The sequence below is a fragment of the Nocardiopsis sp. iso_40 genome (genome assembly GCF_056173285.1).
On sequence record NZ_CM149666.1, the window covers coordinates 1,887,652 to 1,944,284 of the forward strand.

A 56,633-nucleotide genomic window follows, 5' to 3' on the forward strand; every position below is an offset into this window, starting at 1 on the left:
GGTGGCGGCCCGAGGCGGTGCGCGCGACCATCGAGGAGTTCCGCCGGATCCTGCCGGAGCGGGAGAGCTCCCCGGTGGAGCACCTGCCGGTCCACCTGCTCCTCCAACGGCTGGCCCTGCACGAGGGGCGACCGCTGGACGCGGGGAGGATGGCCCGGGACATGCTGGCCAGGGCGGTCGGGGACGGTGCGCTGGCTTCGACGGTCCACGGCATGTACCGGTCCAGCCTGGCCTGGCACGCCTCGATCGCCGACCGGCTGGCGGAGGAACCGGGGGAGGAGGCCCGGGGCCTGGCGGAGGAGCTCCACCGGTTGTTGGCCGAACTCCCCGCCGGGGCCGGGGCCTACGAGCAGGACCCGGCGGGGCTGGCCGCCCGCGCCTGGAGGACCCCGGACCCCGGGCAGGCCCTGGCCCTGTTCGAGGCGGCGCTGGCCGGGACCGGCCCGACCGGACACGTCGTTCTGCGTGCCGAGTACTGCCTGGAGGCGGTCCGGGCAGCGGTGCGCGCGGACGAGCGGGAACGCGCCGCCCGGCACCTGGCGGACCTGCATCGTCTGGCGGTCCGGTACGGCCTGGCCCTGTTCGCGCGGGAGGCCGGTTTCCTGCGGATCCGCCACGGCCTGCCCGACCCGGACGAGCCCGCCGCCGCGCACGCCGGGCCAGACCGGGTCGCGCTCACCTCCGGAAGATCCCCGAAGCGGGACGCCCCCGTCGGGAGCCCCCTGCCGATGGGGCTGACCCGGCGGGAGTTGGAGGTGCTGGCACAGGTGGCCAAGGGGTTGAGCAACCGGGAGGTCGGCCAGGTCCTGTTCATCTCCGCGAAGACGGTGAGCGTGCACCTGAGCAACCTGATGGGCAAGCTCGGGGTCGGCAACCGCACCGCCGCCGCGGCCAAGGGACGTGAGCTGGGCCTGGTCTGAGCGCGGGCCGGGGACCCGGGCCGGGGCGGGAGAGGTCAGACGGCGTGGCCGGTACGGGTTCGGGTGGCGCGGGTGTGCTGTTCGTAGGCGCGGTAGTAGGTGCGCACGAGGTCGACTTGGTCAGCGGTGGCGGAGGGCTCCGGCGCGTGCGTGTGGCCGTGGGAGACGCGGAAGGTCGGCAACAGCGCCCGGGGCGTGTCCGGGGTCGGGTGCGTGGTCCGGGAATCGGCCGGGAACGGGGTCGGGCGCTGGACGTCGACGGGGCGGCGGGGGCGGGGGATGAACGGGCCGACCTGGTCCGGGATCTGCGCGGTGGTCGGCTTGGGGCCGGTGTTGCTCGTGGTGCTCGCGCCCTGGGCGGGGTTGGTGCGCGGCACGGTGCTGTCGGGGCGGCTGGGGGTGTGTTCGGGCAGGGTGTAGCGGCGGACCCGGCGGGAGCGGCGCCGGTACTCGGCGGCCAGGGTGCGCAGGTAGCCGGAGGGGTCGGCGTGCAGCCCGCCACAGGGGCGCAAAAGACGCACCAGGGTGCACAAAGCGGCGGTAACGTACGTCATGGCAAGTGGTTCCTTCACTTGTCCGGGCCCGGGGTGTTGGTAGCACCGCCGGGCCGCTTCGGTTGTCAGGCCCCTGCACGTCTGTGCGGGGCGGGCCTCGCGTTGCCGGGGGCGAGGGGCTGTCCGGGGGTGTTCCCGGATCAGCGGGGTGTTCCAGGCAGAGGTCACGGCCTGCGGGGCAGGGGCGGGACGAACCCGGCGAACTCCTCGACCACCTCGTGCACCAGGCGGCGGACCTGGGCCCGGGGGATGTAGCGCCAGGTACGGCCGTCCCGGGACTGGTAGGCCCAGTGGCTGCGGTCCTTCAGCCCCAGGGCGACATTGCCCAGATAGGCGGGGCCGACCAGCGCGCGTTCGAGGTCAGCGCCCCGGGTCCAGGGGAAGCGCCGCCACTCCACGGTGAAGGTCAGCCCCGCATCTCACGGAAGGCGTGCAGGGCCTCCGCCCGGGGGTCGGTGTTCTGGCTCTGAGTGGTCCGGGTGGTCTGCGTCTGCCGCTGTCCGAAAACGTCCATGACCACATGCTGAGCCGAGGTCGGACCTGTCTCAAAGCAAGTTGTTCGATCTTGGGATTACCTGATTCTTTTTCCTACTCCGTTGATACAGTTCGCCATATGGTCTCCAGTATTTTTCAGGATTGCCTCATCAAGCTCCGGGATCTTTCTGGCCTCACCCAACGTCAGCTGGCGAATCGAAGCGGTGCATCCCATTCCAGTGTGAACCGTTGGGAGCTTGGCAAGGGAGTGCCAAAACGGGACAATGTGGAACTTTTGGGAAAAGCGTTAGAGGATGCCGGAGTTCAGGACGCACGCACGACGCTTGCCGCTGCGCTCCGGAGGACGGTGGAGGGCACGGGCCTTCCTGAATGGGCCCGTGACCTGGAGTCCATAGAGAACAGCGCACGGCACGTAACCACTGTCACGCCAGCGATGGTCCCTGGCTATCTTCAGTGCCCGGAGTTGGCGCGGGCGATCTTTCAGGCGGGCATGCTCGGAGCCTCTGCGGATGATGTGGCGCACCTTGTCGCTCTACGCACGGGGCGTTTGGAAGCGCTGCCGGACCTGAATGTCACAGCTGTCTTCCTCGCCTCGGCTCTGTCATGCCTTCCCGAAGTCCTCCGCCGCGCGCAGGTTCTTTATCTCCTGAAATGGGCCGACACGGGACGTGTGGTCCTGCATCTGGTTCCGGAAGGGAGCGGGTTGCTCGTACCCGCCGCGCCACTGATGATCTTCAGGCTGCGTACTGGAGACATCGCAGTGGTCAGCGACCACGCGGACGGTAACGTGATACACGAAGAGCCCCACTACGATCGGCTCACCGGTGAGGCCACCGCAGCCCTGGCGGCATCGCTCCCGGAGGCCCTTTCGCTGGACACACTTAGGAAGTTTGCATGAGCACCAACCCCTCCGGATGGCACAAATCAAGCTACAGCGCCAACGGCGCGAACTGTGTTGAGGTGGCGGCCGTCTCGGGTCACGAGGTGGTTGTGGAGAACAAGAGCGCTGATGGCGAGGTCTTCGTCGTCCGTGACTCGAAAAACCCTGATGCTGCCCCGTTGGTCTTCACTCGTGCTGAGTGGGATGCCTTCGTTGAGGGTGTCAAGGACGGTGAGTTCGACGCCGAGCGCTTGCTCTCCACCCTGGTCAGCTGACCTTCGGTCCCCTTCGAGGGTCCACCTCTGCCCGGTGGGCTCTTTCGCCGGACACGCTTAGGAAGTTTGCATGAGCATCAACCTCTCCGGGTGGTACAAGTCCAGCTACAGCACATCTGGGTCCAACTGCGTTGAGGTAGCGGCCGTCTCGGGTCAGGAGGCGGTTGTGGCGAACAAGGAGGCAGGGGACGTGGCCTTCGTGGTCCGTGACTCGAAGAACCCTGATGCCGCTCCGTTGGTCTTCACTCGCGCAGAGTGGGACGCCTTCGTCGCCGGAGCCAAGGACGGTGAGTTCGACGCCGAACGCCTGCTCTCCGCCCTGGTCAGCCGACCCCGAACGTCTGACTTCTTGGATTCAGCCTTCGCCAAATAGGCTTTTGGCGTCCCTCCCCGTAGACGACACCCTTCGCAGACTGAAGGAGATCAGTGATGAGTGACTGGCACAGGTCGACGTACTCCCAGAACGGGGGGCAGTGCGTGGAGGTCGCTGTCGTTCCCGGTCACGAGGTGGTTGTGGCGAACAAGGAGGCAGGGGACGTGGCCTTCGTGGTTCGTGATTCCAAGAACCCTGATGCTGCCCCGTTGGTCTTCACTCGTGCTGAGTGGGACGCCTTCGTCGCCGGAGCCAAGGACGGTGAGTTCGATGCCGAGCGCCTGCTCTCCAACCTGATCGGCTGACTCCCGGCTCCCCTTCGAGGGTCCACCTCTGTCCGGTGGGCCCTTTCTCCTGTCCCGGCCCGGGTGATGTGAGGACAGGCGAGCAGGGGGACCACCGGCCACCCGGCCCAGGGCGGCGAGGGCTGTCGCAGACCCGGCGAACCGGCCGGTTCCGGCCCGAAATCCGGCTGCCGGACCGGGATCAGCCGGACATACTTGGCCGTATGCAGGTCCACGATCCTCTCCCCGCCCTCGTCGGTCGCCAGCAGCACCTCGACCGCCTCCTCACCGACGCCGCCCGGGCGCGCACGGGCGAATCCAGGGCGGTCCTGCTCTGCGGCGACGCCGGGATCGGCAAGTCCCGGCTCCTGGAGGAGTACCTGGACCGCACACCACTGCGGCAGGCGGCCCTGGGCGGCTGCCTGGAACTGGGCACCGAGGGCATCGCCTTCGCCCCCTTCACCGCGCTCCTGCGCCAGCTCGCCCGCGCGGACGGCGGCGCCGCGGAGCCCGGCGGTGAACTCGCCCGCCTCCTCCCCGGTCCCGGACGGGAATCCGCCCCGGCCCCGGGAACCGACGACAACGGCCGGGCCCGCCTGTTCGAGGCGGTCCTGACCTTCCTGGAGGAACGGGCCGCCCCCGGCGGGCTCAGCCTGGTCGTCGAGGACCTGCACTGGTCGGACGCCTCCACCCGCGACCTCCTGGTCTTCCTGCTGCGCAACCTCGGCGCCGCCCCGGTCCACCTGGTGCTCTCGGTGCGCACCGACGACCTGCACCGCACCCACCCGCTGCGGCCCCTGCTCCCGGAGCTGGAACGGCTGTCCCGGGTGACGCGCCTCGACCTCGAACCGCTCTCCAGGGAGGCCGTCGCCGAACAGGCCGCCGCTCTGCGCGGCACCGCCCTGGACCCGGCCGCCCTGGACCTGCTCGTCGAACGCAGCGGCGGCAACCCGCTGTTCGTCGAGTCCTTCCTCACCGTGCCGGACGGCGGCACGGTGCCCGACGGCCCGCGCGAACTCCTCATGCGCCGCGTCGACCCCCTCACCGTCACCGCCCGCAAGGTCCTGGGACTGGCCGCGGTGGCCGGGGACCGCGTCGACCACGGCCTGCTCGCCGAGGTGGCCGAGGCCTCGGGGATCGGCGAGGACGACCTGGACGAGGCACTCCGCGAAGCCGTCGACGCCCAGGTGCTGCGCGCCACCGACACCGGATACGTGTTCCGGCACGCCCTGCTCGCCGAGGCCGTCAAGGGCGACCTGCTGCCCGGACAACGGGTACGCGCCCACCGCCGCTACGCCGAGGCCCTGGACGCCGGGATCCCGGGCCTGCCCCGTGCCGGGGCCGTCGCCCGGCTCGCCCACCACGCCTACGCCGCGCACGACCACCCGCGCGCGCTCACCGCCGCCTGGGAGGCGGCCGGGCACGCCGCCGCCACCGCGGCGCACCCCGAGCACCTGGAGCTGCTCGAACGGGTGCTGGAGCTGTGGGAACTGGTGCCCGACGCCGCCGACCGGCTGGGGCTCTCCCACGGCGAACTCCTGTTGCGGGTCAGCCTGGCCGCGCAGATCGCGGGCGGTCTGCGCCGGTCGGTCGAGCACGCCACGGAGGCCCTGACCGACCTCGACCCGGAGGCCGAACCCGAGCTGACCGCCCGTCTGCTGGTCGCCCGCGCCCTGGCCTACAAGGACCTGGGCCGCCTCTCCGCGCTGGACGATCTGCGCACCGCCGCCGGACTCCTGCCCGAGGGCCACCCCGAACGGGCCGCGGTGAGCGCCACCACCGGTTCGGTACTCATGCTGCGGGGCCGTGACGCCGAGGCGGAGCAGGTCTCCCGCGCCGCCATCGAGGAGGCCCGTGCCTGCGGCGACCGGGCCAGCGAGGCCGACGCGCTCATCACCCTGGGCAGCCTGCTGGACGTCACCGGCTCCGAGGAGCCCCTGGAGATGCTGCGCGAGGGCATCCGGATCGCCCGGGAGCTGGGCGAGGTCCAGGTGGAGATGCGCGGACTCAACAACCTGGGCAGCAACCACGCCAGCCGGTTCGAGTCCGAGGAGTGGCTGGCCTGCGCGCAGGAGGCACTGGACCGCTGCGCCGAACTCGGACTGCTGCGTACCCAGGGCGCCGGGTACGTCAACGGGATGGCCAGCGCCCTCAACAGCCTGGGCCGGTTCGACCAGGCCCGGTCGAAACTGCTCGCGGCCCCCGCCGCGCAGGACCTCGTCGGCGGGCGCCGACAGGCCCTGCTCGCCCAACTGGCCGTCCTGGGAGGCGACTGGGAGGCCAGTCGGCGCGCTCTGGAGGAGTTCGCCCGGCTGCTGCCCCGGGACACCACGTCCTCGGTGGAGTACATGCCGGAGTACCACACGCGGATCCTTCTGCTGCTGCACGGACCGGGCGACCGGCTGGCCGAGGCGGCCCGGCTGGTGCTCGCGGGGGAGGCCGACATCGGTATGCTCTCCCAGGTCCGGTTCAGCGCCAGCGGACTACCCACCATGGCGAGGGTGGCCTGGCGGCTGCGGCGGCGGGCCGCCCCCGGGGACCGCGAGCTCGCCGAGGAACTGGCCGGGGTCCTGCTGGGGCTGCTGGCGCGCGAGGACTGGCCGGTCTCCCCGATGGGGGAGCTGGCGCGCCACGCCGGCAGGGGCTTCCTGGAGGAGGACCCCGCCCGGGCCCTGGCCCACTGGGACCGGGCACTGCCGCTGGCGGCCCGGGCCAGGGGCACCGTTCGGAGCGGGTGCCTCTACGGGGCCTTCTGGGCCGCCCACGGGGCGGGTGAGGCGGAGCGCGCCCGCGCGCTGCTGGACCAGGCCGAGGCACTGCTCACCGAGCTCGACGTCCACGTCGTCCGCCAGGAGGTGGCACGGATGCGTGAGGTGCTACCCGCCGAGCCGGCGCCGAAGGCCACTGCCGTGCTGCCCGCCGGACTGACCCGGCGCGAACTGGAGGTCCTCACCGAGGTGGCCGAGGGCCTGTCCAACCGGGAGGTGGGCCAGGCGCTGTTCATCTCCGCGAAGACGGTGAGCGTGCACCTGAGCAACCTGATGGGCAAGCTCGGGGTCGGCAACCGGACCGCCGCCGTCGCCAGGGCCCGCGAGCTCGGGCTGGTGTAGCCCCGGCCCGACGGGCTCCCCGGTCACGCCCGTGAACCGGCCCTGCTGATCCGGGCCAGCGAGGATTCGACGTCCACCCGGCCGGCCGGCTGGTTGTAGGGGAGCTTGGCGAGTATGAGGGCCATGCCGCAGGTGTTGGTCAGCCCGGCGAAGGTGAGACCGGCACCGATGAACGCGGCGACGAACACGGCGGGCGTCCACCACAGGCTCAACAGCGCTGTGACCAGCACGATCGAACCGGCGATCAGGCGCACCTGGCGCTCCAGGGCCCACCGTTCCCGGCCGTGCACGGCCGGGCCGTCGACGGCGGCCCAGGCGTCCATGCCACCGGTCATCACCACGGTGTCGGCCAGGCCCGCGGCGGCCAGCCTGTTCTGGGCCTGTTCGGCGCGCGGGCCGGACTGGCAGACGAGCACGATCTGTTCGGAGGCGTCCCGGACCACGCGCCCGGCGTGCCGGTCGAGCTGCCCCAGGGGCAGGTTGACCGCGCCGGGGATGTGCGAACCCTCGAACTCCGCGGGGGTGCGCACGTCCACCAGGAGCGGGGCGGAGTTGCTGTCGACCCGGGTGCGTACGGTCGCTGCGTCGACGGACCTGCTCATGTGCTTCTGGCTCCTGAAGGGGAGTCGGGTAAGGGCGGAGGGGCGGGTGGGACGGGGTAGTCGACCACTCTGGTGGGGATACTACCCCGGAGGGTGTGTGACGTGCTGGTCAGCGGAAACGGGAATACCCCGAAAGCCTGGAACGGGCCGGGGCCGCCCCCGGCGGGGAAGCTGTCGGGGAATTCGGAGCCCCGGGGCCACAGCACTTCGCCCCGCCGGGCAGGGGCCCGGCGGGGCGAAGAGAGCTGGGTGTCGCTCCGGATCAGAGCGTGGGCAGGTAACGCTGCAGCTCGTAGGGGGTGACCTGGCGGCGGTAGGAGTTCCACTCCGCCTTCTTGTTGCGCAGGAAGAAGTCGAACACGTGCTCGCCCAGGGTCTCGGCGACCAGCTCGCTGTTCTCCATCAGGCGCAGGGCCTCGTCCAGGCTCTGCGGCAGCGGCTTGATGCCCAGCGCGCGCCGCTCGGCGTCGGTCAGCGCCCACACGTCGTCCTCGGCGCCCGGGGGCAGCTCGTAGCCCTCCTCGATGCCCTTGAGGCCGGCGGCCAGGATCACCGCGTAGGCCAGGTAAGGGTTGGCGGCGCTGTCCAGCGAACGGATCTCGATCCGGCTGGAGTTCGACTTGCCGGGCTTGTACATCGGCACCCGGACCAGCGCGGACCGGTTGTTGTGGCCCCAGCAGATGTAGGCGGGGGCCTCACCGCCCATGCCCGCCGAGGCGGCCGGGTCGTCCCAGATGCGCTTGTAGGAGTTCACCCACTGGTTGGTGACGGCGGCGATCTCGTCGGCGTGCCGCAGCAGGCCCGCGATGAACCCGCGCCCCACCTTGGACAGCTGGTACTCGGCTCCGGGCTCGTAGAAGGCGTTGCGGTCGCCCTCGAACAGCGACAGGTGGGTGTGCATGCCCGACCCGGGGTACTGGGTGAAGGGCTTGGGCATGAACGTCGCGTACACGTTCTGCTCCATCGCCACCTCCTTCATCACGAGCCGGAAGGTCATGATGTTGTCGGCGGTGGTGAGCGCGTCCGCGTAGCGCAGGTCGATCTCCTGCTGGCCGGGGCCGCCCTCGTGGTGGCTGAACTCCACCGAGATGCCCATGGCCTCGAGCATGTTGATCGCGTTGCGCCGGAAGTCGTGCGCACTGTTGTGCGGGGTGTGGTCGAAGTAGCCGCCCGAGTCGTTCGGCTCGGGGAACTCGCCGTGCTCGGGGAACTTCTTCAGCAGGTAGAACTCGATCTCGGGGTGCGTGTAGAACGTGAACCCGAGGTCGGAGGCACGGCTGAGCTGCCGCTTGAGCACGTGCCGGGGGTCCGCGGGGGAGGGGGAGCCGTCGGGCATCAGGATGTCGCAGTACATCCGCGCGGTGCCGTGCGGCTCGTTGCGCCAGGGCAGCACCTGGAAGGTGGAGGGGTCGGGCTGGGCGAGCATGTCGGCCTCGTAGACCCGGGCGAACCCCTCGATGGCCGAACCGTCGAACCCGATGCCCTCGGAGAAGGCCGCCTCCAGTTCGGCGGGTGCCACCGCCACGGACTTGAGGTACCCGAGCACGTCGGTGAACCACAGCCGCACGAACCGGATGTCGCGCTCCTCCAACGTGCGGAGCACGAATTCCTGCTGTCGATTCACGATCAACCTTCCTCGATGCCGGTCGGTCCCGGTCCCGGTCCGCGCTCTGCGGGGCCAAGCCGGACACGTTGTCCCGGGACCAGTCTGCCGTGCGGATATTTCCAGGGTATTTCCGCACACGCCAGCCAGCCTGCCCGGTCCTCTCCCCCTACACGCATTATGGCCTCAGCCGCGGGGGCTCGGGGCCGTCCCCGCCGCAAGGAACGGTCCGGATCCACCGGGCACGGCCGGGCGCGACCCGGGCCGGAAACATCCGGCCGTTAGGCTCGGTCCCGTGGCACAGCTGAGAATCGCACTGGCCCAGGTCAACCCCACCGTGGGTGACCTGGAGGGAAACCGGCGAACCGTGGTCGGCGCGGCCCGCCGGGCCGCGGAGAAGGGCGCGCACCTGGTGGTGCTCCCGGAGATGGCCGTCACCGGGTACCCGGTCGAGGACCTGGCCCTGCGGGACTCCTTCGTGTCGGCGTCGGTCCGGGCCACCCGCGCCCTGGCCGCCGACCTCGACGCCGAGGGGCTGGGCGACCTGCCCGTCGTGGTGGGGTTCCTCTCCCGCAGGGAGGGGCCGGGGGAGCGGTACGGCCAGCCCTCCGGGGCGCCGCAGAACGCGGTCGCCGTGCTGCTCCGGGGCGGGGTCGAGCTCACCTCCGCCAAACACCACCTGCCCAACTACGGGGTCTTCGACGAGTACCGCAACTTCGTGCCCGGCGACACCCTGCCGGTGATCCGGGTGCGCGGCGTCGACGTGGCCCTGGCTATCTGCGAGGACCTGTGGCAGGACGGCGGTCCGGTCACCGCGGCCCGCGCCGCCCGGGTCGGCCTGCTCGTCACCCTGAACGGGTCGCCGTACGAGCGGCACAAGGACGACGTGCGCCTCGAACTGTGCTCGCGCCGCGCCCGCGAGATCGGTGCCGCCCTGGCGTACGTGAACATGGTCGGCGGGCAGGACGAGCTGGTCTTCGAGGGCGACTCCCTGGTGGTGGACTCCGAGGGCGAGCTGGTGGCCCGCGCGCCGCAGTTCGAGGAGGACCTGCTCCTCGCCGACCTGGACCCGGCCGCGGCGGACGGAGAGCGGGGCGCCCGGGACGGGGACGTGGTCGACGGGATACGGATCGTCCGGCGCACGCTGTCCGCCGACCCGGTGCCCGCCTACGAGCCCGGGGCCAACACCGTCACGCCGCGCCCGGACCCGCTGTCCGACACCGGGGAGGTCTACCGGGCCCTGGTCGTGGGGCTGCGCGACTACGCGGCCAAGAACGGTTTCGCCTCGGTGGTCCTGGGGATCTCCGGGGGGATCGACTCGGCGCTGGTCGCGACCATCGCGGTGGACGCGCTGGGCCCCGACCGGGTACACGGCGTCCTGCTGCCCGGCGAGTACTCCAGCGCGCACTCGGTGGCCGACGCCGAGGACCTCGCCCAGCGGCAGGGGTTCGCCGCCCGCACGGTCCCGATCGTCCCCGCGGTCAAGGCCTTCGAGCAGGCCGCCGCCTCCGCGGACGCCGCCCTGAGCGGGCTGGCGGCGGAGAACCTGCAGGCCCGGGTGCGCGGCACGCTGCTCATGGCGCTGTCCAACCAGGAGGGGCACCTGGTACTGGCCACCGGGAACAAGAGCGAGGCGGCCACCGGCTACTCCACCCTCTACGGCGACTCCGTGGGCGGCTTCGCCCCGATCAAGGACTGCTGGAAGACCCTGGTGTGGGAGTTGTCGCTGTGGCGCAACGCCGAGGCGGAGCGGCTGGGCCAGACCCCGCCGATCCCGGAGAACTCGATCAGCAAACCGCCCAGCGCCGAACTGAGCCCCGACCAGACCGACGCGGACTCCCTGCCCGACTACGCGCTCCTGGACTCGGTCCTGGCGGCCTACGTGGGCACCGACCGCGGCGAGGCGGAACTCGTGTTCGCCGGCTACGACCCCGACCTCGTGCGCCGGGTGATCCGCCTGGTGGACCGGGCCGAGTTCAAGCGCCGCCAGTCCGCGCCCGGCACCAAGATCAGCTCCCGCAACCTCAGCCGGGACCGCCGGGTGCCCATCACCAACCGCTGGACGGTCTGACCAACCGCTGGACGGTCCGACCGGCCGCTGGGCGGTCCGACCGGCCGTGTGTGGTCCGGTCGGCCGCCGGGGGCGGGTGCGAGGGGCGGCTCCGGCCGGTCCGCTCACGTCGCACAGGCCTTGCTGCGCCGGAACAGCGTGTAGTCCGCTCCGCCCCTGAAGACGGTGCCCTGCACCCGTTCGAAGGCGGCCGGGTCGAACTCCGCTCCCTCGAAGAAGGTCCTCCCGGACCCGGCCACCACCGGGTAGCGCTTGATCATGAGTTCGTCGATCTCCGGCAGCAGGTACCCGGCGATGGCCGGTCCGCCGACCATGCAGACGCCCAGGGGGCCGTCCTCCCCCTTGAGTTCGCGGACGGTCTCCAGGGGGTCGGTGGCCACGACCGTCACGTTCGGGTCGGTGTCGGCGGGCAGGCTGCGGGAGAACACGTACTCGCGCATGTGCGCGTAGGGGCTCGTGATGCCCAGGTCCAGGGCGACCTGGTAGGAGCCCCGACCCTGGAGCATGGTGTCGTAGTGCCTGTTGGGCGCATCCAGCCCCAGGTGGGCGCGGACGTGGCTGGGCAGCAGTTCCGGGTACTCGTTCGCGTGGAACTCGCCGGTCTCCCCGAGTTCCCCGCCGTCCTCGCCCGGGGTGAGGAAGTCGAAGGAGCCGTCGGGCGCGCAGACGTAGCCGTCGAGCGAGACGGCGACGAAGTAGGTGAGGTTTCGCATGCATCTCCTTGGCGGGGTACTCCCACCGCCTGTTGACCACTATGTTTGAAGTACTACGGATAAAGTACTCCAGGCATAGTGGTTTGCCAAGGGTTTTTCGGAGAACAGGAGAGGACCATGGTCAGGAACCCGGAGCGCCGCGCCGCGCTGCTGGACGCCGCCATCGACGTGCTCGCCGAGGAGGGCGCCCGCGGGCTCACCTTCCGCGCGGTCGACACCCGGGCGGGGGTGCCCGCGGGCACCGCCTCCAACTACTTCGCCAACCGCGAGGAACTGCTCGCCCAGGCGAGCGTGCGTACCTACGAACGCTTCACGCCCGACCAGGCCGAGTGGGACGACGTGTTCACCGGCCCCCGCGACCGCGCCAAGCTCGTGGAGCTCATGCGCGCCACGGTCACCCGCCTGGCCGCCGACCCGAACGTCTACCTGGCCACCCTGGAACTCCAGCTGGAGGCCACCCGCCGCCCCGAACTGCGCCGGAACATCACCGAACGCGTCCGTGCCGACCTGGACGCCAACATCGCCTCCCACGAGGAGGCGGCCATGCCCGGCGACCGCGACACCGTCCTGGTGCTCTACCTGGCCCTGAACCGGTTGGTCGCCGACCACCTCACCCTCCCCGGCGTCCTCGCCGTGGAGGGGTCCCTGGACGAGCTGGTCGCCAAGGTGGTGGAACACGTCGTCCCCGAGCACTGAGCCCCCGGCCCCGGGCGGGTCCGCTACCGGGTCAGGCCGAGCCCGCGGGCCCGCGCCCCGGCGGTGGCGCGGTTGGGCACGTCCAGCTTGGCGAGGATGTTGGACACGTGCACGCTGGCGGTCTTGGGGGAGATGAACAGCTCCCCGGCGATCTGGGCGTTGGTCGCACCCGAGGCGAGCAGCCGCAGGACCTCGGCCTCCCGGGCGGTCAGCCCGGCGGGTGCGGGCGGGGGCACGGACTCCTCGGACAGCCCCGCGCCGAGCCTGCGGGCCAGGTCCTCGGCGGCCCGGGCCAGGGGCGCCGCTCCGCACTCCGCGGCGGCCCGGTGTACCTGGCGGGTCCGCCGCACGGCCAGGGCCCGGTCACCGGTGGCGACCAGGGCCTCGGCCTCGCGGAGCCGGGCCCGGGCCCGGTACAGCCGCAGAGGGGTGCCCTCCCACGCCGCCACCGCCGCGGCCCACAGCCCGGCCAGCGCGGCGGGTCCGGGCCCCTCGCCGCGGGCCCGGTCCACCTCGGCGACCAGGGCGCTGACCGTGGCCGCGTACGCCGGACGGACCAGGCCGGTGAGCGGCAGCTCGGCCGCGACCCCGCCGACCAGTTCGCGCACCCGCAGGGCCGCCCCGGCCGTCTCCGCCTCGCGGCCCCGCTCCACCCCCAGCCGGGCGGCCCCGGCCATCTGCTCCAGCAACGGCCACGTGTAACCGGGCGAGCACTCCAGGACCACCCGTTCCAGCACGTCCCGGGACAGGGACAGGGCCTCGGCGACGTCGCCCTCGGCCAGGGCCGCGTCCAACAGGCCCATGGTCCGCAGCTGGACCATGTTCATCCGGTGCGCGTCCAGCATGGAGCGGTCGCCCACCGGCCCCGCCTCGGCCCGTGCCGCGGCCGTGTCCCCCATCGCCGCGGCGGCGCGCGCCTCCACCGCCTGGATGTAGTGCAGGTGCTTGCCGTCCCGTTGGTCCCGGCTGAGGTACCGCCGGAAGATCTCCCGGGTCCCGCGCAGGTCGCCCAGTTCCAGCAGGATCTCGGCCCGGTTCTGGTGGTTGAAGGACTTGCGCGCCGGGGCCCAGCCCAGCGACTCGTGCCGGGCCAGGGACGCCTCCAGCACGCGGAGCCCCTCCTGGTGGTGGCCCAGTTCGCGCAGGAAGTGGCCCAGGTTCCCGGCCCCGCGCGCCTCCATGTGGGGCTGGCGCAGCTCCTCGGCCCGGCGCAGGCCCTCCTCCATCAGCGGGCGCCCGCGTTCGAGGTCGCCGTCCTGCATGAAGACCCCGCCGAGGGTGATGCGGGCGTCGGCGGCCGCGCACAGGTCGGAGGGTCCGTCGGTGTCGGCCGCCTCGATCGCCAGCCTGGCCAGGTCGCGGGGCCCGTGGCCGCTGCGGGCCAGTTCCAGCAGGAGCTTCTGCTCGGGGGTCTCCTCCCGGTCCTCGCGCAGCAGGGCGCACTCCCGGGCCAGGATGGCCAGGAGCTGGCTGTACCCGGGCATGTGCGGCGGATGCAGTTCCAGGGCCCGGACCAGGTCGCTGAGCCCCCCGTCGCGTACGTGGTAGGCGCGGGCCTGGCCGCGCTGGCGCAGCAGGACCGCCCGCAGGGCGCGGGTGGCGTCGTCGTCGGGGTGCTCGGGCAGGGTCGCCAGCGCCTCGTCGACCAGCTCCAGCGCCCGCCGGTTGCGGTTCGCCGAGATCGCCGTGTTCGCCGCCCGGCTGACCACCTCGGCCCAGCCGAGCCCCTCCACCCGGCTGCTGGGGTCGGGCACCCGGTCCCACAGGGCCAGGACCCGTTCCAACATGCCCAGCCGCTCGTCGAAGGCGAGCGTCTTCTCGGCCTGCACGGCCGCCCACCAGGCGGCCTCCATGGCCCGGGGCAGGTCCTGCGCGGCCTGGTAGTGGTGTGCCTGCTCGGCCGCGCGGCGGTCGGCGGGCACCGCGTCGGGGTACTCGGCGATGAGCTGGGCGAAGCGCAGGTGCAGTCGTGAGTGCGGGCCGGGCAGGATCTCCTCGTGCACGGCGTCGCGCAGCAGCGCGTGCCGGAACCGGTAGTCGGTGCGCCCGGGACGGAGCACGTTGGCGTCCACCAACGTGTGCAGCGCCGCCTCCAGTTCGTGTTCGGGCAACCCGGCCGCGTGGTAGAGCACCTCGTGTTCGATGCTGTCCGCCACGGCGCCCACCGCGGCCGCCCGCAGCACGGTCAGGGCGGTGCCGTCGAAGCGGCGGACCGGTTCCAGCAGGAGGTCGCGGAAGTGGTCGGGCAGCTCGGGGTCCTCCTCGTCCGGACAGGTCTCGGCGGCGGCCAGCGCCTCCACGAACAGCGGCACGCCCTCGCTGCGCCGGTAGAGCGTGTTCAGGGCGTCGTGCCCCAGCTCCTCGCCCCGGATGGCCGCGGCCTGGCGGCCCACCTCGTCGCGGGTGAACGGCTCCAGCACGATCCGGCCCACCCCGGGCAGGCGTTCGAGTTCGGGCAGCAGACGGCGCAGCGGGTGCGTGCGGTGCAGGTCGTCGCTGCGGTAGGTGACGACGATCTGGGTTCCGGGCCGGTCCAGGTTGCGGCTCAGGAAGACCAGCAGGTCCCGGGTCGCTCCGTCGGACCAGTGCAGGTCCTCCAGTACCACGGTGATCCCGTCGTCCCCGGCCACCTGCTCGAACAGGCGCAGCACCTGCTCGAAGAGGATGCCCCGGTTCTCCCGCCGGTCCGCGGGGGGCTCGCCCAGCTCCGGCAGGAGCCGGGCGAACTCGCCGACCCCGCCCGGTGCGGCAGCCTCGAACGGGGCCCGGCCCCGCTCGCGCAGGATCTGGCGGAGCACCGCGGTGAAGGGCGCGTAGGACAGACCGTCCACGCCCAGTTGCAGGCAAGCCCCGACGAACACCGTCCCGGCGGGCCGGGTGGCGGCGAACTCGGTGACCAGACGGCTCTTGCCGACCCCCGCGTCCCCGCCGACCAGCAACGTCTCCGGCGGCCCGGTGCGTACGCGGTGGGCCTGGTCGGTCAGGAGCCGCAGCTGGTCCCGGCGGCCGACGAAGAGGGGACTGGTATCGGAAATCAGGGGCATATCGCCCATTATGCTCTCCGTGGCTGAATCCGCTCCTGGTTTTCCCGGCGGGCCCGTGCCTCGGCGCGCAGCCGACGGGCGCGGCGGCCGAGCTCGGCCTGGCGCAGGCGCTCGTCCCGCAGCGCGGTGGCGGTGACGGAACGCAGGTCGTTGTAGGTCATGGTCTTCCTCCTGGTGCTGGGGCGCCCCTCGGCGGGCGCCGGGGCGGGTCGGGCAGGTGCGGGCCGGGTCAGGTCCCCTTGGCCCGTCGCCTCGCGCGTTCGGCCCTGCGGCGGGCGCGTGCCTCGGCCCGTGCCCTCGTCGCCGCCCGGAGGTGTTCGCTCTCGCGGGCGGCGGTCCGGGAGAGGGTGCGGCTGTCGCGTGGTGGTTCGAGGTGGAACACGGTGGTCCTTTCCGTGGTGCGGCGGAACCCGTGTTCCGCCCCCGTGCCCTCCACGATCCGGCTAAGGGGTGCCGCCGCACATCGGAAGGAATGACCGGTTTTCCGCAGCAAGTGGCGGGTCGGTGGGCCAAGCGTCCTAAGGCGGGTGAGATGCGTCCTAAGCGCTCGGGCCCGGAGGCGGACCGGAGCGGTTTCCGTCGGAGGTTGTGCTGGTCGGGGGCGTGTCACCGAGCGTTCGGAGATGATCGCGCGTAGTTGTCTTGAGGTGTCACAGGGTGAACCTCAAGGAGGCGTGGGATGACTCGGGTCGCTTGCGGGACCGGTCGGCGGGGCACGGGCCGGGAAGGGCCGTGCCGAGAGGGGACGGACGGGCCAGGAGCAGCCGGGAGCGGGCTCGGCCCGAGGTCCGGCTGGGTCCTCGCGGGGCTGACCGCCGCCGTGCTGTGCGCGGCCCCCGCCGCAGCAGACGGTCAGGGGGGAGGGCGGGCGCAGCCCGGCGCGCTCGCCGACGGCGGCGACGGCCTCGCCGACTCCGAACTGGTGGGCCTGACCCTGACGGGTGCGGAGCAGTCCCCGCTGCCGGGCGAGGAGGTCCGCTACCGGGCGACCGTGGCCAACGGCGGTGCGGCGGCCGTCGAGGGGGGTCTGCTCGCCCAGCACGTCCCCGAACCCCTGGAGGTGGTCGGGATCGACCGGTCCGGCGTGGTCGAGGAGGGCGTCGCCAACTGGCGGGTCGACGTACCGGAGGGCGGGGAGGCCGTGTACACGGTCCGGGTCCGGGTGCCCGAGGACGCGGAGGCGGGGGACCGCGTGGTGAGTACGGCCTGCCTGCTGTTGGACCGGGACGCCGAACCCTCGGCGTGCGCGAGCGACACGCTCCTGGTCGCCGACCGGACGGTGCTCTCGCGGGTGGGGGAGATGGTGGACCGCGACGCCCTGGTGCGTACGGCGGGTGCGGGGGTGCTGGCCGTGCTGGTCTGGTTGTTGTGGCGGCAGTGGGGGCCAGCCGGGCGGAGGTGAACGAAGTAACGGGTTGTCTGATTTGTTACGTCAGGGCGTCAGCAAGACGGGCTCTTCAACTACAGCGCGTAGTAGTCTGTCGGCATGGACTTTCTCTACTCCGCGCTCGTGTTCCTGCACATGATCGGCCTGGCCGGCATCATCGCCGGGTTCCTGATGCAGCTGATGACCGACAACGTCAAGGCGACCAAGGTCCTGCTGCACAGCGCCCTGCTCCAGTTCGTCACGGGGCTGCTGCTGGTCGGCGTCGCCGAGATGGCGGACCTGACCGAGCTCGACCACGTCAAGATCGCGGTCAAGCTCCTCGTCGCCCTGGCCGTCGTGGTCCTGGGTGTGCTGAACCTGCGCAAGCCCGCCAGGAACCTCGCGATCATCGCCGGGGTCCTCGCCATCGTCAACATCGGTGTCGCGGTCTTCTGGTAACGCCCCCCGGGCGGCGCCCGCCGCGGGGCGCCGCCCGCTCCCGCCCGCACGGGGTCAGCCGGTGGCGGGCCAGGCCGAGAGGTCTGGTCCGCCACCGGCTTTTTCGTGCCCTCCCGGGGCCCTCCAGAGGGCTCTCTACGCACCCGTCGTTGAAATTTTTGCAGCTTCTTTCGTCGGTATTCACCGAGCTTGCGCGTTCGGACAGCGGAAAGATGCCGGAAATCCGTTGTTCACAACCGAGAGTTCATCTGTTACCTTCGTCACGCTTGCGCAAACTCTTGCAAAGACTGCAAGAGGATGGCGGTGTGGCAGTGCGGCCCCACCGTGCAACTCCCTCCCCCAAGGAGCGCACATGAGAACACCCCGCCCCGGCGCCCTTATCGGCGCCGTGCTGCTGGGAACCGGCCTGCTAGCGGTTCCCGGCCCGGTCGGCCCCCAGGAGGCCGTCGCGGCCTCCGCGAACAGCCCCGCCCCCCTCCAGGAGGGAGGCGACACCATCGTCCACCTGTTCCAGTGGAACTGGGATTCCGTGGCCGCCGAGTGCGCCGACTTCCTCGGCCCGAACGGGTTCGGCGGCGTCCAGGTCTCCCCGCCCCAGGAGCACGTGGTCATCCCCTCCGCCGAAGGCGGCAACTACCCCTGGTGGCAGGACTACCAGCCGGTCTCCTACCAGATCGACAACACCCGGCGCGGCACGGCCGAGGAGTTCGAGGCCATGGTCGCCACGTGCCGCGAGAACGGCGTCCGGATCTACGCCGACGTCATCATCAACCACATGACCGGCCCCGGTTCCGGCACCGGCAGCAACGGCACCGAGTGGGAGAAGTACGCCTACCCGGACCTGTTCGGCGACGGCAGCGCCGCCTACGGAGGCGACGACTTCGGCCCCTGCTTCGAGACCATCAGCGACTGGAACGACAAGTGGGAGGTCCAGAACTGTGAGCTCCTGGAGCTCTCGAACCTGAACACCGCCACCCCGCACGTGCGCGAGCAGTTGCGGCGCTACCTCAACGGACTCGTGGACATGGGCGTGGGCGGATTCCGCGTGGACGCCTCCAAGCACGTTCCCGAGGCCGACGTCGAGGCGCTCTTCAACGGACTGAACGAGGTCCCCGGCTTCGGCGGACAGCCCGACGTCTACCACGAGGTCTACGGCGACCAGACGGTGCCCTACACCGCCTACACCCCGTACGGCAAGGTCACCAACTTCGACTACAAGAACGACTTCGCCGGGAAGTTCGCGGGCGGAGACCTGGCCGGGCTGGTCGACATGCCCGACTACGGCGGCCTGACCACCGACGAGGCCGTGGTCTTCGTCGACAACCACGACACCCAGCGCTACACGCCGACCCTCACCTACAAGGACGGCGACCGCTACCACCTCGCCACCGCCTTCATGCTCGCCCACCCCTACGGCACCCCCGTGGTGATGTCGAGCTACGACTTCGGCGACAACCAGACCGAGGGCCCGCCCAGCGTCGGCGAGGTCGACGGCAACCCAGCGGGCTGGATCACCGAGGACAGCGACTGCGCAGACGCCGACTGGGTCTGCGAGCACCGCGACGACACCGTCGCGGGGATGGCCGCCTTCCGCAACTCCACCGACGGCACCGGAATCACCCAGCGCGCCACCGACGGCAGCGCACGGGTCGCCTTCGACCGCGGTGACCGCGGCTTCGCGGCCTTCAACGCCGGCGGCGGCACCTGGAAGGTGACCGCCACCACGTCCATGCCCGACGGCATCTACGAGAACGCGGCGGGTACCGGCTCGGCCACCGTCTCCGGCGGCCAGGTCACCGTGGACGTCCCGTCCGAGGGCGCCGTCGCCATCCACGTCGACGGCGTCTGCGATCCCGACGAGTGCGACGGCGACGGCGACGGCGGCGACGACACCTTCGAGCTTTCCGCCACCGCCTACACCAACTGGGGCCAGGAGGTGTACGTCGTCGGCAACACCGACGCCCTCGGCTCCTGGAACCCCACCGCAGGGGCGAAGCTGGCCACCGACGGGAGCAGCTACCCGCAGTGGACCGGACAGGTCACCATCGGTGCCGACGACGAGTGGAAGCTCGTCAAGGTCTCCCCGGACGGCGGCGTCGAATGGGAGAGCGGCGCCAACCGGGTCGGCCCGGCCGCCTCCGTCACCTGGCGCGACTGACCATCCAGCGCTGACCGCACGACCAGGGCCGTTACTCCCCGGCCCGCCCCGGGCACCCCGGCGCCACACTCCTCCGGCGCCGGGGCGCCCCCGCTCCGACGGCCTCAGTCCGCGGACGCGTCCGTCACGGGCTCGGGGCAGGTGCCGCCGGGTTCCACGGTGAGCTCGTAGTGCCAGATCTCGTTGGCGTAGGTCTGGCAGAGCCCGAACCGCGGGCCGTGCTCGGCGAACCAGTACGCCGCGTCGGTGCGGCCGATGTCCACGGCCTCGCCGGTCACGTGCGAGGACTCCTCGGGCCCGGCGACCCATCTGGCCGCCTCCTCCTCGCTGCCGTACACCCCGACCGCCGAATCCAGCAGGAACCGCTGGTAACGCTCGCTGCGCCACCCGCTCGTCACCAGTACCTCGATTCCGTCCTCCGCCAGAGCCGCGTCGGCGGCATCGTGCACCGCCGCCAGCAGCTCGGTGTCGAGTCCGGTCAGGGCGGGCACGTCCTCGGAGGGGTCCAGGGCCCCGCCCTCGGGGACGAAGCCGTCGTCCTCGTCCAAGGGGGTGGACCGGGTTACCGGGAGGTCCTCCGACCGCGACCGGTCGGGGCTCTCCCCGGACACCTCACCACGGTCGGGGCCGCCACCGCTGTCCGTGCCGTCGTCCGCGCCCGACGCCGCACAGCCACCCAGTGCCAGCACGGACACCACGGCCGCGGTGGTGAGAACAGCCGGTCGGAACCGCAACCAGCGCATGAGACGTCCCTTCGTCAAGGCCGGGCCCCGTGCCCGGCACCGAAGGGACCACAGCACCAGGGAGGTTGTTGCGCGGATGTAGGCCGGCGACCCAACGTTTTCGCAACACGGCCCCTGCCTACACTGAGTTGCCTCAGCCCCTCTCCGTGGTCTGTGAGCTGCCCGAACCCGGAGAAGCGGGTCCGCCGAACAGGGGGAACCACATGCGCGTGCTGGTCGTCGAGGACGAGGTCTTCATGGCCGAGGCCCTCCAGTCGGGGCTGCGGCACGAAGCCATCGCCGCTGACGTCGCGCTGGACGGCGACGCCGCGCTGGAACGGATCGGGGTCAACGACTACGACGTGGTCGTCCTCGACCGGGACATCCCCGGTGTCCACGGCGACCAGGTGTGCGCGGTCCTCGCCCGCGACCACCCCGGCACCCGGGTCCTGATGCTCACCGCCGCGACCCGGCTCAGGGACAAGGTGGACGGGTTCGCCCTGGGCGCTGACGACTACCTCACCAAACCGTTCGCGGTGGAGGAGCTGGTCGTGCGCCTGCGCGCGCTCGCCCGGCGGCCCTCCGCCACCGTCCAACCGGTGTTGGAACAGGCCGGCCTGCGCCTGGACCCCTACCGCAGGGAGGTCTACCGGGCAGGCCGCTACCTGCGGCTGCCCCGCAAGCAGTTCGCCGTCCTCGAACTGCTCATGCGCGCCGACGGGGGAGTGGTCAGCGCGGAAACCCTCCTGGAGAAGGTCTGGGACGAACACGCCGACCCCTTCACCAGCGCGCCCCGGGTCACGGTGTCCCAGCTGCGCAGGGCCCTGGGCGACCCGGACCCCATCGTCACCGTGCCCGGCGCGGGCTACCGTCTCGTCGCTCCCGGCGAGGGCCGGTGAACGGCCGCGAGAGGGACGCGGCGCCGCCCGGACCGAGGGTCAGCGCACGTCTGCGCCTGACCCTCGGCTACGCCGGTTTCCTGGTCATCGCGGGGCTGGCCGTCCTGGCCGGGATCTACGTGGTTCTGCGGTACGTCCCCAACTATCCGCTCACCGCGGCCAATCCGAGCGATGCCCACCTGGTGATTCCGGCCCGCTCGGAGATCCTGAGCGCGCTCGTCAACGTCTCGGGGGCGGTCCTGCTGGTGCTGGCCGTGCTCGGGCTGGTCGGCGGCTGGTTCCTGGCCGGCTGGGTGCTGCGTCCCCTGCGGCGGATCAACGACGCGGTCCTGACCGCCGCGACGGGGCGGCTGGAGCACCGGATCGCGCTCTCGGGGCGCAACGACGAGTTCCGCCAGCTCGCTGACGCCTTCGACCACATGCTCGACCGCCTCCAGGACGCCTTCGAGGCGCAGGAGCGCTTCGCCGCCAACGCCGCACACGAACTGCGCACCCCGCTGGCCGTCAACGCGACCCTGTTGGACGTGGCCCGCCGCGACCCGGAGGGACAGGACCACCCCCGCCTGCTCGAACGGCTCGACATCACCAACGCCCGTGCGATCGAACTCACCGAGGCGCTGCTGCGGCTGGCCGACGCCAACGCCGTCACCGCGGCCGCCGCGCCGACCGACCTCGCCGAGGTCGCACGCGGTGTGGTCGCACGACACGCGGACGAGGCGAAACGGGCCGGTGTCCGGTTGCGACACACGCTGCCCCCGGCCCCGACGGTCGGTGACATCACCCTGCTCACCCAGCTCACCGAGAACCTGGTGCACAACTCCCTGCGCCACAACACCCGGGCCGACACGGCCGACGAGGGCACGGCCTCCGTCACCACCGGCCGCGACCCCCGCACCGGCGGCGCCCTCCTGCGGGTCGAGAACACCGGCCCCGTGTACACGCCGCAGACCGTCGCACGCCTGCACGAACCCTTCCTCCGCGGGCAGGGCCGGGTCAGCACCGGTCAGGGGCACGGCCTGGGCCTGGCCCTGGTGGCCCGGGTCGTCGACGTCCACGGCGGCACCCTGGAGCTGTGGCCGCGCCAGGCACGGGAAGGGGGAGGGCTGACCGTCACGGTCACACTGCCTCCCCCGTCGGATCCCCCCGTGAAACCGACCGCGGCCCCGTCCGCGCCGCGGCCTCAGTCGTCGTAGAAGGTCCTCTCCATGACCGCGCGGGCCCGGCGGGTGGCGCGCAGGTAGGCGTCGGTCAACTGCTCCGCGGGGCCCTCCGGCTCCAGGCCGTCGTCGCCGTCCCCGTCGCCGTCGTCGTCCCCGTCGTCCTCGCCGTAACCCATGGCCTGGGCCAGCGCGGCACGCACCCGCAGGTCGTTCGGGATCGAGTCGCCGCCCCGTCCGCGCACCAGCATGACCATCCCGCGCACCCGGGAGGCCAGACGCCAGGCCTCCTCCAGCACCACACCGTCGTCGGCCGCCAGCAGACCGTGCGCCACCGCGACCCCCAGGGCCTCCAGCGTCCCGGTCGTGCGCAGGTCCGGGTGCTCGTGGGCGTGGCGCAACTGCACCAGCTGGGCCACCCACTCCACGTCCGAGAGCCCGCCCCGGCCCAGCTTCGTGTGCAGGGTCGGGTCGGCCCCGCGCGGCAGCCGTTCGGCCTCCATCCGGGCCTTGAGCTTACGGATCTCCAACACCGCGGACCCGTCGATGCCCCCGTCCGGGTAGCGCAGGGGGTCGATCAGGGCGGTGAAGGCCGAACACAGCCCCTCGTCGCCCGCGATCGGCCGCGCCCGCAACAGCGCCTGGCTCTCCCACACCTGCGACCAGCGGCCGTAGTAGGCGGCGTAGGAGTCCAGCGTGCGCACCACCGGCCCGCTCTTGCCCTCCGGCCGCAGGTCGGTGTCGATCTTGAGCGGCGGCTCGGCCTGCGGCATCTCCAGGAGCCGGGCCAGCTCCCGCACGGTCGCCAGGGCCTGCCTGGTGGCCGAGCCCGTGTCCACACCGGGCAGCGGGTCGTGCACGTACATCACGTCGGCGTCGCTGGCGTAGGTCAGCTCACCGCCGCCGAACCGCCCCATGGCCACCACGCACACCCGGGTGAGCCTCTCGCCGCCGGAATCGGCCACCGCCTTGGCGTAGGCCGCGCGCAGGGCCGCGTCGATGGTCACCGCCGCGATGTCGGTCAGCGCGGTGCCGACCTCCTCCACCGAGGACACGCCCAGCAGGTCCGCGGCGGCCGTGCGCAGCAGCTCCCGGCGGCGCAGGGCCCGCACCGCCGACACCGCCTCCTCCGGGGTGTCGTAGCGGCGCAGCGCCGCGTCGGCCTCGGCCATCAGGGTCCTGGTCTGGCGGCGCCGCAGGTCGGCGTCGTCGGCCAGGGTCGCCACGGCCTCCGGGGCACGCAGCAGCAGTTCGGTGGCGTAACGGCTCGTCCCCAGCAGCCAGGCCATCCGCTCGGCCACCCGCACGTCGTCGCGCAGCAGCCGCAGGTACCAGGGGGTGGTGCCCAGGGAGTCGCTGACCTGGCGGAAACCGAGCAGGCCCGCGTCCGGGTCGGGGGAGTCGGCGAACCAGCCCAGCATCACCGGCAGCAGCGTGCGCTGGATGGCCGCACGCCGGGACAGCCCCGACGTCAGCGACTTCAGGTGGCGCAGGGCCCCGCGCGGGTCCACGAAGCCCAGGGCGCCCAGCCGTTCCACCGCCTGCTCGGGGGAGAGCCGGGCCTCGTCCTCGGGGAGTTTGGCCACCGCGTTCAGCAGCGGACGGTAGAAGAGCTTCTCGTGCAGGCGGCGCACCTCGGCCGACACCCGCTTGCGGGCCTCGGTCAGCTCCCGTACCGGATCGGCGGTGAACCCCAGGGCCCGGCCCAGCTGGCGCAGCTGTGCGGGGCCGTCCGGGGACTGGGGGTCGGGCAGCAGATGGGTGCGCCGCAACCGCTCCAGCTGCAACAGGTGCTCCACCCGGCGCAGGAACCGGTAGGCCTCGGCCAGCCCGGCCGCGTCCTTGCGGCCCACGTAGCCGTACTCCGACAGGGCGGTCAGGGCCCGGAGGGTGTTGCCCGAACGCAGCCGGTCGTCGGAGCGCCCGTGCACCAGTTGGAGCAGCTGCACGGAGAACTCGATGTCGCGCAGGCCGCCCGGGCCCAGTTTCAGTTCCCGCTCGGCCTGGCCCGCGGGGATGTGCGCCACCACCCGGCGGCGCATCGCCTGGACGTCCTCCACGAAGTCCTTGCGCCCGGCGGCCTCCCACACCATCGGGGAGATCGCCTCCGAGTACGCCCGGCCCAGCTCCGCGTCACCGGCGATCGGACGGGCCTTGAGCAGCGCCTGGAACTCCCAGGTCTTCGCCCAGCGCTCGTAGTACGCCAGGTGCCCGGCCAGCGGACGCACCAGCGGACCGTTCTTGCCCTCGGGGCGCAGGGCCGGATCGACCTCCCACAGGGTGCCCTCGGCGTCGGTCTCCGACAGGATCCGCATCATCGCCGTGGCCAGCCGGGTGGCCGCCCGCTGGGCCCCCTGCTCGTCCCCGGCCGCCTCGCCCGCGTCCACGGCGGGTTCGGCCACGAACACCACGTCCACGTCGCTGACGTAGTTCAGTTCCCGGCCGCCGCACTTGCCCATGCCGATCACGCTCAGCCGGCACAGCTCCGCGTCCTCGGGCGCCTCGGCCCGGGCCACCGCCAACGCCGCGTCCAGGGTCGCGGCGGCCAGGTCGGCCAGCTCGGCGGCGACCTCGTCCACGGTGTTCACCCCGGTCAGGTCCCGCCCGGTCAGCCTCAGGACCCGCCGACGGTAGGCCACCCGCAGAGTGTGCCGCAGCACGGCCGAGGGCTCCGCCTCGGACCCCTCGCCCAGGGAGAGGTCGGCGACGGGGGCGGTGTCGTCGGGGTGGGCGCCCACGGTGTGCATGAGTCCCCGGCGCAGCTCCTCCGGTTCGGGGGTGCGCGCGGCGTCGGCCCCGCGCAGCTCACGCCAGTCACCGGGGTGGCGGACCAGGTGGTCGGTCAGGGCCGTGCTGGCGCCGAGGATCCGGCACAGCCGGGTCCGCAGTTCCCGTTCCTCCCGCAGCGCGAGGAGTACCTCCTCCGGGTCGGGCGCGGCCTCCAGCAGCCGGAGCAGACCCAGCAGGGCCTGGTCGGGGTCGGCGGCCGCCGCGAGTGCGCCGATGATCTCGGTGTCGGCCCGGGCGTCCAGGCCGGCCTCGGTCACCAGCCGCAGGGCCCGGGCGCTGTCGCTGAAACCGAGCCTGGCGAGCGCGCCTGCTGTCATGTTGGTTATTCCGTCCCTTGCCACGCGTCAACGGTAGCCGGGCGGCCCGCGCACGGACCGCACGGCCCGGCCCTGGGTCCGGGCGCCGCCGAACGGCCCCGGAACCGACTCGGGGCCGGTACCCGAACTGGATACCGGCCCCGAGGGGTGCTGCTAGATGTCGTAGTAGAGCTCGAACTCGCGCGGGTGCGGGCGCAGGCGCAGGGAGTCGATCTCCTCGGTGCGCTTGAAGTCGATGTAGGTCTCGATCAGGTCCTTGGTGAAGACACCGCCCTCGAGCAGGAACTCGTGGTCGGCCTCCAGGGCCAGCAGGGCCTCGTCCAGGGACGCGGGAACCGTCTCGATGGCCGCGGCCTCGGCCGGGGGCAGCTCGTAGAGGTCCTTGTCGACCGGCTCCGGCGGCTCGATCTTGTTCTTGATGCCGTCCAGGCCCGCCATCAGCATGGCGGAGAAGGCCAGGTAGGGGTTGGCCGACGGGTCCGGCACGCGGAACTCGATGCGCTTGGCCTTGGGGTTGGAACCGGTGAGCGGCAGGCGGATGCAGGCCGAACGGTTCCGCTGGCTGTAGACCAGGTTGATCGGGGCCTCGTAGCCCGGCACCAGGCGGTGGAAGGAGTTCACCGTCGGGTTGGTGAAGGCCAGCAGCGCCGAGGCGTGCTTGAGCAGGCCGCCGATGTAGTGGCGGGCCGTGTCGGAGAGCTGGCCGTAACCGGACTCGTCGAAGAACAGCGGCGCGCCGTCCTTCCACAGGCTCTGGTGGCAGTGCATGCCGGAGCCGTTGTCGCCGAAGAGCGGCTTGGGCATGAACGTGGCGGTCTTGCCCGCCTCGTTGGCGACGTTCTTGACGATGTACTTGTACAGCTGCACCTTGTCGGCCTGCTGGAGCAGCGTGCCGAACTTGATGCCGATCTCGGCCTGGCCGGCGGTACCGACCTCGTGGTGCTGGAGCTCGACCTCGATGCCGGAGTCCATGAGGGTCTGCACCATGTCGGAGCGCAGGTCGCTGTAGTGGTCGACCGGCTCGACCGGGAAGTAGCCGCCCTTGAAGCGCGGACGGTAGCCGCGGTTGCCGCCCTCGATCGCGGAGCCGGTGTTCCAGGCGCCCTCGATGGAGTCGATCTCGTAGTAGCCGGTGTTCGCACGCGTCTCGAACTTGACGTCGTCGAAGATGTAGAACTCGGCCTCGGGGCCGAAGAAGGCGGTGTCGGCCACGCCCGAGCCCTTGAGGTAGGCCTCGGCCTTGCGGGCGACGTTACGCGGGTCGCGGCTGTAGGACTCCAGCGTGAGCGGGTCGTGGACGAAGAACGTCATGTTCAGCGTCTTGTGCTTGCGGAACGGGTCCAGGACACCGGTGCTCAGGTCGGGGAGCAGCAGCATGTCCGACTCGTGGATGGCCTGGAAGCCGCGGATCGACGAGCCGTCGAACATCTGGCCGTTGGTGAACGTGGACTCGTCCACGTTCTGGACCGGGAGGGTAACGTGGTTCACGCCTCCGAACAGGTCCGTGAACCGGACGTCGAGGAACTTGACGTCCTCGTCTCGGATGTAGGCGAGAACCTCGTCGACGCTGCTGAACAAAACGGAACCTCCGTGCAGGTGGCTGAGACGGTGGGCTCGTGATCCGCTCCGTCGCGGACATGTCGAACCACACGCCGTCTCCCGGCTTCGCTATCGAAGCTAGGAGCGCGTGATTTCCACGCCATGTCTCGATTGTTTCCTGCATGTTACGGAGCTGGGTGTTTTCGCAGACCAATGCTGCTGACCCGGTGATTCCGCCTGTTTGAGGGGCAAACCGGGGCGCATCCGGCCTTCGGGGTGACCGTCGACACGCAGGCTCCCGGCCCAGGTCACAGTGCTCCCACGCACCCGCGCGCGGGGGGTCGTTCCGGGCCGATACCGTGAAAAGCATGAGCGACGAGAGCCGGAGCGGTGCCTCCGCGGCCCCCGAGGACGACTTCCGCTACCGGGGCAACCGGCTCGGCCTGCCCGAGAGCGGTACCGGTTCGGTCCCCGGGGTCATCCGGCGCCTGGTCGGCCTCGCCCTGGACTGGGCTATCGCCGCGATGCTGGTGTGGGTCGCCGTCAGCCTCGGCCTGATCGGGCAGGAACTGGCCGCGGCCGCGGCCGCGGGCGGCGACGAGGAGGCCCTCGCCCTGACCAACTTCACCGCCCTGTCCACCCTGGTGGTCTTCGCGGCGATGAACATCCTGCTGCTGACACTGTTCGGTACAACGATCGGACGGCGGATCGTCGGCGTGGGGATCGCGGCCACGGGAGAGCGCTCCTGGCCCTGGTTCGTGTCGATGACCGTGCGCACCCTCCTGTTGTGCCTGGTGATCCCGGCGGTGGTCTACGACCGCGACACCCGCGGCCTGCACGACCGGGCCGCGGGCACCGTGGCGTCCCGCTACTGAGCGCCCACCGAAGGTTCGGTCGCCGCCTCCGCGCGCGCCACGCGCGTGCGCACCCCGCGCAGGCTGCTGTTAGCATCCGTTCACGGCATTGTGCAGGGGACCGCGACTCTCGCAGGCGGTGTTCCCTCCCCGACGGGTGAGAGCACACACGGAACACGCCTCGGCCGCCCTGACCCCGCCACCCAAGGTCTCACCGCACCCTCCGAAGGTTCGCATGGCTGGAAAACGCTCCGCCCCCCACACCTCCGGCGTCCTCAGCGTCGCCCGACTGTCCGCCGGGCAGTGGATCGCCTGTGTGGTGACCGCGCTGGCCATCATCGCGAGCCTCGGCAGCTACGGCTGGTACCAGGGCCTGGTCGGCAACATCACCACGACCCAGGTCGACACCGACGCCTGGGACCGGCCGACCAGCGTCGAGGGGGTCATGAACCTCCTCATCATCGGCTCCGACGTCCGCTCCGGTGAGAACGCCGAGTACGGGGAGGCCGAAGGGGCGCGGCCCGACACGATGCTCATCGCGAGCATCGACGTGGACGACGGCGCGGCCACCCTGGTGAACCTGCCCCGCGACCTCGTGGTCGACCTGCCCGGCTGCGAGGCGGCGGAGGGCTACCAGGGCATGAGCCCCCACCAAGGCATGATCAACTCCGCGATGACCTTCGGCGGCGTGGGCTGCCAGTGGAACGCGGTCGAGCAGGTCACCGGTGTGCACCTGGACCACTTCGTCATGATGGACTTCACCGGCTTCAAGGACATGGTCGACGCCATCGGCGGCGTGCAGATGTGCGTTCCCGAGCCGATCGACGACCCCAAGGCGCACCTGGAGCTGGACGCCGGACTCCAGACCCTGGACGGTGAGGACTCGCTGGGCTTCGTGCGCTCCCGTTACGCCCAGGGCGACGGCAGCGACCTGTCCCGGATCGACCGCCAGCAGGAGTTCATGGGGGCCATGCTGCGCGAGGTCCTCAGCAGCGAGGTCATGACCAGCCCCGTCACCGTCACGAACTTCCTCGGGGCGGTCACCGACTCGATCAGCACCGACGACGACCTGACCGTCGAGACCATGACGGACATCGCCATCTCCATGCGCGAGGTCGACCTGGAGCGGGTCCAGTTCGTCACGGTCCCCAACGGCGCCCACCCCGACGACAACAACCGCATCGTGATGAGCCAGCCCGCCGCCTCGGAGCTGTTCGAGGCGATCAACACGGGCGCGGACCTGGCTCCCGGCTCCGACGAGGACGAGGACGCCGACAGCGCCGAGGAGAGCTCGGTCGAGCCCTCCGACGTCTCGGTCGAGGTGCTGAACAACACCGGTATCGACGGCCTCGCCCTGGAGATCCAGGCGGTCCTCGTCCAGGAGGGCTACGTGGTCACCGGGGTCGGCAACCCGGAACTGCGCGCCCCCGACGCCACCACGGTCTACCACGGGCCGGACGACGCGGCCGCGGCCGAACTGCTCGCCGGTTCCCTCACCAACGCCCGGACCGAGGAGGTCCAGGGCCTGGAACAGACCCTCGAACTGGTCGCCGGGTCCGACTGGAACGGGTTCGGCGGCGACCCTGCCGAGTCCGACCTGTCCATCACCGAGGACCTCGGCGGCGTCACCGCCGAGCCCGAGGAGAAGAGCGCCTGCTAGGGGCACGTCCGGCGGACCGTTTCGGTCCGCCGGACGTCCCGGCGGGTCCCCGGGGGCCCGCCGGTGCCGAAGCCGAGCTGCGGGAGGACACGCACCCCCCGGTGCCGGGCGCTGACGAGGAGATGGACGAGCTCTTAGAGCTACCGGTCCACGCCTACATGTTCACCGCCGTGGAGGGGACCACGCTCCGCGACGCCCACGGGATCCTCGTGGAGGAGCGCGTGCGCGATCTCGGTTCCTCCTTTGCCGAATCCTGGCAGCGTCGGCCCCGGGCTGTCTTTCCACCACTTCGTGCTCCGAGGGAACCCGGGGAATTCTCGGGCTTCCCGTCGTGGAGCGGCTCCGGCTCAGGTGACGAAGGAAACTCCGAGCTGCCGGGTCCTCCTGTCCGTGTTTCGGACACCGGTCGTACTCGGGCTCCCCGAACAGGGTTGCGACGTTCTGCCCGGGCCGGATGCCGGGGCGCCCTGCTCCCGCCGCGTGAGCGCGGCCGTCGGTCGTCGTCTGACACGTCGTGACCGTTCCGGTAGCATCCGGGGGGTTACGTCCTAGTATCCGCGCGGTGGTCCCCCTCCCGCGGCGGTGCTCCCCTCACGGGCGGACACCCCTCTCGTGCCCCGGATCGGATCGCAGGTGCCCTCTTGGCCCCAAGAAACGTGTCTACGGCCGTCGACGCCGTCAGGATGACCCTCGGCAAGTGGGTGGCGTGCGGCATGACCGGTGTGGTCATCGCCGCGAGCCTGGTCGCCTACGCCGGTTACCAGGACATCCTCGGAATCGAGACCGCCGAGGTCGATCCGGACAGCTGGGGCGACCGTCCGGCCCAGGTCGAGGGGCTGCACAACATCCTGCTCCTGGGAACCGACGAGCGCACCGAGGAGAACGCCTCCTACAGCGAGGCCAACGGCATCCGCCCGGACGTGCTGATCCTGGCCAGCATCGACGCCGACGGGGGCGGCGTGACGATGGTCAACCTGCCCCGCGACACCATGGTCGACATCCCGCCGTGCGAGGCCGTCGAGGACAGCGCGGGCTGGAGCGGCGGGGTGGACCAGCTCAACCACGCGATGGCCTACGGCGGTATGGACTGCCAGGGCAAGACGGTGGAGGCGATCACCGACATCCACCTGGACCACATCGTCATGGTCGACTTCGCGGGCTTCCAGAACATCGTCAACACCCTCGGCGGCATCGAGCTGTGTGTTCCGGAGCCGATCGACGACCCCAAGGCCGACCTGAAGCTGGACGCCGGCGAGCAGACGCTCAACGGCGAGCAGGCCCTGGGGCTGGCCCGGTCCAGGGCCAGCACGGAGAACGGCAGCGACCTGGAGCGGATCAAGAACCAGCAGCGCATGATGGGCGCCATCCTGCGCGAGGTCACCGAAGGCGAGACCCTGTCCAGTCCCAGCACCCTCTACGATTTCCTGGAGGCGGTCAGCGACAGCCTGGTGACCGACAGCAACTTCTCCACGGAGAAGATGGGCGAGCTGGCCATCGCCATGCGCGAGGTCGACCTGGGCCGGATGAACATGGTCACCGTCCCGGTCGTGGAGTACCCGCCCAACACCGACAAGGTCCAGTTCAACGAGCCCGACGCGGGGGAGTTCTTCGCCGCGGTCTCCGCGGGTGAGCTGACCGGGGACGAGGAGGCCGAGGAGGAGGCGGAGGAGAGCGTCGAACCCTCCGAGGTGTCCCTGCGGCTGCTCAACAACACCGCCACGAACGGGTTGGGGGCCCAGGTCGGGCCGCTGCTGGAGGCCGAGGGCTTCGTCGTCACCGAGATCGGCAACCCCGGAGCCCGCGCCCCCGCCGCCACCACCGTCTACCACGGCCCCGACCGGGCCGAGCACGCCGAGCTCCTCGCCTCGGCCCTGGACAACGCCCAGGTCGCCGAGGAGCCCTCACTGGGCGAGGAACTCGAACTGGTCATGGGCTCGGCCGACTGGGAGGGCCTGGCCGACGACGAGCCCCTGGACGCGGAGGACGGGGAGGCCCTGCTGGAGGAGGTCGGCGCCACCTCGGCCGAGGAGGACAGGGTCAGCTGCGACTGAGCCGAGGGCCCTTCCGGGGCGGCGGTCCGACACGGGCCGCCGCCCCGTTCGCGTTCGCGGTCCGACGGGGTGACAGTACGAGGCATATCGTTTATCGTTATTATCGATGAACGATAAGTCGAAGGTTTCCCTGCCATTCAAGGCCCGGCTTCGCTGGACACGCGCGGACTCGGTGGCGATGCGGTGTGTCCTGATGCTGGTGGTGCTCCTGCTCTCGGTCTCCCTGCTCGTCACCCTCACCTGGGCCCTGTTCGCGGTACCCTCCGGTCTGCCGGGCGGGATGAACCAGATCACCATCCACCACACGGCCGAGGTCCCCACGGCGGCACCTCAGGTGACCGTGCTAGCCGAGGGCGCCGAGATCCGGGGCACCACCGAGGCGGCGCTCGTCTTCGAGGACCCCCGGTTCGACCAGCGGCTCCTGCTCGCGGCCCCGGCCCTGCTCTGGAACGCACTCGCGCTGGCGGTCGTCCTCTTGGTGTTCGCGGTCCTGCGCAGCCTCGGTGAGGGCGACCCCTTCGTGCCCGCCAACGTCCGCCGCGTCTACACCGTCGCCTTCCTGGTGCTCTTCGGTTCCCTGCTCCTGCCGATGATCGAGGCGGTCTGCGCCGTTGCGCTCCAGGACCCCGTGGTCAGCCCGAACGAGGTGGCCCTGTTCACCTTCACCCTGGGGTTGGGTTCGGGCCCGCTCAACGGTGTCCTCGTCGGACTTGTCCTCGCCGCGCTCGCCGAGGTCTTCCGGCGCGGCACCCGGATGCGCGACGACGTCGAGGGCCTGGTCTGATGCCGCCGGAGGAGGCCACCGGGATCCGGGTCCACCTGGACGGGCTCCTGGCCGAACGGGGGATGACCCTCACCGAGCTCTCCGAACGGGTGGGGGTCACGGTGGTCAACCTGTCCGTGCTCAAGAACGGCAGGGCCAAGGCGATCCGCTTCTCCACCCTGGCCGCGCTCTGCCGCGAACTGGACTGTCAGCCGGGCGACCTCATCAGCCACCGGGACGGACCGGGGGATCCCTGAAGGGGGCCGCGCACGCGAACGGGGCCGTCACACCCGGTGCGACGGCCCCGTCGGGGAATCGAGGGGGAGGCTCAGCCTCCGGCCTTGTTGCCGCGCATGCCCTTGGGCAGCTTGGCGCCCTTGGGCATGGGGCCCTTGGGCATCTGCGTCGCGGCGGGCAGCGCCTTGAGCCGGTAGTTCAGCTCGGCGGTGTCGGACTTGTCCAGGTTGCGGGGAAGCTTGACCAGCGTCCGCTGCAGCTTGGAGACCGGGACCTGGCCCTCGCCGTTGCCGACCTTGAAGTCGTAGATGGGGGTGTCCAGGGAGACGCGCGCCACGCGCTTCTTCTCCCCGGCGATCAGCCCCTTCAGGCGGCCGGGGTCGCCCTCGCCGACCAGGACGACACCGGGGCGGCCCACCACGCGGTGGACGACGTCCATCTGCTTGTTGGCGGCCACGCCGGGCTCCACCACCCAGTTGCCGCGCATGTTCTCCAGGATCGCCATGCCCGCGCCCAGCCGCCCGTCCAGCATCTTGTACTGGACCCGCTGGGCGGCACGGGTGAACATGATGAAACCGACCAGGAAAGCGATCGGCAGGCCGGTCAGCGGCCAGATGATCCAGGAGCCGGTCCAGATGCCGATGCCGACGAAGGCGGCGAAGATCAGGACGGCGATGGTGATCGCGATCGGGATCGTGCGCGGGCTCTGCTGGTGCACGACCTTGGCGACCATGCCGATCTGCTTCAACCGGCCCGGCTGCTTCTCGCCACCCTTACCGGCGGTCGTGTTCTCGGACTTCTTCGCCATCGTGCTTTCAGGCAGCGCACACCGAGCGGATCGGCGGGGAAGGAGCTTCCCTGTGCTGCCTTGCCTCCTCTTCGCGGTCGACCTACGGTGTGGCGCCTTCCGGCGCCACGAGCTGGGCGCCTGGGACCACCAGGATATGTGTCCGACCCCGAGATGCGGAACGGTGGCCCGCGGGCCACCGTTCCAGCTTGGTCACGACTCGGGTGATTCGGTCGTTATGCGTTGCTCGTGGTCTCGGCGGCCTCGGCGTCACGCTTCTCGCGGGCCTGCTTGTACAGGGTCCCGGCCCGGTAGGACGAGCGTACGAGCGGTCCGGACATGACCCCGGCGAAGCCGATCTCCTCGGCCTCCTTGCCCAGGTCCGCGAACTCCTGCGGCTTCACCCAGCGGTCGATCGGGTGGTGCAGCTTGGAGGGGCGCAGGTACTGGGTGATGGTCAGCAGGTCACAGCCGGCCTCGTGCAGGTCGCGCATGGCCTCGCTGATCTCCTCGCGGGTCTCGCCCATGCCCAGGATCAGGTTCGACTTGGTGACCAGGCCGTCCTCGCGGGCCCTGGTGATGACCTCCAGGGAGCGCTCGTAGCGGAAGCCCGGACGGATCCGCCTGAAGATCCGCGGCACGGTCTCCACGTTGTGCGCCAGGACCTCGGGGCGCGAGCCGAAGACCTCGGCCAGCTGTTCGGGGTCGGCGTTGAAGTCCGGGATCAGCAGCTCGACGCCGGTGCCCGGGTTGAGCTCGTGGATCTTGCGGACCGTCTCGGCGTAGAGCCAGGCGCCGCCGTCCTCCAGGTCGTCGCGGGCCACACCGGTGACGGTGGCGTAGCGCAGCTCCATCTTCTGGACGGAGGTGGCGACCTTGGTCGGCTCCATCCTGTCCAGGGGGCTGGGCTTGCCCGTGGCGATCTGGCAGAAGTCGCAGCGCCGGGTGCACTGGTCGCCACCGATGAGGAAGGTGGCCTCGCGGTCCTCCCAGCACTCGTAGATGTTGGGGCAGCCCGCCTCCTGGCAGACCGTGTGCAGGCCCTCACCCTTGACCAGGGACTGGAGCTCGGTGTACTCCGGCCCCATGTGCGCCTTGATCTTGATCCACGGCGGCTTTCTCTCGATCGGGGTCTCGCTGTTGCGCGCCTCCACGCGCAGCAGCTTGCGGCCCTCAGGAGCGATGGTCAACGCGAACCCGTTCCCTTCTGTACCCCTTGGCGGGGACCCTCGCGCCCCTTGTGGGGGCTGCACGTCCCGGTGGGGACTGGCTCATGGTGTGCTCTGTCATCCTCGGGCGGTGGCGCCGGAGAGCATTCCGGTGCCGTCGGTGTGGCTGTACTCGGCCGCACCGAGGACGTCGGCCAGATGCCGTTCGAGGCGCGGACGCACGTCGGCGACGGTGACGGCGCGCCCCAGTTCTTCGGTGAGCGAGGTGACCCCCGCGTCGGAGATCCCGCAGGGGACGATCCGGTCGAACCACGACATGTCATTGTCGCAGTTCAGGGCGAGGCCGTGCATACCGACCCCGCGCGCGATGCGGCAGCCGATCGCGGCGATCTTGCGTTCGCTCAACCCGCGTTCCGGGTCGGCGTCCAGCCAGACCCCGGTGCGGCTCTCGACCCGCCTGCCGGTCAGGTCGTAGTCCGCGAGGGTGCGGATGACGGCCTCCTCGAGCATGCGGACGTAGGCGATCACGTCGATCGGGTCCGGCAGTCGGACGATGGGGTACACCGTGAGCTGCCCGGGACCGTGCCAGGTGATCTTGCCGCCCCGGTCGATGTCCACCACGGGAGCACCGGGGTCGGTGATGGGACGATCCCACCTCCCGGTGCGTTTGCCCGCCGTGTACACGGGCTCGTGCTCCAGGAAGAGGACCGTGTCCGGCACCTCATCGGCGACGCGGCTCCGGTGGAGCCGCTTCTGGAGGTCCCAGCCCTGGTGGAACGGGACGGGGGTGTCGCCCAGCCATGCGTAAACGAGATCACTCACACCACCACCTTACGCCCCGGCGGGAGGGGCGGGTCTGACCAGGATGTCGGATAGCGCACTGTCGACGGTGGGCAGGACGAAGGAATACCCCGCCTCCTCCAGCCGTTGGGGCCGCGCCCTCAGGTCGATCAGCGCGGTCTCCTCCGCGAAGTCCCCCAGGGTCGCGCGCATCGCCGTCGCCGGGAGCGGCAGGATCGTCGGACGTCCCAGGGCCCGGCCCAGCGCCTCGGTGAAGGCGGCGTTGCTGACCGGTTCGGGCGCGCACATGTTCACCGGCCCGGTCAGCTCGGGCCGGTCCAGCAGGAAGCGGATCGCACCGACCTCGTCCGTCAGCGATATCCAGGTCATGTACTGGGCTCCCGAACCCAGACGGCCGCCCAGGCCGGCCCGGTACAGCGGCAGAAGCGTTCTGAGCATCCCGCCGGAACGGGCCAGCACCACGGCCGTGCGCATGTGGGCCACGGACAGGCCGGCCTCCTCGGCGGGCCGGGTGGCCGCCTCCCAGTCCCGGCAGACCCGGGCGAGGAAGCCCTTGCCCGGAGGGCTCTCCTCGGTGGCCACCGTCCCGCCGGTGTCCCCGTAGTAGTGCATCCCGGAGGCGCTGAGCAGGTGGGGCGGGGGAGACGGCATCCGGGCCAGGGCCCCGCAGAGGGTCCGGGTGCCGCACACCCTGCTGCGGCGGATGACGGCTCTGCGGTGCCTGGTCCACAGGGCGGGGCCGATCGGTGCGCCCGCCAGGTGGACCACGGCGTCGGTCCCGTGGAGGGCCGCGGTGTCCACCCGCCCCTGTTCGGCCCGCCACTCAGCCTCCGCCAGGCGCGGGTCCGGGCCGGAGCGGGGCGGCCGCCGGACCAGGTGCACCACGGAGTGGCCGTCCTCGAGCAGGGACGCCGTCAGCGCTCCGCCGATCAGTCCGCCCGCTCCCGTGATCGCCACTCTCATGACGTGGTTCTACCCGCTCTGTCCGGTTCGGACCGCGGGCGGGTTCCCCGTGGCCCGAGCCGGCCGGCGGGCCGGGGCGGTGGCGGAAAAGATTTCTTCGGCTTTTTCGGCGAAAGGACTGCGGGGAGCGCCCGGGTCTTCTAGTTTGAGTGTGGGACATGGAACTCCGCGTCAGCGCGGGGCTACCGTGAGCGATCCCCTGTCGGGCTGGCAGGCTCGCACTCCCGCAGACCTTTGATGATGGGGATCATCAGGGGATGGTGATTGGTGGGGTAGAAAGACGGGGCGGTGCCGTTCAGGCGCCGCCCCGTTCGCCGTCGGGGCGGGCCGTGTCGGCTCAGCCCGGGTAGGGGCGGCGTGCACGGGCTTCGCGCAACGACAGCGCCCACCACGCCAACTGGTCCAGCATCTCCCCGACCGCGTCCTCCGCGTCCCGCAGGACCTCCGGAGCGGTCCCCTGCGTGCCGAACACGCGCTGCGCGTTGTGCAGGCTGACGGAGGTGCGCACCGTCGTGGCGTGCAACTCGGCGAAGACCGCGCGCAGCTGCTCCACGGCCCGCAGGCCGCCGGACATGCCCCCGTAGGAGACGAAGGCGACCGGCTTGGCGAACCACTCCTTGCGCGCGGAGTCGATGGCGCTCTTCAGCGGCCCCGGGTAGCCGTGGTTGTACTCCGGGGTCACCACGACGAAACCGTCCGCCGCCTCGATCCGGGACGAGAACGCACCCAGCGGTGTCCCGTGCCCGTCGCCGAGGTCGAACCCGGCCACGTCCAGCGCGTCGATGTCGACCCCCGGGCGGGACGCGGCCAGGTCGAGGAACCAGCCGGAGACCACGGGGCCGGTGCGGCCGCTGACGTTGCCGCCCAGGATGACCGCGATCCGAAGGTTCTCTTGCTGCATGTGGTTCCTCGTCTTCGGCTGGCAGGACTCGGGGGCGGGGCTCGGGGGGTCCTACCCACGTTAGGACGTCAAGTTAGGTTGAGGTCAATTCGGGGTCCTGGCCCGGCCGCACACGGAAGCGGCCCGGGCCGGGCACCGGTGTACGGTGCCCGGCCCGGGCCGGGACGAACATCCCCGGACGGGGGCGCGGGGTCAGCTCAGGCCCAGGTCGTCCTCGAAGGACCCCTCCTCCAGTCGCTCCTTCACGGTCTGCAGGAAACGGCCCGCGTCGGCGCTGTCGATCAGGCGGTGGTCGTGCGCCATCGACAGGTAGACCATCCAGCGGACCGCGATGACCTCGCCGCCCATCGCCTCGTCCTCGACGACGACGGGACGCTTGACGACCGCGCCGGCGCCCAGGATCGCCACCTGCGGCTGGTTGATGATCGGGGTGCCGAACAGCGCACCGGTGTGCCCGGTGTCGGTGACCGTGAACGTGCCGCCGCCCAGCTCGTCCGGGCCGAGCTTGCCGGTGTGGGCGCGCTCGGTCAGGTCCGTGATGCTTCGGGCCAGACCGCCCAGGTTCAGCGAACCGGCGTCCTTGACCACGGGCGCGAGCAGACCGCGCTCGGTGTCCACCGACACACCGAGGTTCTCTACCTCGTGGTAGGTCACCGTCCGGTCGGTGCCGTTGATCACGGCGTTGACCTTCGGGTGGGTCTTGAGGGCCTCAACGGCGGCCAGCGCGAAGAACGGGAAGAAGTCCAGTTCCACGCCCTCGCGCTGGGCGAAGGAGTCGCGGGCCTGGTCGCGCAGGCGCGCGATCTTGCTGACGTCCACTTCGATGACCTGCGTCGTCGTGGCGGAAACGTGCAGCGACTCGACCATGCGGTCCGCGATGGACATGCGCAGCCGGGACAGCTTCTCGGTGCGGCCGCGCAGCGACGGGTCCGGGGCGACCTTGTGCTGGGCGGCCGGGGCGGCGGGCGCGGCGGCGGCTTCGCGCCGGGCCTCGGCGGCCTTGAGCACGTCCTGCTTGCGGATACGACCGCCCACGCCGGTGCCGGAGACCCGGCTCAGGTCGACCCGGTGCTCGTTGGCCAGCTTGCGGACCAGCGGCGTCACGTACGCCTCGGTCACGGCGTCGGTGCCGGTGGCCCGGCCGGTACCGCTGAGCGTTTCCACGTCCACCGACGGGCTGCCACCGTCCTGCTCTCGTGCGGCGGGAGCAGGCGCGGACTGGGCTGCCGGGGCGGGCTCGGGCTTCGGCTCGGACTTGGGTTCGGGCTTCGGCTCGGGCTCCGCCGGGGCGGAGGCCGCGGGGGCCGGACCGGAGCCGCCGACGATCGCGATCTCGGTCCCGATCTCGACCGTCTCGTCCTCGTCGACGAGGATCCTGGTGAGTACACCGGCCACCGGGGACGGGATCTCGGTGTCCACCTTGTCGGTGGAGACCTCGAGGAGCGGCTCGTCCTCCTCGACGGTGTCGCCGACGCTCTTCAGCCACTGGGTGATGGTTCCCTCGGTGACGCTCTCACCCAGGGCGGGGATGGTCACGGGGGTGCCGGAGCCGTCGGAGGCGTCGTCACCGGAGGCCGGGGCGGCGGGCTCGGGCTCGGCGGCGGGCTCTTCCGCGGGCTCCTCCGCGGCCGGTGCGGGCTCCGGCTCGGCGGCCTGTTCGGGTTCAGCGGCCTGCTCGGGCTCGGCGGACGCGGAGGACGCCTCGTCGTCGGCGTCCTCACCGTCGCCGCCGATGACCGCGATCTCCGCGCCGATCTCCACGGTCTCGTCCTCGTCGACGAGGATCTTGGTGAGTACACCGGCCACCGGGGACGGGATCTCGGTGTCCACCTTGTCGGTGGAGACCTCAAGGAGCGGCTCGTCTACCTCGACGGTGTCGCCCACGTTCTTCAGCCACTGGGTGACGGTCCCCTCGGTGACGCTCTCACCCAGGGCGGGCATGGAAACGGAAGTCGGCATGGGTTCCTCGTTGGATCTGGACGCGGTACCTGCCCAAGGCCTTGATGGGCAGCGCGGATGTGTGCGGGGGCGGGCCCGTGGGGCCCGCCCCCGGGTGAAGCGGTCAGTCGTGGACGTGCAGCGGCTTGCCAGCCAGCGCGAGGTGCGCCTCGCCCAGCGCCTCCGACTGGCTCGGGTGCGGGTGGATCAGCTGGGCCACCTCGGAGGGCAGCGCCTCCCAGTTGTAGATCAGCTGGCCCTCGGCGATCAGCTCGCCGACACGGCTGCCGACCATGTGGACGCCCAGCACGGGGCCGTCCTTCTCGGCGATGACCTTGACCGCGCCCTGCGTCTGGAGGATCTGGCTCTTGCCGTTGCCCGCCAGGTTGTAGTTCATCTCGACGACGTCGTGACCGCGCTCCTTGGCCACCTTGGTGGTCAGACCCACGGACGCGACCTCGGGCTCACAGTACGTGACGCGGGGGACACCGTCGTAGTCGATCGCGGGCGGGTTCTGCCCGGCGATGTGCTCGGCGACGAAGATGCCCTCGGCGAAACCGACGTGGGCGAGCTGGAGGGTCGGGATGAGGTCGCCGACCGCGTAGACGTTGCCGACACCGGTGTGCAGGTTCTCGTCGACCTGGACGAAGCCGCGGTCGAGGGTGAGGCCCTGCTCCTCGTAGCCCAGGCCCTCGGAGACCGGGCCGCGGCCGATGGCGACCAGCAGGACCTCGGCCTCGAGGGTCTTGCCGCCCTGGAGGGTGACGACCACACCGGAGTCGGTGGTCTTGACCGACTCGAACGGGGTGCCCAGCTCGGCCTTGATCTTCCGCTTGCGGAAGGCGCGCTCCAGCAGCTTGGAGCTGGACTCCTCCTCGACGGGGACCAGGTGCTTGAGGGCCTCGACGACGGTGACCTCGGCGCCGTAGGAACGCCACACGCTGGCGAACTCCACGCCGATCACGCCGCCGCCCAGGACGATGACGGACTCGGGGACACGGTTCAGTTCCATGGCCTGGTCACTGGTCATGACCTTCTCGCCGTCGATCTCCAGGCCCAGGGTCTTGGGCTTGGAACCGGTCGCCAGGAGGATGTTCCTCCCCTTGTAGACCTTGCCGTCGACCGTGACCTCGTCCTTGCCGGTGAGCTTGCCCTCACCCTCGACGACGGTGATCTTGCGGGACTTGACCAGCCCGCTCAGGCCCTTGTGGAGGCCGCTGATCACCTTGTCCTTGTACTTGTGCACGGCCTCGATGTCGATGCCCTCGAAGGTGGCCCGGACACCGAAGTTCTCGCTCTCCTTGGCGGAGTCGGCGACCTCGGCCGAGTGCAGGAGGGCCTTGGTGGGGATGCAGCCGCGGTGCAGGCAGGTGCCGCCGAGCTTGTCTTTCTCGATCAGGACGACGCTCAGGTCCAGCTCGGCGGCGCGCAGTGCCGCCGCGTAGCCGCCGCTGCCGCCGCCAAGGACGACGAGGTCGAAGGTGCCGCCGCTCTCACTCACGGGAACGAACTCCTAGTTGTGGTGGCTGGTGATGGGTGGTGGAAGACCGCGGTACGCCGCCGGGGGCGGATCGCGGCTGCCGGGGAGGGGGCGGCAGTCCGGCTCACAGGACTGCCGCCCCGGCCTCGCAGGACTACTGCTTGCGGGCGTAGTCCTCGGCGATGCGGACGAGGGTGCGGGTACCCGCACCCGTCCCGCCCTTGGGGGTGTAACCGTGCGGGCCGCCCTGGTTGAAGGAGGGCCCGGCGATGTCGAGGTGGGCCCACTTGGTGCCCTCCTCGATGAACTCCCGGAGGAAGATGCCCGCGGAGAGCATCCCGCCCCAGCGCTCGCCCGCGACGTTGGCGATGTCGGCGACCGAGGAGTTGAGGCCGGCGCGCAGCTCGTCCGGGAGCGGCATCGGCCAGGAGGCCTCGCCCTCGGCGCCCGCGGCGGTGACGATCTCCTCGCGCACGGTGTCGTCGTTGGACATGACCGCGAACACGCGGGTGCCCAGGGCGACCAGCTGGGCGCCGGTGAGCGTGGCGATGTCCACGATCAGGTCCGGCTCGTCCTCGTGCGCGCGGACCAGCCCGTCGGCCATGACCAGGCGGCCCTCGGCGTCGGTGTTGAGGACCTCGACGGTCTTGCCGCCGTAGATGCTCAGGACGTCGGAGGGGCGCTGGGCGGTGCCGCTGGGCATGTTCTCGGCCACGGTCAGGTAACCGACGACGTTGACCTTCAGGCCCAGGGTGGAGATGGCGCGCATGGCGGCGAGCACGGAGGCGGCACCGCTCATGTCGGACTTCATCCACTCCATGCCGCCCGAGGGCTTCAGGGACAGGCCGCCGGAGTCGAACGTGATGCCCTTGCCGACGAAGGCGACCGTCTTCGTGGCCTCCGGGTGGCTGTGGGCCAGCCGCACCAGGCGGGGCGGGTTCGCCGAACCCTGGCCGACACCGGTCAGGCCCCCGTAGCCGCCCTCGGACAGGGCGCGCTCGTCCAGGACCTCGATCTCCAGGCTGGCCTGCCGGGCGATCTCCTGTGCCGCGGCGGCCAGGTCCTCGGGGACCAGGTCGGCCGGGGCGGTGTTGACGAGGTCGCGGGTGAAGGAGACGGCCTCGGCCAGGACGGCGGCGCGCTCCACGGCGTCGCCTGCGCCGGCGGCCTCGCTGACCACGGTCAGCTTGGTCTCGGCGGCCTTGGCCGCCTTCTTCTCGGCCTTCTCGCCGGTGCGGTACCGGTCGAAGCTGTAGTTGCCGAGTTCGGCGCCCAGGGCCACGGCACCCGCCTGCTCGGCGGTGGTCGCGGGCAGCGCCAGGACGACACGGCCCGCGCCCTCGGGGCGCGAGCCCAGCGACCGCAGGGCGGTACCGGCCGCACGGGACAGGACATCGGAGTCGACGGGGCCGTCGGTGGGTGCCGGGCCGAGACCGACCGCGACGACGACCGGGGCCTTGACGGCTCCGAGGGAGGCAATGGTGTGCACCTCCTCGGGTGCGCCGCTCGCTCCCAGGAGCGACAGGGTCGAGCCGAGGCCGCCCGCGAAGGCGGCGTCGACGGAATGAGCGCCCGATGCGGGCTCCGGGGCGTCGCCTCCGGAGTGGTAACCGACGACAACCGCGTCGGCGTCGAGCGAACTGGGGGACTCCGTGTTTACTGACAACGTCGTGCTCACGTCCCCGATGCTAGTCCTCCCGTGCCCCCCGCGGCGACGCGGCGCCCCGCGCCCCGTGGGCTCTGACGCGGCGCTCCGCGCCGTCGGGCGAAGCGGAGCGCTCCCCGGGCGGGTCCGCGCCCGTCCGCGGCGTGCGGGGGCTCTGGCCCCTCGCGGGGGGTCTCGCAGGCGGTTGCCGGTGCGGGCCCGCGCCTGCCCGTGGGGTGATCGGGTGAAACTCCGTGTGAAAAAATGTGATCATGCCGACATTGGGGTGCGCGTAAGGGCTACTGGTCAGTAAGAACCGCCTGGTGGGAGCCGCCCCGGACCCCGGCCACGGCGGACGGCGCACCCGGGGCCCGGGGCCGGAAACCCCTCAGACCCAGGCGAGCGCAGCCGCCGTCACCAGCAGGGAGGTCGTCGCGGCCGTCTCCACCAGGGCGCCCAGCACGTCCCCGGTGATACCGCCCAGGCGGCGCACCGCACGGCGCAGCAGGGCGCCCGCCGCCGCCAACCCGCACACCGCCCCCGCGGCGCAGGCCGCGGCGAACCCGGGGGAGTGCGTCAGCCCGAGCGCGCACAGTGCCAGCACCCCGGCCGCGCACACGGCCGCGGACCGGGGGCGCACCGTCCCCGCCACGAACGCGCCCAGCCCCTCGGGCCGGGCGGAGGGGACCCGGGGAGTGCACGCCAGGGTGACCGCCAGGCGACCGGTCGCGCCCGCCGTCACCGCGCCGGCCAGAGCGGCCCAGGGGGAGGCCCCGACGAGCTGGCCCAGCGCCAGGACCTGGGCGCCGACCGCCACCAGCAGGGTGATCACCCCGAACGGGCCGATGTCGGAGCGCCGCATCACCTCCAGCGCGCCCTCGGCCGGGCGGCCGCTGCCCAGGCCGTCGGCCAGGTCGGCCAGCCCGTCCAGGTGCAACCCCCGGGTGAGCACGGCGCCCAGACCGGTCGCGAGCAGCGCCGCCAGCGGAGCCGACCAGCCCCACCACACCCCGGCCGTCGCGAGGGAGGCGGTGACCGCGCCCAGGAGGGCGCCCAGCGCCGGGGCCCACCGCATCGCCCACCCGGCCACGGGGCGGTCCACCCGTTCCACCCGCACCGGCCAGACGGTGAAGGTGCCCACGGCCATGCGGGCCCCGTCCACGGTGTCGGAGCGGCTCACGGAAGCTCCACCACGCGCCCGGCCGTGGCCAGCACCACGTCCTCGGACTCCGCGCCCACCCACTGGTTCAGCAGCCCCAGGTGGTCGCGGAAGAGCCGTCCCGACCGGGTCGCCGGGACCACACCCGACCCCGCCTCGTTGGTGACCGCCACGACGTAGGCCTGGGTCGAGCGCCAGGCGTCCAGGAGGTCGTGCACGGCGGCCTCCATCCGCTCCTCGGCGTCCCGGGGCGGGTCCTCCTCCCACAGGCCGCACTCGCCCATGACCCAGGTCAGCCAGGTCCCCAGGCAGTCGACCAGGACCGCGCCCCGTGTCCGCCGGAGCAGTACCGCGAGGTCGGTGGTCTGTTCGGTCCGCCACCACCAGGGGCGGCGCCGTACGTGCAGGGCGACGCGCTCGGCCCACTCCGGGTCCGCCTCCGCGTCGGGAACCGGGCCGGTGGCCGCGTACACCACCTTCGGCTCGGCCAGCAGGCGCAGCTCGGCCTCGCGGGACTTGCCCGAACGCGCGCCCCCGGTGACCAGGGTCCGGTGCGGCCCGCGCGGTCGGGACTCCGGCCACACCGCGGGCGGGCACGGGATGACGGTGCCGTCCCCCGGGACCAGGGCGCCCCACAGGCGGGCGCGCCTGGCGAACTCCTGCGGTGAGCGGACCCGGTGGTCGCCGCCGACCGCGACCACCGCCGTGGTCACCCCGATCACCCCGGACCGGCGCAGCTCCCCGATGACCTCGGGGCGCTGCACGGCGTCCACGATGACCATGTCCACCTGTTGCTCGGGCGCGGAGGAGTACACGGACGAACCCGCGGGCCGGGCTCCGGCGGGCGGCCCGCCGGGCAGCGGGCCCTGGGTGGAGCGGGCGTACAGCAGACGGCCGCCGTCGGCGCCCTCGACACGGACGCCGTCCGGGGTGGGGGTGACCGTGTACTCCGGTGGGACCGGGCCGACGACCCCGGCCTCGCGGATGCGGAAGCGGTCGTCGACGGTCACCCTCAGCGGCAGACGGCGTTCCGCGTGGGCCTTGTTGCAGGACGAGCAGGTGCACTGCGGGGCTGGCCAGCCCGAGTGACCCGCCGTCCCCAGAAATCGGATACGCACCCAGCAGAGTAAACAGCATGAAGTGCCAAGCCTTGGTTAAGCTCGGCACAGGATCGCGGTGTACCCACCGCGGAACCGGCGACGAAGGGCGGTCGAACATGGCGTGGACGTGGCGGTACCACGAGGCGGACGGTGCCCAGATGAGGGCGGAGGAGCTGCCGGCCGAGTCGTTCACGTCGCGTGGCGACGCCGAGAGCTGGCTGGGTGAGAACTGGGCGGAGCTCGCGGAGGGCGGCGTGGGCAGCGTCGCTCTCCTGGAGGAGGACCGGGAGGTCTACACGATGCCCCTGGCCGCCGAGTAGCCCCGATCCGCAGGCACGCGAAGGCCCCGGCGCCGTCAGGGCGCCGGGGCCGAACGGACCCGGGCGGGGCCGGGGCCCTCACCGGTCACACGGACGTCAGCCGCGGATGTTCTCCGGGCTCCTGGTGAGCGCGGGGTCGCGCTCGATGCTGTCGCCGAGGACCTCGTCGATCCGGGCCATCAGCCCGGTGTCGAGCTTGACCCCGGCCGCCTTGACGTTGCTCTCGACCTGCTCGGGGCGGGAGGCGCCGATGATCGCGGCCGAAACGTTGGGGTTCTGCAGGACCCAGGCCACCGCGAGCTGGGACAGGGTCAGCCCGGCCTCCGCCGCCAGGGGCTCCAGGTGCTGCACCCGCTCCAGCAGAGCCTGGTCGGAGACCTTGTCCGCGAGGAACTTCTCGCTCTTGGGGTCGGCGGCGCGCGAACCCGCGGGCAACTCCTGCCCGGGGCGGTACTTGCCGGTCAGGATCCCGCCGGCGATCGGCGACCACACGATCTGACCGATCCCCTCGCGCTCGGACAGCGGGACGACCTCGGACTCGATGACCCGCCAGAGCATGTTGTACTGCGGCTGGCTGGAGACGATCCGGTCGAAGCCCATCTCGTCGGCGATCTTGAGGGCCCGCTCGATCTCCTCGGCGCGCCACTCGGAGACGCCGATGTAGAGGGCCTTGCCCTGGCGGACCAGGTCCTCGAAGGCCCGCATCGTCTCTTCCAGCGGGGTGGTGTAGTCGAACCGGTGCGCCTGGTAGAGGTCCAGGTAGTCGGTGCCCAGACGGCGCAGGGAGTCCTCAGCGCCGCGGATGATGTGCTTGCGGGACAGGCCCTTGTCGTTCTTGCCCTCGCCCATGGGCCAGAAGACCTTGGAGAAGATCTCCAGGCCGTCGCGGCGCTCGCCCTTCAGCGCGCGGCCGAGCACCTCCTCGGCCCTGCCCTGGGCGTAGACGTCCGCCGTGTCGAAGGTGGTGACGCCCGCGTCGAGCGCGGCGCGGACACAGGAGGCGGCGGTGTCCTCCTCGACCTGGGAGCCGTGGGTGATCCAGTTCCCGTAGGCGATCTCGCTGATGACCAGACCGCTGTTGCCTAGATGCCGAAAGTCCATGGGAAGCACTCTAGCCGGGGGAGCGGGATGGCGGAGAGCGCCCGCGGTCTTTTTTGGGAACGCTCCCATCAGGGGTGGAAGTGAAGGGCCGGTGCGGACACCGGCCCTGCTCACTCACGTCGGACGGGATGGGGATGACGGGGATACGGACGGGCGGGCCGTTCAGCGCGTGCTGCTCGGAGCGGGGTCCTCGCCGACCTTGACGCGGGGTTTGGGCAGGCGCAGGCGCCGGAACTGGAGCTGGCGCATCGCGGCGTACAGGCCGATGCCCTTGATTCCGGAGTCGTCGGGGAAGTACTCGGCGGCACGCCGCTTCACCGTGCGGCCGACCAACAGGCCCTCCGCGATGAGCGTGACCATCATCAGCGGCCACAGGACGTAGGCCACACCCACCTGGAAGGCGGGGTTGTTGATGAACAGCAGCGCGATGATCAGGATCGAGAACGGCAGGAAGAACTCACTGGCGCTGCGGCGCGAGTCGATGAAGTCGCGGGCGAAGGCGCGGGCCCTGCCCATGTCCTGCTGGCGGAAGTACTTCTCGTCGCCCTTGGGGGCGCCGGAACGCTGCGCGCCCTTGCCGCGTTGACGTTCAAGACGGTCCCGGTAGGCGCGGTATGCCTCCTTACGGGTCTCGGGAGCCTTCACCGGTCGGCGCGGGGTGCTTTCGGATTCCCTGCGCTTGGGGGTGGGCACACCCTTCTTCGGGGTGTATCCCTTAGGTTGGGTGGACTCAGTGGCCTCAGGGCTGGCGGATTCGGCAGAGTTCGAATCCGGGGCTGCGGAAGCGGAGCGACGTCGGAACACACCCTCAGGGTAGCCGGTCATAGCTTTATGGCGACCGCGGGCCAGACCGCGTAGGGTTGGGCAAAGCGCCCGCTGGGAACAGCCGATGTACGCACCGAGAAGGGGACGGCCACGCCAATGAGCGTGTTTCAGCGACTTTCGATGATCTTCAAGTCCAAGGCCAACAAGGCCCTGGACTCTGTCGAGGACCCCAGGGAAACCCTCGACTACTCGTACCAGAAACAGCTCGAACTCCTGCAGAAGGTCCGTCGCGGTGTCGCCGACGTTGCGACCTCCCGCAAGCGGGTCGAGCTCCAGATCCAGCAGCTCGAACAGCAGTCCGGCAAGCTGGAGAACCAGAGCCGGGCCGCCCTGACCCAGGGCCGTGAGGACCTCGCCCGCGAGGCCCTCACCCGCCGGTCCGGGCTGACCAGCCAGATCGAGGGCCTGCGCGAGCAGCACGCCAACCTCCAGGGCGAGGAGCAGAAGCTCACGATGGCCGCCCAGCGCCTGCAGTCGAAGGTGGACGCCTTCCGCACGCGCAAGGAGACCATCAAGGCGACCTACACCGCCGCCCAGGCCCAGACGCAGATCAGCGAGGCCTTCTCCGGCATCTCCGAGGAGATGGGCGACGTGGGCATGGCCGTGCAGCGCGCGGAGGACAAGACCGCCGACATGCAGGCCCGGGCCGGCGCGGTGGACGAGCTCCTCGCCTCCGGCGCGCTGGACGACGTCACGGGCACCGGCCCCAGGGACGACATCCAGAACGAACTCGACCAGATGGCGAGCACGTCCGGTGTCGACGCCGAACTCGAGCGGATGAAGCTCGAACTGGGCGGCGGCAGCAGCGGCGCTCCCCAGCAGATCGAGGGTGGCAACGGCTCGGCCGGGAACAGGGAGGGCGCATGATCGTCCGCATCATGGGCGAGGGTCAGATGGACCTGACCGACGCCGACATCGACCTGCTCAACGACTTCGACTCCGCCCTGGAGGCGGCGATCGAGTCGGGTGACGAGGCCGAGTTCCGCAAGGCCCTGCACGACCTCCTGGAGAAGGTGCGCCAGGACAGCAAGCCGCTGCCGCCCGACTCCCTGGAGCCCTCGCAGTTCATCCTCCCGCCCGCCGACGCCACCATGGCCGAGGTGCGCGAGATGCTGCAGGACGACGGACTCATCCCGGGCTAGGGGCGTGTCCGCCGAGGACCCGCCACCACCGTCCGGGCGGGTCCCCAGGACAGGCGACCCCGTCGGCCGTTCCGCCCCGGCCCGGGTCGCACTCGGTGTCCCCACAGGCCTTGTTTCCACCGCGGCCGCCGTGACCACGTCACGGCGGCCGCGGTGCGTCCGGCGGGCGGGCCCCGCGGGACGGCTGGGAGAACGCGTCGCAGGAACACGCGGCGTCCCGCTTTAACCCGTTTCTCACCTGCGCGAACTACACTCCGAACCATCCAGAGGGAAGGAATCGGCGTGGCAGGTTCGAAGTTCCGTCCGGACCGGGGGCTGACGGCCCGGATGGTCATGACCATGGTCCTGCTGTTCCTGGTCTATGTCGCCTTCGTGTTCGGGCTGGTCCTCGCCGGACTCAACATCTGGCTGGTGCTGGTCCTGGTCGCGGCCTTCGCGCTGTTCTCCTACTTCTCCTCCGACCGGATCGCCATGTTCGCCATGGGGGCCAAGGAGGTCACCCCCCAACAGGCCCCCGACCTGCACGCCATGGTCGACCGCCTGTGCGCCATGGCCGACATGGCCAAACCGCGCGTGGGGATCGCCGACACCGACGTGCCCAACGCCTTCGCCACCGGCCACAGCGAGAAGTCCGCGGTCATCTGTGTGACCACCGGGCTGATGCGCCGCCTGGACGGACCGGAGCTGGAGGCGGTCGTCGCGCACGAGCTCTCCCACATCGCCCACCGCGACGTCATGGTCATGACCATCGCCGGGTTCCTCGGCATCGTCGCGGGTTTCCTCACCCAGGCCGGGCTGCGCTTCGCCATGTTCGCCGGCGCCAGCGGCGGGCGCAGCAACAACAACGGGCCCGCCCCGGCGGTCGTCGCACTCCTGGTCGTCGTGGTCAGCGCCCTCGCCTGGGTCCTCAGCTTCCTGCTCACCCGGGCCCTGTCCCGCTACCGCGAGCTCGCCGCGGACCGGGCCGCCGCCTACCTGACCGGCCGCCCGTCCGTGCTGGGCAGCGCCCTGTCCAAGATCACCGGTGACATGGCGCGCATCCCCACCCGGGACCTGCGCCAGGCCGAGCCGTTCAACGCCTTCTTCTTCGCCCCGGCCTTCGCGAGGAAGGGCTTCAGCATGAACCAGCTGATCGCCACCCACCCGCCGGTCGAGCAGCGTCTGGCCCAGCTCTCCGACATCTCCCGCCAGCTCGGACGCGGAGCCTGAGCCCCGCCGCCCCGGGCCCCGCCACCGAACCACCCACGAGGGGAACCCACCACATGAGTTTCTGGCGCGCCCTGCTCGGCCGTTCCAAACCGGTCAAGCCCGACCTCGACGCGCTCTTCGGCCTGCCCTCGGCCGCCCTCACCCTGCGGGCCGGAGCGGGCCTGACCCCGACCGGGACCGGGTCGGTGGCCTTCCGCGCCTCCGAGGGCGCCGCCTTCGCGGACGTCGAGCGCGACGTGACCGAGCTGCTCAACACCGGTGACGGACCCCCGGTCGAGCAGACCGACGACGACTACGGCTACACCTGGCTGGTCCTGCGCGCCGGGGGAGGGGAGCCCGGCGGCGGGGAGCTGGTGGACACCGACATCACCGGCCTGGTCACCGACCTGCACGCGGTCAACTCGACCCTGGAGGCCAACGGTTACGGCCCCTCCCTGCTGTGTTCCCTCGTGGGGTTCACCGACGGCGGGGGCCGCTCGGTGGGCCTGGTCTACCTGTACAAGCGGGGCACCTTCTACCCGTTCGCGCCCCTGGGCGGACAGCGCCGCGACAACGCGCTGGAGCTCCAGGTCGAGTCGGCGGTCTCCGGCGACCTGCCGATGGAGGAGGACCGGTCCCGCTGGTTCCCGGTCTACGGGGCGCCCGGCCTCTGACCGGGCCGGGGCAGGGGCCGCCGAGCCCCGCCGAGCTGGTCGGACCGTCCCGTGCCAGCCGCGCGGTCCGCATCCGGACCCGCGGAAGATGGCATCCGGGGCCGGGACAAATTACCCTTGGACCCACGGGCACACCCGTGCGCCGCCACGACCGCACGGACACCGTGTGACCGCGGCGGCAGGGCGAACACAGCGGCCACACGGCGGAATGCCACACGGGCTCCCGGCGTTGGGACCCGTTGAAGAGGACTGGACCCGCCCAGGCGGGCCGATCCGGTAAGCGACCGGGGTCGCCAGACGGCCGCAACCCCTTTCAAGAGGAGCTTTACAACATGACGGTTCAGAGCGAGGCCACCACGCAGGGAGTCATCCTCACCGACGGCGCGGCCGACAAGGTTCGGGCGCTCCTTGACCAGGAGGGCCGGGACGACCTGCGCCTGCGTGTGGGCGTCCAGCCCGGTGGTTGCTCGGGGCTGCGTTACCAGCTCTACTTCGACGAGCGCGACCTGGACGGTGACGTCATCGCCGACTTCGACGGCGTCGAGGTCGTCACCGACCGCCGCAGCTCCGCCTACCTCATCGGCGCGACCATCGACTTCGTGGACACGATCGAGAAGCAGGGGTTCACCATCGACAACCCCAACGCCACCGGCTCCTGCGCCTGCGGTGACTCCTTCAACTAGGAGCATCCGGGCGCCCCGGCGCATCAGCGGGGCGTGACCGGACCCGGCGGGGCCGGGGACGGTGCCGGGGGGAGGTCGGACGCGTTCGAGCGTCCGCCCTCCCCCTCGTCGTGCCCGTCCGCCTGAAGGCGTGTCGACCTGGATACCCTGTGCAGGTCCGAACGGGCCGCCCCCGGCGTGCCCGAACCAGCTCGCTCAGCTCGTCCCCGAGCGAAACCTTCCCTACCAAGGAGCCCACGTCCCGTGCGTATCGCGGTTGCCGGATCCATCGCCACCGACCACCTGATGACCTTCGAGGGTCGGTTCGCCGAGCAGATCATCCCCGAGCAGATCCAGCAGTTGTCCCTCTCCTTCCTCATCGACGAGCTGGACGTGCGCCGCGGCGGCGTCGCGGCCAACATCTGTTTCGGCATGGGCGGGTTCGGCCTCAACCCGGTTCTGGTCGGCGCCGCCGGGGCCGACTTCGAGGAGTACCGCTCCTGGCTCGACCGCCACGGGGTCGACACCTCCGCGGTGCACATCTCCGAGCTGCGGCACACCGCCCGGTTCGTCTGCACCACGGACAAGGACCAGAACCAGATCGCCTCCTTCTACGCCGGTGCCATGGCCGAGGCCCGCAACATCGAGCTCCAGCCGATCGCCGACCGCGTCGGCGGTCTCGACCTCGTCCTGATCGGCGCCGACGACCCGGCGGCCATGGTCCGCCACAGCGAGGAGTGCCGTACCCGCTCCATCCTCTTCGCCGCGGACCCCTCCCAGCAGCTCGCCCGGATGGAGGGGCCGCAGGTGCGCACGCTCATCGAGGGCGCCGCGTTCCTGTTCACCAACGAGTACGAGAAGGCCCTGGCCGAGCAGAAGACCGGCTGGTCCGACGCCGAGATCCTCGCCAAGGTCGGCACCCGGGTCACCACGCTCGGCGCCAAGGGCGCCCGTATCGACCGGCAGGGCGAACCGAGCATCCACGTGCCCTCCGCCGCCGTCGACCAGCTCGTCGACCCCACCGGTATGGGCGACGCCTTCCGCGCCGGGTTCCTGGCGGCCCACTCCTGGGGCCTGCCCCTGGAGCGCGCCGCCCAGGTCGGCAACGCCACCGCCGTCCACTGCCTGGAGGCCGACGGCCCGCAGGAGTACGTGCTCACCGGTGCCTCCCTGCTGGAGCGCCTGGAGCGCTCCTACGGAGCCGGGGCCGCCGAGGAGGTCCGCCCCTTCGTCTGAACCGCGCCGCCTGCGGCCGGAAAACGCGCGTTCTGGTCGGGGTGGTGTCCACAAGCCCGTAAAGTGGATGGTCGTGACCCGCACGGGACCCCCGTGCTCCCCCGGTGCGTTGAAACGCGTGCCGGGTCATTCGCCCAAGCCGTTCGCGCCGGGTCACGCGCGACGGTGGGGAACCCGCTTCCGACCCGCACCGCGGGACCCGGGGCTCGGGCGCCAGGAGCGCCTCCCAGATCTAGGCCAGCCTTACCTGGGATTCCCTGATTCACCCTGAAAGGACTCTGCATGCGCTACACCGGACCGAAGGTGCGGTTGTCCCGGCGCGCCGGCACCCCGCTGACCCGTAAGGCGGTCAGCTACTTCGAGAAGCGCCCGTACCCGCCCGGCGAGCACGGCCGCCGCGTCCGTCGCAACAGCTCTGACTTCGCCGTCCGTCAGGCGGAGAAGCAGAAGGTGCGCTGGTACTACGACCTGACCGAGAAGCAGCTTCTCAGGATCTACGAGAACTCCAAGAAGCGTTCCGGCCGTACCGGTGAGGAGATGCTCGCCGAGCTGGAGCTGCGTCTGGCCACGGTCGTCCTGCGCGCCGGTCTGGCCGCGTCGATCTACGCCGCGCGCCAGTTCATCAACCACGGCCACATCACCGTGGACGGCAAGAAGGTCGACATCCCGTCGTACCAGGTCAAGCCGGGCCAGATCATCAGCGTTCGGGAGAAGTCCCGCTCGATGGTCCCGTTCGTCGAGGCCGCCGAGGGCATCCACGCCGACGACAAGATCGCCGGCTTCCTCGCCGTGAGCCACAAGGACCTGCGCATCGCGGTCATCGACCGCCCCAAGCGTGAGCAGATCCCGGTTCCCTTCGACGAGCAGCTCGTCGTCGAGTTCTACGCCCGCTAGGGACCTCCCGCAGTCGCGGGCCCACCCTCCTCCAGGGCGGACCCGCAGCGCGGGAAAGGCCGCGCGGACCACGTGTCCGCGCGGCCTTCGCCTTGCCCGGCGCCCCCACCGCGCGCCGGACGGGGGCGCGGACGCGCCGTGCCGCCTCCGAAAAACGGGCTGGCGCGAATCGTTATCGCAACGGAACCGGAACCTCCGACCCGGTTCCGGGGCCCTCGCGGGGCCCTCGCGGGGCGGTCAGTACATCCGGCGGATGTGAAACGCGCTACCCCGCGCCAACGGCTGCTCGACGACGAACTCGTGCATCTTCATCCGGCACCAGGCAGGTATGTCCGCGCTCGCCGCGGGATCGTCCGCGGTGACCGCGATGACCGCTCCGATGGGCACTTCGTGCAGTCGGGCGGCGAGCATGATGATCGGGATCGGGCACTTGCGGCCCAGCGCCTCCACGGTGACCAGAGGCCGCGGTCGTTCGGGCACGTCCACCCCTTTCGGTTGTCGTCCTGTGGCCCAATCTTGATCCGGGCCGCGCAAAAAGGCGCACCCGGTTAAGGGTGTCGTAAACCCAGCGATACGCTCGCCTTAGTCTCGCGCCGTGAACGCGTACACCACCGCCGCGGGCGGCGATGTACACGATCGCGGCCGAGGGCTCGGGGGAACGCCGGGCCGCGCCTCGTAGCCAGCCGGGAGGAAGTCCCTCGGGGGCGACCTGGCCCGGCTCCGCGAGACCACCGGGCGTTCCGGGGGGCGTGTCTGGCAACACGCTGACCAGGCAAGCCCATGAACGGCACGCTGGGCGGTTCGCGATAATGTTTCCCCCTGACAAGCTTTGGATACTTAGGCCGCCCGTGGAGGATCCACGGGCTTCACCGCTGGGAAGGCAATCCGTGAGTCCGACCCGCCAAGAAAATCGGCGCTCAACTCTGCGCCGATGGGCACCACGCGGCGCCGCGCTCGCCGTGCTGGGGCTGGCCGCGACCGGCTGCGCGTCGAACGAGCTCACTCGTTTGGGCATGCCGGAGCCGATCACCGAGCAGGCCGAGCGTGTTCTCTCGCTCTGGCAGGGCTCGTGGTTGGCGGCTTTCGCGGTCGGCATTCTCGTGTGGGGACTGTTCATCTGGACGATCCTCTTCCACCGCAAGCGCTCTGAGCAGCTGCCGCCGCAGGTGCGGTACAACATGCCCATCGAAGCGCTGTACACCGTCCTGCCGATCGTCATCATCTCGGTGCTCTTCTTCTTCACCGCGCGAGACCAGGCCTACCTGCTCGACACCGAAGAGCCCGCGGACGTCCATGTAGAGGTCGTGGCCTTCCAATGGGCCTGGCAGTTCAACTACATGGACGACACCAAGGAGAACGGCGGGGAGGTGCTCTTCTCCGAGACCGGTGTCCCCAACCCGGACGGCACCGCCAACCGCGACACCCAGACCACCCTGGTGCTCCCCGAGGACGCCGTCGTCCACTTCGACCTCCACTCGCCCGACGTCATCCACTCGTTCTGGATTCCGGCGTTCGGCTTCAAGATGGACGTCGTTCCGGGCCGTGACAACGCCTTCCAGGCGAACATCAACGAGGGCACCGCGGGCGACTACGTCGGACGCTGCGCCGAGCTGTGCGGTGTGGACCACACCCGCATGCTCTTCAACGTCGAGGTTCTCCCGCAGGACGAGTACGACGCCTGGGCCGCCGAGCAGGAGGCCGAGGCGTCCGAGGCCGAGCAGGCCGAGGGGCCCGGCGCCGAGACCGACCTCGCCGAGGGCACGGGTGCCGACGGCACTGACGCTGAGGGCACGGGCGCCGAGGCGACCGAGTCCGAGGAGAATGACGAGTAAATGGCAACCGAACCCCACGACGGGCAGACACCGTCACGCAAAGGGTCGATCATCGTCAACTGGATGACGTCGACCGACCACAAGGTCATCGGGTACATGTACCTGATCACCTCCTTCGCCTTCTTCCTCCTGGGCGGCGTGCTGGCGCTCATGATGCGTCTGGAGCTGTTCCTGCCGGGCATGCAGGTCATGTCCAACGAGCAGTTCAACCAGATGTTCACGATGCACGGCACGATCATGCTGCTGATGTTCGCGACCCCGCTGTTCGTCGGGTTCTCGAACATCCTCATGCCGCTGCAGATCGGCGCCCCGGACGTGGCCTTCCCCAGGATCAACCTGTTCGGCTACTACCTGTACCTGTTCGGCAGCCTCATCGCCGTCGGCGGGTTCCTGACCCCGGGCGGCGCGGCCAGCTTCGGCTGGTTCGCCTACACGCCGCTGTCGGACGCGGTCCGCTCGCCGGGCCTGGGCGGCGACCTGTGGATCCTGGGCCTGGCCGTGTCCGGTCTGGGCACCATCCTGGGCGCGGTCAACTTCATCACCACCGGCCTGTGCATGCGCGCGCCCGGCATGACGATGTTCCGGATGCCGATCTTCACCTGGAACACCCTGCTCACCAGCGTCCTGGTGCTCATCGCGTTCCCGGTGCTGACCGCGGCCCTGATCGCCCTGGGCGCGGACCGGATGATCGGTACCCAGGTCTTCAACGCCGAACACGGCGGCGCCATCCTCTGGCAGCACCTGTTCTGGTTCTTCGGGCACCCGGAGGTCTACATCATCGCGCTGCCGTTCTTCGGTATCGCGACCGAGATCCTCCCGGTGTTCAGCCGCAAGCCCATCTTCGGCTACAAGAGCCTGGTGGCGGCCACCATCGCCATCGCCGGCCTGTCCGTGACCGTGTGGGCCCACCACATGTTCCCGACCGGCGCCGTGCTGCTGCCGTTCTTCTCGTTCATGACGTTCCTCATCGCGGTTCCCACCGGGGTGAAGTTCTTCAACTGGATCGGGACGATGTGGCGCGGCCAGCTCACCTTCGAGACGCCGATGCTCTTCACGGTCGGCTTCCTGGTCACCTTCCTCTTCGGTGGTCTGACCGGTGTGCTGCTGGCCTCTCCGCCCATCGACTTCCACGTCACCGACTCCTACTTCGTGGTGGCGCACTTCCACTACGTGGTCTTCGGCACCGTGGTGTTCGCGATGTTCGCAGGCTTCTACTTCTGGTGGCCCAAGTTCACCGGCAGGATGCTCAACGAGAAGCTGGGCAAGTTCCACTTCTGGCTGCTGTTCCTGGGTTTCCACGGCACCTTCCTGGTGCAGCACTGGCTGGGCGCGATGGGCTTCCCGCGCCGTTACGCGGACTACCTGCCCGGTGACGGGTTCACCGAGCTGAACCAGATCTCCTCGGTGTCCTCGTTCGTGCTCGCGGCCTCGACGCTCATCTTCTTCTGGAACGTGTACATCACCGCGAAGAGGGCGCCGCTGGTGACCGTGGACGACCCGTGGGGCTACGGCTGCTCCCTGGAGTGGGCGACCTCCTGCCCGCCGCCGCGGCACAACTTCACGTCGCTGCCGCGGATCCGGTCCGAGCGTCCGGCCTTCGACCTCAACCACCCGCACGCCGCGGCCCCAGGCGCGACCGATCCCGAGAGGAACAGGGTGAGCATGCCATGAAGATGCAGGCCTATCTGTTCATGGGCATCTCGACCTTCTTCGGTCTTGCTGCTGCCCTGTACATCTACTGGTCCATCCAGGACACCGGCCAGATCGAGTGGGCTGGTACCACCGCCCTGGTCGTGGCCATCGGCTTCGGCTGGATGGTCGGCTTCTGGCTCTGGCAGGCGGCCCGCCGCAGCGAGCACTTCCACGGGCTCCCGCCCGAGGAGCGCCTCGACGGTGAGATCGCCGAGAACTCCGGCGAGTACGGCTTCTTCAGCCCGCACAGCTGGTGGCCGATGTTCGTCGCGCTGGCGGTCGCCTTCACGGCGGTCGGCGTCGCGATCGGCTGGTGGATGGTCATCACCGGCTTCTTCGCGATCATCCTCACCGCGATCGGCTGGATCTTCGAGTACTACCGCAAGGAGTTCCAGCACTGACGTGCGCACCCCACGTGGCGATTACTCTTTGAGAGGGATTGGCTACTCAGGGTAGGATGCGAGAGTCACCGCCCCGGTGGCCGGACGGTCGTCCCAGGACGGCCCCCGGGCACCGGGGCGCTCTTTTCCGG

General features: G+C 71.0%; 53 protein-coding genes (1 of these 53 running past the window's edge). 29 read left to right on the forward strand and 24 right to left on the reverse strand.

Annotated features, from left to right (window positions below):
* A protein-coding gene (locus AC0VYD_RS08380) for a helix-turn-helix transcriptional regulator (RefSeq protein ID WP_475479345.1) crosses the window boundary here: on the forward strand, positions 1–920 show its final stretch. It extends 2,062 nt beyond the left edge of the window; 920 of the gene's 2,982 nt are visible here — the last part of the coding sequence; its start codon lies beyond the left edge, outside the window; the stop codon is at positions 918–920.
* Positions 921–955: 35 nt separating this feature from the next.
* Here AC0VYD_RS08380 and AC0VYD_RS08385 read toward each other — a convergent pair whose 3' ends face one another.
* Together AC0VYD_RS08385 and AC0VYD_RS08390 are read right to left on the reverse strand one after the other, a co-directional pair.
* Entirely contained in the window at positions 956–1,474 is a 519-nt protein-coding gene (locus tag AC0VYD_RS08385) for a hypothetical protein (RefSeq protein ID WP_475479346.1), read from the reverse strand.
* A 164-nt stretch (positions 1,475–1,638) separates the two neighbouring features.
* Complete coding sequence (locus AC0VYD_RS08390; RefSeq protein ID WP_475479347.1) at positions 1,639–1,872, reverse strand: hypothetical protein; 234 nt, start codon at positions 1,870–1,872, stop codon at positions 1,639–1,641.
* A 167-nt stretch (positions 1,873–2,039) separates the two neighbouring features.
* Here AC0VYD_RS08390 and AC0VYD_RS08395 point away from each other — a divergent pair, with 167 nt between their 5' ends.
* From AC0VYD_RS08395 to AC0VYD_RS08415, 5 genes are all read left to right on the forward strand, one after another.
* Complete coding sequence (locus AC0VYD_RS08395; protein WP_475479348.1) at positions 2,040–2,867, forward strand: Scr1 family TA system antitoxin-like transcriptional regulator; 828 nt, start codon at positions 2,040–2,042, stop codon at positions 2,865–2,867.
* Complete coding sequence (locus AC0VYD_RS08400) at positions 2,864–3,124, forward strand: DUF397 domain-containing protein (RefSeq protein WP_475479349.1); 261 nt, start codon at positions 2,864–2,866, stop codon at positions 3,122–3,124. Before AC0VYD_RS08395 ends, AC0VYD_RS08400 begins: the two co-directional genes overlap by 4 nt.
* 70 nt (positions 3,125–3,194) lie before the next feature.
* Positions 3,195–3,497 carry a DUF397 domain-containing protein gene (locus AC0VYD_RS08405; protein ID WP_475479350.1) on the forward strand — a complete coding sequence of 101 codons (303 nt, stop codon included), beginning with the start codon at positions 3,195–3,197 and terminating at the stop codon, positions 3,495–3,497.
* A 56-nt stretch (positions 3,498–3,553) separates the two neighbouring features.
* Positions 3,554–3,802 (forward strand): DUF397 domain-containing protein, encoded by a 249-nt coding sequence (locus AC0VYD_RS08410; RefSeq protein WP_475479351.1) that lies wholly within the window; start codon positions 3,554–3,556, stop codon positions 3,800–3,802.
* 203 nt (positions 3,803–4,005) lie between these two features.
* Positions 4,006–6,891, forward strand: coding sequence for a helix-turn-helix transcriptional regulator (locus AC0VYD_RS08415; protein ID WP_475479352.1), 2,886 nt, complete (start codon positions 4,006–4,008; stop codon positions 6,889–6,891).
* A 23-nt stretch (positions 6,892–6,914) separates the two neighbouring features.
* Here the strand turns inward: AC0VYD_RS08415 and AC0VYD_RS08420 are convergent, their stop codons facing one another.
* Complete coding sequence (locus AC0VYD_RS08420; protein ID WP_475479353.1) at positions 6,915–7,493, reverse strand: rhodanese-like domain-containing protein; 579 nt, start codon at positions 7,491–7,493, stop codon at positions 6,915–6,917.
* A 262-nt stretch (positions 7,494–7,755) separates the two neighbouring features.
* Positions 7,756–9,117, reverse strand: coding sequence for a glutamine synthetase family protein (locus AC0VYD_RS08425; protein WP_475479354.1), 1,362 nt, complete (start codon positions 9,115–9,117; stop codon positions 7,756–7,758).
* 274 nt (positions 9,118–9,391) lie between these two features.
* Here AC0VYD_RS08425 and AC0VYD_RS08430 point away from each other — a divergent pair, with 274 nt between their 5' ends.
* The gene (locus tag AC0VYD_RS08430; protein ID WP_475479355.1) at positions 9,392–11,167 is read left to right on the forward strand and encodes an NAD+ synthase; all 1,776 of its coding nucleotides are present in this window, start codon (positions 9,392–9,394) and stop codon (positions 11,165–11,167) included.
* 104 nt (positions 11,168–11,271) lie between these two features.
* Here AC0VYD_RS08430 and AC0VYD_RS08435 read toward each other — a convergent pair whose 3' ends face one another.
* A complete protein-coding gene (locus AC0VYD_RS08435; RefSeq protein WP_475479356.1) occupies positions 11,272–11,880 on the reverse strand; it encodes a dihydrofolate reductase family protein in 609 nt (202 codons plus the stop codon).
* Positions 11,881–11,997: 117 nt separating this feature from the next.
* On the opposite strand from AC0VYD_RS08435, the gene AC0VYD_RS08440 reads away from it, so the two are divergent.
* A complete protein-coding gene (locus tag AC0VYD_RS08440; RefSeq protein ID WP_475479357.1) occupies positions 11,998–12,576 on the forward strand; it encodes a TetR/AcrR family transcriptional regulator in 579 nt (192 codons plus the stop codon).
* 23 nt (positions 12,577–12,599) lie between these two features.
* On the opposite strand, the gene AC0VYD_RS08445 is transcribed toward AC0VYD_RS08440, so the two are convergent.
* The 3 genes from AC0VYD_RS08445 to AC0VYD_RS08455 form a co-directional block, all read right to left on the reverse strand.
* Complete coding sequence (locus AC0VYD_RS08445) at positions 12,600–15,629, reverse strand: helix-turn-helix transcriptional regulator (protein WP_475479358.1); 3,030 nt, start codon at positions 15,627–15,629, stop codon at positions 12,600–12,602.
* Positions 15,629–15,781 (reverse strand): hypothetical protein, encoded by a 153-nt coding sequence (locus AC0VYD_RS08450; protein WP_452545938.1) that lies wholly within the window; start codon positions 15,779–15,781, stop codon positions 15,629–15,631. Before AC0VYD_RS08450 ends, AC0VYD_RS08445 begins: the two co-directional genes overlap by 1 nt.
* Before the next feature lie 68 nt (positions 15,782–15,849).
* The gene (locus tag AC0VYD_RS08455; RefSeq protein WP_473040645.1) at positions 15,850–16,002 is read right to left on the reverse strand and encodes a hypothetical protein; all 153 of its coding nucleotides are present in this window, start codon (positions 16,000–16,002) and stop codon (positions 15,850–15,852) included.
* Between the two features lie 297 nt (positions 16,003–16,299).
* Between AC0VYD_RS08455 and AC0VYD_RS08460 the strand changes: the two genes are divergently transcribed.
* From AC0VYD_RS08460 to AC0VYD_RS08470, 3 genes are all read left to right on the forward strand, one after another.
* Entirely contained in the window at positions 16,300–17,022 is a 723-nt protein-coding gene (locus AC0VYD_RS08460; RefSeq protein ID WP_475479359.1) for a hypothetical protein, read from the forward strand.
* An 84-nt stretch (positions 17,023–17,106) separates the two neighbouring features.
* A complete protein-coding gene (locus AC0VYD_RS08465; RefSeq protein ID WP_475479360.1) occupies positions 17,107–17,445 on the forward strand; it encodes a hypothetical protein in 339 nt (112 codons plus the stop codon).
* A 352-nt stretch (positions 17,446–17,797) separates the two neighbouring features.
* Positions 17,798–19,603: a carbohydrate-binding module family 20 domain-containing protein gene (locus AC0VYD_RS08470; RefSeq protein ID WP_475479361.1), complete on the forward strand. Its 1,806-nt coding sequence runs from the start codon at positions 17,798–17,800 to the stop codon at positions 19,601–19,603.
* A gap of 104 nt (positions 19,604–19,707) precedes the next feature.
* Here AC0VYD_RS08470 and AC0VYD_RS08475 read toward each other — a convergent pair whose 3' ends face one another.
* A complete protein-coding gene (locus AC0VYD_RS08475) occupies positions 19,708–20,364 on the reverse strand; it encodes a M15 family metallopeptidase (protein WP_475479362.1) in 657 nt (218 codons plus the stop codon).
* A 185-nt stretch (positions 20,365–20,549) separates the two neighbouring features.
* Between AC0VYD_RS08475 and AC0VYD_RS08480 the strand changes: the two genes are divergently transcribed.
* The gene (locus AC0VYD_RS08480) at positions 20,550–21,224 is read left to right on the forward strand and encodes a response regulator transcription factor (protein WP_452545950.1); all 675 of its coding nucleotides are present in this window, start codon (positions 20,550–20,552) and stop codon (positions 21,222–21,224) included.
* Positions 21,221–22,417, forward strand: a complete 1,197-nt coding sequence (locus AC0VYD_RS08485) for a sensor histidine kinase (RefSeq protein ID WP_475479363.1) — start codon at positions 21,221–21,223, stop codon at positions 22,415–22,417. The genes AC0VYD_RS08480 and AC0VYD_RS08485 overlap by 4 nt, the downstream gene beginning before the upstream one ends.
* Here AC0VYD_RS08485 and AC0VYD_RS08490 read toward each other — a convergent pair.
* Together AC0VYD_RS08490 and glnA are read right to left on the reverse strand one after the other, a co-directional pair.
* A complete protein-coding gene (locus tag AC0VYD_RS08490) occupies positions 22,405–25,488 on the reverse strand; it encodes a bifunctional [glutamine synthetase] adenylyltransferase/[glutamine synthetase]-adenylyl-L-tyrosine phosphorylase (RefSeq protein ID WP_475479364.1) in 3,084 nt (1,027 codons plus the stop codon). The genes AC0VYD_RS08485 and AC0VYD_RS08490 overlap by 13 nt on opposite strands.
* A 153-nt stretch (positions 25,489–25,641) precedes the next feature.
* Positions 25,642–27,066 (reverse strand): type I glutamate--ammonia ligase, encoded by a 1,425-nt coding sequence (glnA, locus tag AC0VYD_RS08495; RefSeq protein WP_475479365.1) that lies wholly within the window; start codon positions 27,064–27,066, stop codon positions 25,642–25,644.
* A 329-nt stretch (positions 27,067–27,395) separates the two neighbouring features.
* Between glnA and AC0VYD_RS08500 the strand changes: the two genes are divergently transcribed.
* From AC0VYD_RS08500 to AC0VYD_RS08520, 5 genes are all read left to right on the forward strand, one after another.
* Positions 27,396–27,902: an RDD family protein gene (locus tag AC0VYD_RS08500; protein WP_475479366.1), complete on the forward strand. Its 507-nt coding sequence runs from the start codon at positions 27,396–27,398 to the stop codon at positions 27,900–27,902.
* Between the two features lie 214 nt (positions 27,903–28,116).
* Entirely contained in the window at positions 28,117–29,541 is a 1,425-nt protein-coding gene (locus AC0VYD_RS08505; protein ID WP_475479367.1) for an LCP family protein, read from the forward strand.
* Between the two features lie 656 nt (positions 29,542–30,197).
* A complete protein-coding gene (locus tag AC0VYD_RS08510) occupies positions 30,198–31,592 on the forward strand; it encodes an LCP family protein (RefSeq protein ID WP_475479368.1) in 1,395 nt (464 codons plus the stop codon).
* Positions 31,593–31,785: 193 nt separating this feature from the next.
* Positions 31,786–32,376, forward strand: coding sequence for a DUF2975 domain-containing protein (locus tag AC0VYD_RS08515; protein ID WP_475479369.1), 591 nt, complete (start codon positions 31,786–31,788; stop codon positions 32,374–32,376).
* Positions 32,376–32,612 (forward strand): helix-turn-helix domain-containing protein, encoded by a 237-nt coding sequence (locus AC0VYD_RS08520; protein WP_475479370.1) that lies wholly within the window; start codon positions 32,376–32,378, stop codon positions 32,610–32,612. The genes AC0VYD_RS08515 and AC0VYD_RS08520 overlap by 1 nt, the downstream gene beginning before the upstream one ends.
* Before the next feature lie 71 nt (positions 32,613–32,683).
* On the opposite strand, the gene AC0VYD_RS08525 is transcribed toward AC0VYD_RS08520, so the two are convergent.
* The 10 genes from AC0VYD_RS08525 to AC0VYD_RS08570 all read right to left on the reverse strand — a co-directional run bounded on the left by AC0VYD_RS08525 (position 32,684) and on the right by AC0VYD_RS08570 (position 44,445).
* The gene (locus tag AC0VYD_RS08525; protein WP_191273421.1) at positions 32,684–33,400 is read right to left on the reverse strand and encodes a DUF4191 domain-containing protein; all 717 of its coding nucleotides are present in this window, start codon (positions 33,398–33,400) and stop codon (positions 32,684–32,686) included.
* Between the two features lie 215 nt (positions 33,401–33,615).
* Entirely contained in the window at positions 33,616–34,569 is a 954-nt protein-coding gene (lipA, locus tag AC0VYD_RS08530) for a lipoyl synthase (RefSeq protein WP_475479371.1), read from the reverse strand.
* Positions 34,570–34,665: 96 nt separating this feature from the next.
* Positions 34,666–35,370 carry a lipoyl(octanoyl) transferase LipB gene (lipB, locus tag AC0VYD_RS08535; protein ID WP_475479372.1) on the reverse strand — a complete coding sequence of 235 codons (705 nt, stop codon included), beginning with the start codon at positions 35,368–35,370 and terminating at the stop codon, positions 34,666–34,668.
* A gap of 9 nt (positions 35,371–35,379) precedes the next feature.
* Positions 35,380–36,312: a TIGR01777 family oxidoreductase gene (locus tag AC0VYD_RS08540; protein ID WP_475479373.1), complete on the reverse strand. Its 933-nt coding sequence runs from the start codon at positions 36,310–36,312 to the stop codon at positions 35,380–35,382.
* A gap of 337 nt (positions 36,313–36,649) precedes the next feature.
* Entirely contained in the window at positions 36,650–37,213 is a 564-nt protein-coding gene (locus tag AC0VYD_RS08545) for an NADPH-dependent FMN reductase (RefSeq protein WP_475479374.1), read from the reverse strand.
* 192 nt (positions 37,214–37,405) lie between these two features.
* A complete protein-coding gene (sucB, locus tag AC0VYD_RS08550) occupies positions 37,406–39,172 on the reverse strand; it encodes a 2-oxoglutarate dehydrogenase, E2 component, dihydrolipoamide succinyltransferase (RefSeq protein ID WP_475479375.1) in 1,767 nt (588 codons plus the stop codon).
* Between the two features lie 103 nt (positions 39,173–39,275).
* The gene (gene lpdA / locus AC0VYD_RS08555; protein WP_475479376.1) at positions 39,276–40,652 is read right to left on the reverse strand and encodes a dihydrolipoyl dehydrogenase; all 1,377 of its coding nucleotides are present in this window, start codon (positions 40,650–40,652) and stop codon (positions 39,276–39,278) included.
* Between the two features lie 133 nt (positions 40,653–40,785).
* The gene (locus AC0VYD_RS08560) at positions 40,786–42,309 is read right to left on the reverse strand and encodes a leucyl aminopeptidase (RefSeq protein WP_475479377.1); all 1,524 of its coding nucleotides are present in this window, start codon (positions 42,307–42,309) and stop codon (positions 40,786–40,788) included.
* Positions 42,310–42,664: 355 nt separating this feature from the next.
* Positions 42,665–43,456: an adenosylcobinamide-GDP ribazoletransferase gene (locus AC0VYD_RS08565; RefSeq protein ID WP_475479378.1), complete on the reverse strand. Its 792-nt coding sequence runs from the start codon at positions 43,454–43,456 to the stop codon at positions 42,665–42,667.
* Positions 43,453–44,445, reverse strand: coding sequence for a bifunctional adenosylcobinamide kinase/adenosylcobinamide-phosphate guanylyltransferase (locus AC0VYD_RS08570; protein WP_475479379.1), 993 nt, complete (start codon positions 44,443–44,445; stop codon positions 43,453–43,455). The genes AC0VYD_RS08565 and AC0VYD_RS08570 overlap by 4 nt, the downstream gene beginning before the upstream one ends.
* 206 nt (positions 44,446–44,651) lie before the next feature.
* Here AC0VYD_RS08570 and AC0VYD_RS08575 point away from each other — a divergent pair, with 206 nt between their 5' ends.
* Positions 44,652–44,855, forward strand: coding sequence for a hypothetical protein (locus tag AC0VYD_RS08575; protein WP_475479380.1), 204 nt, complete (start codon positions 44,652–44,654; stop codon positions 44,853–44,855).
* A 96-nt stretch (positions 44,856–44,951) separates the two neighbouring features.
* Here the strand turns inward: AC0VYD_RS08575 and AC0VYD_RS08580 are convergent, their stop codons facing one another.
* Together AC0VYD_RS08580 and AC0VYD_RS08585 are read right to left on the reverse strand one after the other, a co-directional pair.
* Positions 44,952–45,956: an aldo/keto reductase family protein gene (locus AC0VYD_RS08580; protein ID WP_475479381.1), complete on the reverse strand. Its 1,005-nt coding sequence runs from the start codon at positions 45,954–45,956 to the stop codon at positions 44,952–44,954.
* 162 nt (positions 45,957–46,118) lie between these two features.
* Positions 46,119–46,781, reverse strand: coding sequence for a DUF3043 domain-containing protein (locus AC0VYD_RS08585; RefSeq protein ID WP_475479382.1), 663 nt, complete (start codon positions 46,779–46,781; stop codon positions 46,119–46,121).
* A gap of 96 nt (positions 46,782–46,877) precedes the next feature.
* On the opposite strand from AC0VYD_RS08585, the gene AC0VYD_RS08590 reads away from it, so the two are divergent.
* From AC0VYD_RS08590 to rpsD, 7 genes are all read left to right on the forward strand, one after another.
* A complete protein-coding gene (locus tag AC0VYD_RS08590; RefSeq protein WP_191273445.1) occupies positions 46,878–47,648 on the forward strand; it encodes a PspA/IM30 family protein in 771 nt (256 codons plus the stop codon).
* Entirely contained in the window at positions 47,645–47,923 is a 279-nt protein-coding gene (gene pspAA / locus AC0VYD_RS08595; RefSeq protein WP_473040620.1) for a PspA-associated protein PspAA, read from the forward strand. The genes AC0VYD_RS08590 and pspAA overlap by 4 nt, the downstream gene beginning before the upstream one ends.
* A gap of 282 nt (positions 47,924–48,205) precedes the next feature.
* On the forward strand, positions 48,206–49,132 hold the full coding sequence (htpX, locus tag AC0VYD_RS08600) for a zinc metalloprotease HtpX (RefSeq protein WP_475479383.1): 927 nt from the start codon (positions 48,206–48,208) through the stop codon (positions 49,130–49,132).
* A 53-nt stretch (positions 49,133–49,185) separates the two neighbouring features.
* Positions 49,186–49,785: a PspA-associated protein PspAB gene (pspAB, locus tag AC0VYD_RS08605; protein ID WP_475479384.1), complete on the forward strand. Its 600-nt coding sequence runs from the start codon at positions 49,186–49,188 to the stop codon at positions 49,783–49,785.
* Between the two features lie 332 nt (positions 49,786–50,117).
* Entirely contained in the window at positions 50,118–50,468 is a 351-nt protein-coding gene (locus AC0VYD_RS08610; protein ID WP_191273453.1) for a HesB/IscA family protein, read from the forward strand.
* A gap of 243 nt (positions 50,469–50,711) precedes the next feature.
* A complete protein-coding gene (locus AC0VYD_RS08615) occupies positions 50,712–51,683 on the forward strand; it encodes a carbohydrate kinase family protein (RefSeq protein ID WP_475479385.1) in 972 nt (323 codons plus the stop codon).
* Positions 51,684–51,965: 282 nt separating this feature from the next.
* Positions 51,966–52,577, forward strand: a complete 612-nt coding sequence (gene rpsD, locus AC0VYD_RS08620) for a 30S ribosomal protein S4 (protein WP_452545992.1) — start codon at positions 51,966–51,968, stop codon at positions 52,575–52,577.
* A 237-nt stretch (positions 52,578–52,814) separates the two neighbouring features.
* On the opposite strand, the gene AC0VYD_RS08625 is transcribed toward rpsD, so the two are convergent.
* Positions 52,815–53,063, reverse strand: a complete 249-nt coding sequence (locus tag AC0VYD_RS08625; protein WP_452545994.1) for a sulfurtransferase TusA family protein — start codon at positions 53,061–53,063, stop codon at positions 52,815–52,817.
* A 401-nt stretch (positions 53,064–53,464) separates the two neighbouring features.
* Here AC0VYD_RS08625 and ctaC point away from each other — a divergent pair, with 401 nt between their 5' ends.
* The 3 genes from ctaC to AC0VYD_RS08640 are packed head-to-tail and all read left to right on the forward strand — an operon-like array spanning position 53,465 to position 56,502.
* On the forward strand, positions 53,465–54,409 hold the full coding sequence (gene ctaC, locus AC0VYD_RS08630; RefSeq protein WP_444544295.1) for an aa3-type cytochrome oxidase subunit II: 945 nt from the start codon (positions 53,465–53,467) through the stop codon (positions 54,407–54,409).
* Positions 54,410–56,080, forward strand: coding sequence for an aa3-type cytochrome oxidase subunit I (ctaD, locus tag AC0VYD_RS08635; RefSeq protein WP_191273464.1), 1,671 nt, complete (start codon positions 54,410–54,412; stop codon positions 56,078–56,080).
* The gene (locus AC0VYD_RS08640; protein WP_473040615.1) at positions 56,077–56,502 is read left to right on the forward strand and encodes an aa3-type cytochrome oxidase subunit IV; all 426 of its coding nucleotides are present in this window, start codon (positions 56,077–56,079) and stop codon (positions 56,500–56,502) included. Before ctaD ends, AC0VYD_RS08640 begins: the two co-directional genes overlap by 4 nt.
* Positions 56,503–56,633 lie beyond the last annotated feature (131 nt).

Bases quoted from the DNA above. Each gene is read 5' to 3' on its own strand.
- AC0VYD_RS08435 (WP_475479356.1), bottom strand. From the start codon at position 11,880: ATGCGAAACCTCACCTACTTCGTCGCCGTCTCGCTCGACGGCTACGTC.
- ctaD (WP_191273464.1), top strand. From the start codon at position 54,410: ATGGCAACCGAACCCCACGACGGGCAGACACCGTCACGCAAAGGGTCG.
- AC0VYD_RS08610 (WP_191273453.1), top strand. From the start codon at position 50,118: ATGACGGTTCAGAGCGAGGCCACCACGCAGGGAGTCATCCTCACCGAC.
- AC0VYD_RS08420 (WP_475479353.1), bottom strand. From the start codon at position 7,493: ATGAGCAGGTCCGTCGACGCAGCGACCGTACGCACCCGGGTCGACAGC.
- AC0VYD_RS08640 (WP_473040615.1), top strand. From the start codon at position 56,077: ATGAAGATGCAGGCCTATCTGTTCATGGGCATCTCGACCTTCTTCGGT.
- AC0VYD_RS08590 (WP_191273445.1), top strand. From the start codon at position 46,878: ATGAGCGTGTTTCAGCGACTTTCGATGATCTTCAAGTCCAAGGCCAAC.
- AC0VYD_RS08465 (WP_475479360.1), top strand. From the start codon at position 17,107: ATGGACTTTCTCTACTCCGCGCTCGTGTTCCTGCACATGATCGGCCTG.
- rpsD (WP_452545992.1), top strand. From the start codon at position 51,966: ATGCGCTACACCGGACCGAAGGTGCGGTTGTCCCGGCGCGCCGGCACC.
- AC0VYD_RS08520 (WP_475479370.1), top strand. From the start codon at position 32,376: ATGCCGCCGGAGGAGGCCACCGGGATCCGGGTCCACCTGGACGGGCTC.
- AC0VYD_RS08505 (WP_475479367.1), top strand. From the start codon at position 28,117: ATGGCTGGAAAACGCTCCGCCCCCCACACCTCCGGCGTCCTCAGCGTC.
- AC0VYD_RS08445 (WP_475479358.1), bottom strand. From the start codon at position 15,629: ATGGGCGATATGCCCCTGATTTCCGATACCAGTCCCCTCTTCGTCGGC.
- AC0VYD_RS08470 (WP_475479361.1), top strand. From the start codon at position 17,798: ATGAGAACACCCCGCCCCGGCGCCCTTATCGGCGCCGTGCTGCTGGGA.
- pspAB (WP_475479384.1), top strand. From the start codon at position 49,186: ATGAGTTTCTGGCGCGCCCTGCTCGGCCGTTCCAAACCGGTCAAGCCC.
- AC0VYD_RS08515 (WP_475479369.1), top strand. From the start codon at position 31,786: ATGCTGGTGGTGCTCCTGCTCTCGGTCTCCCTGCTCGTCACCCTCACC.
- AC0VYD_RS08500 (WP_475479366.1), top strand. From the start codon at position 27,396: ATGAGCGACGAGAGCCGGAGCGGTGCCTCCGCGGCCCCCGAGGACGAC.
- AC0VYD_RS08545 (WP_475479374.1), bottom strand. From the start codon at position 37,213: ATGCAGCAAGAGAACCTTCGGATCGCGGTCATCCTGGGCGGCAACGTC.
- AC0VYD_RS08405 (WP_475479350.1), top strand. From the start codon at position 3,195: ATGAGCATCAACCTCTCCGGGTGGTACAAGTCCAGCTACAGCACATCT.
- AC0VYD_RS08575 (WP_475479380.1), top strand. From the start codon at position 44,652: ATGGCGTGGACGTGGCGGTACCACGAGGCGGACGGTGCCCAGATGAGG.
- pspAA (WP_473040620.1), top strand. From the start codon at position 47,645: ATGATCGTCCGCATCATGGGCGAGGGTCAGATGGACCTGACCGACGCC.
- AC0VYD_RS08490 (WP_475479364.1), bottom strand. From the start codon at position 25,488: ATGACAGCAGGCGCGCTCGCCAGGCTCGGTTTCAGCGACAGCGCCCGG.
- AC0VYD_RS08540 (WP_475479373.1), bottom strand. From the start codon at position 36,312: ATGAGAGTGGCGATCACGGGAGCGGGCGGACTGATCGGCGGAGCGCTG.
- AC0VYD_RS08410 (WP_475479351.1), top strand. From the start codon at position 3,554: ATGAGTGACTGGCACAGGTCGACGTACTCCCAGAACGGGGGGCAGTGC.
- AC0VYD_RS08460 (WP_475479359.1), top strand. From the start codon at position 16,300: ATGACTCGGGTCGCTTGCGGGACCGGTCGGCGGGGCACGGGCCGGGAA.
- AC0VYD_RS08400 (WP_475479349.1), top strand. From the start codon at position 2,864: ATGAGCACCAACCCCTCCGGATGGCACAAATCAAGCTACAGCGCCAAC.
- AC0VYD_RS08525 (WP_191273421.1), bottom strand. From the start codon at position 33,400: ATGGCGAAGAAGTCCGAGAACACGACCGCCGGTAAGGGTGGCGAGAAG.
- AC0VYD_RS08385 (WP_475479346.1), bottom strand. From the start codon at position 1,474: ATGACGTACGTTACCGCCGCTTTGTGCACCCTGGTGCGTCTTTTGCGC.
- AC0VYD_RS08450 (WP_452545938.1), bottom strand. From the start codon at position 15,781: ATGACCTACAACGACCTGCGTTCCGTCACCGCCACCGCGCTGCGGGAC.
- AC0VYD_RS08440 (WP_475479357.1), top strand. From the start codon at position 11,998: ATGGTCAGGAACCCGGAGCGCCGCGCCGCGCTGCTGGACGCCGCCATC.
- AC0VYD_RS08580 (WP_475479381.1), bottom strand. From the start codon at position 45,956: ATGGACTTTCGGCATCTAGGCAACAGCGGTCTGGTCATCAGCGAGATC.
- AC0VYD_RS08480 (WP_452545950.1), top strand. From the start codon at position 20,550: ATGCGCGTGCTGGTCGTCGAGGACGAGGTCTTCATGGCCGAGGCCCTC.
- sucB (WP_475479375.1), bottom strand. From the start codon at position 39,172: ATGCCGACTTCCGTTTCCATGCCCGCCCTGGGTGAGAGCGTCACCGAG.
- AC0VYD_RS08585 (WP_475479382.1), bottom strand. From the start codon at position 46,781: ATGACCGGCTACCCTGAGGGTGTGTTCCGACGTCGCTCCGCTTCCGCA.
- AC0VYD_RS08415 (WP_475479352.1), top strand. From the start codon at position 4,006: ATGCAGGTCCACGATCCTCTCCCCGCCCTCGTCGGTCGCCAGCAGCAC.